This is a genomic window from Nitrosomonas sp., assembly GCF_024282095.1.
Taxonomy (GTDB): domain Bacteria; phylum Pseudomonadota; class Gammaproteobacteria; order Burkholderiales; family Nitrosomonadaceae; genus Nitrosomonas.
The window spans coordinates 1-57,671 of record NZ_JAMWZS010000010.1 but is presented as its reverse complement, the minus strand read 5'-3'; the positions used below and the strand labels follow the sequence as shown (position 1 = coordinate 57,671).

General features: G+C 46.1%; 57 protein-coding genes, 1 tRNA gene and 1 pseudogene (1 of these 59 running past the window's edge). 43 read left to right on the top strand and 16 right to left on the bottom strand.

Annotated features, from left to right (window positions below):
• On the bottom strand, window positions 1-755 hold the 5' end (the start) of the coding sequence (locus Q0K92_RS04780) for an autotransporter assembly complex family protein (RefSeq protein ID WP_297324666.1). It extends 1,033 nt beyond the left edge of the window; 755 of the gene's 1,788 nt are visible here — the first part of the coding sequence; the start codon lies at window positions 753-755; the stop codon falls past the left edge of the window.
• Between the two features lie 37 nt (window positions 756-792).
• On the opposite strand from Q0K92_RS04780, the gene Q0K92_RS04775 reads away from it, so the two are divergent.
• The 6 genes from Q0K92_RS04775 (at window position 793) to Q0K92_RS04750 (ending at window position 5,086) form a co-directional block, all read left to right on the top strand.
• Window positions 793-1,464 (top strand): uracil-DNA glycosylase, encoded by a 672-nt coding sequence (locus tag Q0K92_RS04775; protein WP_297324665.1) that lies wholly within the window; start codon window positions 793-795, stop codon window positions 1,462-1,464.
• 36 nt (window positions 1,465-1,500) lie between these two features.
• On the top strand, window positions 1,501-1,689 hold the full coding sequence (locus Q0K92_RS04770) for a 4-oxalocrotonate tautomerase family protein (protein ID WP_297324664.1): 189 nt from the start codon (window positions 1,501-1,503) through the stop codon (window positions 1,687-1,689).
• 5 nt (window positions 1,690-1,694) lie between these two features.
• Window positions 1,695-3,512 (top strand): excinuclease ABC subunit UvrC, encoded by a 1,818-nt coding sequence (gene uvrC / locus Q0K92_RS04765; protein WP_297324663.1) that lies wholly within the window; start codon window positions 1,695-1,697, stop codon window positions 3,510-3,512.
• A 105-nt stretch (window positions 3,513-3,617) separates the two neighbouring features.
• Complete coding sequence (gene pgsA / locus Q0K92_RS04760) at window positions 3,618-4,202, top strand: CDP-diacylglycerol--glycerol-3-phosphate 3-phosphatidyltransferase (RefSeq protein WP_297324662.1); 585 nt, start codon at window positions 3,618-3,620, stop codon at window positions 4,200-4,202.
• A 30-nt stretch (window positions 4,203-4,232) separates the two neighbouring features.
• The gene (locus Q0K92_RS04755; protein ID WP_297324661.1) at window positions 4,233-4,673 is read left to right on the top strand and encodes a YaiI/YqxD family protein; all 441 of its coding nucleotides are present in this window, start codon (window positions 4,233-4,235) and stop codon (window positions 4,671-4,673) included.
• A 32-nt stretch (window positions 4,674-4,705) separates the two neighbouring features.
• Window positions 4,706-5,086 carry a hypothetical protein gene (locus Q0K92_RS04750; RefSeq protein ID WP_297324660.1) on the top strand — a complete coding sequence of 127 codons (381 nt, stop codon included), beginning with the start codon at window positions 4,706-4,708 and terminating at the stop codon, window positions 5,084-5,086.
• Between the two features lie 178 nt (window positions 5,087-5,264).
• Here Q0K92_RS04750 and Q0K92_RS04745 read toward each other — a convergent pair whose 3' ends face one another.
• A complete protein-coding gene (locus tag Q0K92_RS04745; protein WP_297324659.1) occupies window positions 5,265-6,080 on the bottom strand; it encodes an integrase core domain-containing protein in 816 nt (271 codons plus the stop codon).
• Window positions 6,081-6,172: 92 nt separating this feature from the next.
• Entirely contained in the window at window positions 6,173-7,210 is a 1,038-nt protein-coding gene (locus Q0K92_RS04740; protein ID WP_297324658.1) for a retropepsin-like aspartic protease, read from the bottom strand.
• Window positions 7,211-7,569: 359 nt separating this feature from the next.
• Between Q0K92_RS04740 and Q0K92_RS04735 the strand changes: the two genes are divergently transcribed.
• Together Q0K92_RS04735 and Q0K92_RS04730 are read left to right on the top strand one after the other, a co-directional pair.
• The gene (locus tag Q0K92_RS04735; RefSeq protein ID WP_297324657.1) at window positions 7,570-8,010 is read left to right on the top strand and encodes a hypothetical protein; all 441 of its coding nucleotides are present in this window, start codon (window positions 7,570-7,572) and stop codon (window positions 8,008-8,010) included.
• Between the two features lie 16 nt (window positions 8,011-8,026).
• Window positions 8,027-8,574, top strand: a pseudogene (locus tag Q0K92_RS04730) (YMGG-like glycine zipper-containing protein).
• 268 nt (window positions 8,575-8,842) lie between these two features.
• Here Q0K92_RS04730 and Q0K92_RS04725 read toward each other — a convergent pair.
• From Q0K92_RS04725 to Q0K92_RS04700, 6 genes are all read right to left on the bottom strand, one after another.
• Window positions 8,843-9,394, bottom strand: a complete 552-nt coding sequence (locus Q0K92_RS04725) for a hypothetical protein (RefSeq protein WP_297324656.1) — start codon at window positions 9,392-9,394, stop codon at window positions 8,843-8,845.
• Window positions 9,395-9,522: 128 nt separating this feature from the next.
• Window positions 9,523-10,332, bottom strand: a complete 810-nt coding sequence (locus Q0K92_RS04720) for a methane monooxygenase/ammonia monooxygenase subunit C (protein ID WP_297324655.1) — start codon at window positions 10,330-10,332, stop codon at window positions 9,523-9,525.
• A 200-nt stretch (window positions 10,333-10,532) separates the two neighbouring features.
• Window positions 10,533-11,207, bottom strand: a complete 675-nt coding sequence (locus Q0K92_RS04715; RefSeq protein ID WP_297324654.1) for a response regulator transcription factor — start codon at window positions 11,205-11,207, stop codon at window positions 10,533-10,535.
• Window positions 11,208-11,216: 9 nt separating this feature from the next.
• The gene (locus Q0K92_RS04710; protein WP_297324653.1) at window positions 11,217-13,124 is read right to left on the bottom strand and encodes a PAS domain-containing protein; all 1,908 of its coding nucleotides are present in this window, start codon (window positions 13,122-13,124) and stop codon (window positions 11,217-11,219) included.
• A 299-nt stretch (window positions 13,125-13,423) separates the two neighbouring features.
• A complete protein-coding gene (locus Q0K92_RS04705) occupies window positions 13,424-13,624 on the bottom strand; it encodes a YjfB family protein (RefSeq protein WP_110337768.1) in 201 nt (66 codons plus the stop codon).
• 135 nt (window positions 13,625-13,759) lie between these two features.
• Window positions 13,760-14,359 carry a hypothetical protein gene (locus Q0K92_RS04700; protein ID WP_297324652.1) on the bottom strand — a complete coding sequence of 200 codons (600 nt, stop codon included), beginning with the start codon at window positions 14,357-14,359 and terminating at the stop codon, window positions 13,760-13,762.
• Between the two features lie 363 nt (window positions 14,360-14,722).
• Here Q0K92_RS04700 and Q0K92_RS04695 point away from each other — a divergent pair, with 363 nt between their 5' ends.
• From Q0K92_RS04695 to Q0K92_RS04560, 28 genes are all read left to right on the top strand, one after another.
• Complete coding sequence (locus Q0K92_RS04695) at window positions 14,723-15,955, top strand: alpha/beta fold hydrolase (protein WP_297324651.1); 1,233 nt, start codon at window positions 14,723-14,725, stop codon at window positions 15,953-15,955.
• 7 nt (window positions 15,956-15,962) lie between these two features.
• A complete protein-coding gene (locus Q0K92_RS04690; RefSeq protein ID WP_297324650.1) occupies window positions 15,963-16,367 on the top strand; it encodes an RNA-binding S4 domain-containing protein in 405 nt (134 codons plus the stop codon).
• Between the two features lie 70 nt (window positions 16,368-16,437).
• Window positions 16,438-17,223 carry an aldolase gene (locus tag Q0K92_RS04685; RefSeq protein WP_297324649.1) on the top strand — a complete coding sequence of 262 codons (786 nt, stop codon included), beginning with the start codon at window positions 16,438-16,440 and terminating at the stop codon, window positions 17,221-17,223.
• A gap of 101 nt (window positions 17,224-17,324) precedes the next feature.
• Window positions 17,325-17,401: transfer RNA gene (locus Q0K92_RS04680), tRNA-Val, on the top strand.
• A gap of 277 nt (window positions 17,402-17,678) precedes the next feature.
• Entirely contained in the window at window positions 17,679-18,662 is a 984-nt protein-coding gene (locus tag Q0K92_RS04675) for a sigma-54 dependent transcriptional regulator (protein WP_297324648.1), read from the top strand.
• Window positions 18,663-18,962: 300 nt separating this feature from the next.
• Entirely contained in the window at window positions 18,963-19,274 is a 312-nt protein-coding gene (locus tag Q0K92_RS04670; protein WP_297324647.1) for a hypothetical protein, read from the top strand.
• Between the two features lie 119 nt (window positions 19,275-19,393).
• Entirely contained in the window at window positions 19,394-20,992 is a 1,599-nt protein-coding gene (locus Q0K92_RS04665; RefSeq protein ID WP_297324646.1) for a phage tail sheath subtilisin-like domain-containing protein, read from the top strand.
• A gap of 12 nt (window positions 20,993-21,004) precedes the next feature.
• A complete protein-coding gene (locus Q0K92_RS04660) occupies window positions 21,005-21,529 on the top strand; it encodes a phage tail protein (protein ID WP_297324645.1) in 525 nt (174 codons plus the stop codon).
• A 2-nt stretch (window positions 21,530-21,531) separates the two neighbouring features.
• Entirely contained in the window at window positions 21,532-22,269 is a 738-nt protein-coding gene (locus tag Q0K92_RS04655; protein ID WP_297324644.1) for a hypothetical protein, read from the top strand.
• Window positions 22,266-23,156, top strand: coding sequence for a hypothetical protein (locus tag Q0K92_RS04650; RefSeq protein WP_297324643.1), 891 nt, complete (start codon window positions 22,266-22,268; stop codon window positions 23,154-23,156). The genes Q0K92_RS04655 and Q0K92_RS04650 overlap by 4 nt, the downstream gene beginning before the upstream one ends.
• The gene (locus Q0K92_RS04645; RefSeq protein ID WP_297324642.1) at window positions 23,153-24,514 is read left to right on the top strand and encodes a DUF4255 domain-containing protein; all 1,362 of its coding nucleotides are present in this window, start codon (window positions 23,153-23,155) and stop codon (window positions 24,512-24,514) included. Before Q0K92_RS04650 ends, Q0K92_RS04645 begins: the two co-directional genes overlap by 4 nt.
• Entirely contained in the window at window positions 24,511-26,607 is a 2,097-nt protein-coding gene (locus Q0K92_RS04640) for an ATP-binding protein (RefSeq protein WP_297324641.1), read from the top strand. The genes Q0K92_RS04645 and Q0K92_RS04640 overlap by 4 nt, the downstream gene beginning before the upstream one ends.
• Entirely contained in the window at window positions 26,604-26,861 is a 258-nt protein-coding gene (locus Q0K92_RS04635; protein ID WP_297324640.1) for a hypothetical protein, read from the top strand. The genes Q0K92_RS04640 and Q0K92_RS04635 overlap by 4 nt, the downstream gene beginning before the upstream one ends.
• On the top strand, window positions 26,854-30,828 hold the full coding sequence (locus Q0K92_RS04630) for a DUF4157 domain-containing protein (protein ID WP_297324639.1): 3,975 nt from the start codon (window positions 26,854-26,856) through the stop codon (window positions 30,826-30,828). The genes Q0K92_RS04635 and Q0K92_RS04630 overlap by 8 nt, the downstream gene beginning before the upstream one ends.
• A 548-nt stretch (window positions 30,829-31,376) precedes the next feature.
• Window positions 31,377-31,538: a hypothetical protein gene (locus Q0K92_RS04625; protein ID WP_297324638.1), complete on the top strand. Its 162-nt coding sequence runs from the start codon at window positions 31,377-31,379 to the stop codon at window positions 31,536-31,538.
• Between the two features lie 164 nt (window positions 31,539-31,702).
• The gene (locus tag Q0K92_RS04620; protein WP_297324637.1) at window positions 31,703-31,873 is read left to right on the top strand and encodes a hypothetical protein; all 171 of its coding nucleotides are present in this window, start codon (window positions 31,703-31,705) and stop codon (window positions 31,871-31,873) included.
• 119 nt (window positions 31,874-31,992) lie between these two features.
• The gene (locus tag Q0K92_RS04615) at window positions 31,993-32,760 is read left to right on the top strand and encodes a peptidoglycan-binding protein (RefSeq protein ID WP_297324636.1); all 768 of its coding nucleotides are present in this window, start codon (window positions 31,993-31,995) and stop codon (window positions 32,758-32,760) included.
• Window positions 32,761-32,769: 9 nt separating this feature from the next.
• On the top strand, window positions 32,770-33,420 hold the full coding sequence (locus Q0K92_RS04610; RefSeq protein WP_297324635.1) for a hypothetical protein: 651 nt from the start codon (window positions 32,770-32,772) through the stop codon (window positions 33,418-33,420).
• Window positions 33,421-33,433: 13 nt separating this feature from the next.
• A complete protein-coding gene (locus Q0K92_RS04605) occupies window positions 33,434-33,802 on the top strand; it encodes a LysM domain-containing protein (RefSeq protein WP_297324634.1) in 369 nt (122 codons plus the stop codon).
• A complete protein-coding gene (locus tag Q0K92_RS04600) occupies window positions 33,795-34,925 on the top strand; it encodes a hypothetical protein (protein WP_297324633.1) in 1,131 nt (376 codons plus the stop codon). The genes Q0K92_RS04605 and Q0K92_RS04600 overlap by 8 nt, the downstream gene beginning before the upstream one ends.
• Before the next feature lie 18 nt (window positions 34,926-34,943).
• Window positions 34,944-35,495 carry a phage baseplate assembly protein V gene (locus tag Q0K92_RS04595; protein ID WP_297324632.1) on the top strand — a complete coding sequence of 184 codons (552 nt, stop codon included), beginning with the start codon at window positions 34,944-34,946 and terminating at the stop codon, window positions 35,493-35,495.
• An 18-nt stretch (window positions 35,496-35,513) separates the two neighbouring features.
• Complete coding sequence (locus tag Q0K92_RS04590; protein ID WP_297324631.1) at window positions 35,514-35,837, top strand: hypothetical protein; 324 nt, start codon at window positions 35,514-35,516, stop codon at window positions 35,835-35,837.
• A gap of 7 nt (window positions 35,838-35,844) precedes the next feature.
• Window positions 35,845-36,204 carry a GPW/gp25 family protein gene (locus tag Q0K92_RS04585; protein WP_297324630.1) on the top strand — a complete coding sequence of 120 codons (360 nt, stop codon included), beginning with the start codon at window positions 35,845-35,847 and terminating at the stop codon, window positions 36,202-36,204.
• Entirely contained in the window at window positions 36,201-38,822 is a 2,622-nt protein-coding gene (locus Q0K92_RS04580; RefSeq protein WP_297324629.1) for a putative baseplate assembly protein, read from the top strand. The genes Q0K92_RS04585 and Q0K92_RS04580 overlap by 4 nt, the downstream gene beginning before the upstream one ends.
• 152 nt (window positions 38,823-38,974) lie before the next feature.
• Window positions 38,975-40,327, top strand: a complete 1,353-nt coding sequence (locus tag Q0K92_RS04575) for a hypothetical protein (protein ID WP_297324628.1) — start codon at window positions 38,975-38,977, stop codon at window positions 40,325-40,327.
• Between the two features lie 19 nt (window positions 40,328-40,346).
• Window positions 40,347-42,080, top strand: a complete 1,734-nt coding sequence (locus Q0K92_RS04570) for a putative baseplate assembly protein (protein WP_297324627.1) — start codon at window positions 40,347-40,349, stop codon at window positions 42,078-42,080.
• Window positions 42,081-42,087: 7 nt separating this feature from the next.
• Window positions 42,088-44,394, top strand: a complete 2,307-nt coding sequence (locus Q0K92_RS04565) for a hypothetical protein (RefSeq protein ID WP_297324626.1) — start codon at window positions 42,088-42,090, stop codon at window positions 44,392-44,394.
• A 21-nt stretch (window positions 44,395-44,415) separates the two neighbouring features.
• Window positions 44,416-45,771, top strand: a complete 1,356-nt coding sequence (locus Q0K92_RS04560; RefSeq protein WP_297324625.1) for a DUF6519 domain-containing protein — start codon at window positions 44,416-44,418, stop codon at window positions 45,769-45,771.
• Between the two features lie 50 nt (window positions 45,772-45,821).
• Here the strand turns inward: Q0K92_RS04560 and Q0K92_RS04555 are convergent, their stop codons facing one another.
• The 3 genes from Q0K92_RS04555 to Q0K92_RS04545 form a co-directional block, all read right to left on the bottom strand.
• Window positions 45,822-46,505, bottom strand: a complete 684-nt coding sequence (locus Q0K92_RS04555) for a response regulator transcription factor (RefSeq protein WP_297324624.1) — start codon at window positions 46,503-46,505, stop codon at window positions 45,822-45,824.
• A 246-nt stretch (window positions 46,506-46,751) separates the two neighbouring features.
• A complete protein-coding gene (locus tag Q0K92_RS04550; protein ID WP_297324623.1) occupies window positions 46,752-47,072 on the bottom strand; it encodes an RnfH family protein in 321 nt (106 codons plus the stop codon).
• Entirely contained in the window at window positions 47,059-47,496 is a 438-nt protein-coding gene (locus tag Q0K92_RS04545) for a type II toxin-antitoxin system RatA family toxin (RefSeq protein ID WP_297324622.1), read from the bottom strand. The genes Q0K92_RS04550 and Q0K92_RS04545 overlap by 14 nt, the downstream gene beginning before the upstream one ends.
• Window positions 47,497-47,586: 90 nt before the next feature.
• On the opposite strand from Q0K92_RS04545, the gene smpB reads away from it, so the two are divergent.
• Both smpB and Q0K92_RS04535 read left to right on the top strand, forming a co-directional pair.
• Complete coding sequence (gene smpB, locus Q0K92_RS04540) at window positions 47,587-48,030, top strand: SsrA-binding protein SmpB (protein WP_110337790.1); 444 nt, start codon at window positions 47,587-47,589, stop codon at window positions 48,028-48,030.
• A gap of 59 nt (window positions 48,031-48,089) precedes the next feature.
• Window positions 48,090-49,103 (top strand): COX15/CtaA family protein, encoded by a 1,014-nt coding sequence (locus Q0K92_RS04535; RefSeq protein ID WP_297324621.1) that lies wholly within the window; start codon window positions 48,090-48,092, stop codon window positions 49,101-49,103.
• 67 nt (window positions 49,104-49,170) lie between these two features.
• Here the strand turns inward: Q0K92_RS04535 and Q0K92_RS04530 are convergent, their stop codons facing one another.
• The 4 genes from Q0K92_RS04530 to ispB all read right to left on the bottom strand — a co-directional run bounded on the left by Q0K92_RS04530 (window position 49,171) and on the right by ispB (window position 53,778).
• Entirely contained in the window at window positions 49,171-50,592 is a 1,422-nt protein-coding gene (locus Q0K92_RS04530; RefSeq protein WP_297324620.1) for a sigma-54 dependent transcriptional regulator, read from the bottom strand.
• Window positions 50,583-51,986: an ATP-binding protein gene (locus Q0K92_RS04525; RefSeq protein WP_297324619.1), complete on the bottom strand. Its 1,404-nt coding sequence runs from the start codon at window positions 51,984-51,986 to the stop codon at window positions 50,583-50,585. The genes Q0K92_RS04530 and Q0K92_RS04525 overlap by 10 nt, the downstream gene beginning before the upstream one ends.
• 253 nt (window positions 51,987-52,239) lie before the next feature.
• The gene (locus Q0K92_RS04520; protein ID WP_297324618.1) at window positions 52,240-52,467 is read right to left on the bottom strand and encodes a PP0621 family protein; all 228 of its coding nucleotides are present in this window, start codon (window positions 52,465-52,467) and stop codon (window positions 52,240-52,242) included.
• 342 nt (window positions 52,468-52,809) lie between these two features.
• Window positions 52,810-53,778 carry an octaprenyl diphosphate synthase gene (gene ispB / locus Q0K92_RS04515; protein WP_297324617.1) on the bottom strand — a complete coding sequence of 323 codons (969 nt, stop codon included), beginning with the start codon at window positions 53,776-53,778 and terminating at the stop codon, window positions 52,810-52,812.
• A 156-nt stretch (window positions 53,779-53,934) separates the two neighbouring features.
• Between ispB and rplU the strand changes: the two genes are divergently transcribed.
• The 5 genes from rplU to Q0K92_RS04490 all read left to right on the top strand — a co-directional run.
• Complete coding sequence (gene rplU, locus Q0K92_RS04510) at window positions 53,935-54,246, top strand: 50S ribosomal protein L21 (RefSeq protein WP_297324616.1); 312 nt, start codon at window positions 53,935-53,937, stop codon at window positions 54,244-54,246.
• Between the two features lie 11 nt (window positions 54,247-54,257).
• Complete coding sequence (rpmA, locus tag Q0K92_RS04505) at window positions 54,258-54,515, top strand: 50S ribosomal protein L27 (RefSeq protein ID WP_297324615.1); 258 nt, start codon at window positions 54,258-54,260, stop codon at window positions 54,513-54,515.
• 99 nt (window positions 54,516-54,614) lie between these two features.
• Window positions 54,615-55,679 carry an Obg family GTPase CgtA gene (gene cgtA / locus Q0K92_RS04500; RefSeq protein WP_297324614.1) on the top strand — a complete coding sequence of 355 codons (1,065 nt, stop codon included), beginning with the start codon at window positions 54,615-54,617 and terminating at the stop codon, window positions 55,677-55,679.
• Window positions 55,673-56,782 (top strand): glutamate 5-kinase, encoded by a 1,110-nt coding sequence (gene proB, locus Q0K92_RS04495; RefSeq protein ID WP_297324613.1) that lies wholly within the window; start codon window positions 55,673-55,675, stop codon window positions 56,780-56,782. Before cgtA ends, proB begins: the two co-directional genes overlap by 7 nt.
• 47 nt (window positions 56,783-56,829) lie before the next feature.
• The coding region (locus Q0K92_RS04490; RefSeq protein ID WP_297324612.1) for a heparan-alpha-glucosaminide N-acetyltransferase domain-containing protein at window positions 56,830-57,671 on the top strand (842 nt) is incomplete at its 3' end.

Here is a 57,671-nt window from a genome sequence, read left to right as displayed (position 1 = left end):
TGATAAAGATGCAGCGAGTCACGTCGATAAGCGTCGCCTGCTTTAAATGGTGCGAGGTTGGTGATCAGCGTCTGATCATAACGTTCCAGTCCGATGATTTGTATTTCACCAAAATAGAAAACGGGCCCGGAATCAATGGTGATGGAGAGATCGGCGCGTGCATGATCCGGATCGATCTTTGCCTGACTGGTAACGATACTGGCTGCGGCGAATTCTTCTTGTGTGACATTGGATAATAGCGATATTTTCGCCTGCTCCCATTCAGCAGAGCGGAACGGTGAGTTTGCTTGCAAAGGCCATGCGGCGCGGATTTGCGTTATGCGTTTTTGATATTGCTCATTTTCTTGCGTAATGTCACCACGGAATGTGATGGAAACTTCGCCAACACGCGTCAGCACGCCGGGATCCACTTTGATTTCAGGTTTTGTAACTTCCCCTTGAATTTGATGTGACACTGAAATGGATGGCGAGAAATAACCCTCGGTTGCCAATAAATTGCGAATTTCTTTTTGCGCGCGATACAAAAAAGTCTTTTCGGCGGTACTATCCGCAAACGGCTCCGTTGGTAATTTAAAATACTTGATCAAAAACTCTTGAATATCGTCAGGCGCGGACAATACAACAATGGTTGAATTGTTTGTAGCACTGGAAGATGCTTGCGCTAGCGCGATGCCCGGTAGGATGGCGATGAACAGCAGGATGATCGAACAGCAGCGGATGACAAAATAATCAATTTTTGATGAGATGCTTGGCATAACCGTGCAATATAACCCATGACCTTGAGTTTTACGAATGCCCCATAATGCTTTAACGCAGCAATGCGACAATTTGAATACACTTGATTGTACGCAATGCCCACGCTTGGCCGGATTTTTGCAGTCGGTGAAAACCAAGCATCCAGATTATCATGCGCGACCAGTCAGTGCTTTTGGTGATATCAATCCCAAGCTGTTGATTATCGGTCTGGCACCCGGCATGCACGGCGCCAATCGGACAGGCCGGCCATTTACCGGTGATTATGCAGGAATTCTACTGTACCGGACATTGCATCAATTTGGTTTTGCTACCCGACCGGAGTCTGTGGCAGCGGATGACGGATTGCAATTGTTGGGATGTCGCATCACCAATGCAGTCAAGTGTTTGCCACCGGAAAACAAACCCATGCCGCAAGAAATCAGGCAGTGTAATCACTATCTGACAGCAGAGATAAACGAATTTGTACAGCATGATGGCATGGCAGTACTCGCATTGGGAACGGTTGCGCATCAGGCGACATTGATGAGTTTACAGCTTAAATTGAAAGATTATCCGTTCGGTCACGGTGCGGTGCATCATTTGCCGCTGGGAAATGGTCTGAAACTCTATGACAGCTACCATTGCAGCCGCTACAATACACAAACCAAACGCCTCACAACGGAAATGTTTGAGCAGGTGTTTGATGAAATCGCTGCTGCTATCAAATAACAAGACAGTAACTAAAAAATAAAGGAGAAAATGTATATGCCTTATGTCAATATCCGTGTGGCTGGAACGTTAACACGCGAACAAAAACAGCAAATTGCTACAGAATTGTGCGACACGTTGGAGCGTATCGCTAAAAAACCAAAATCCTACACCTATATCAGTTTTGATGAGATTCCCGACGAAAACTGGGCGATTGCAGGAAAATTACTCGGCAAGGAGGATTAAGCAATTTGTTGAGTACCGGCTTTAACGCCAAGGAATTCTGCGTCAATCTGCCGCTTCAGCCGGGCGTTTATCGCATGATAAACGCCAAAGGCGAAGTGATCTATGTCGGCAAGGCAATCAATCTCAAAAAACGCGTCTCTTCCTATTTTCAGAAAAGCAATCTGGGTCCCAGAATACAGCTGATGATTTCGCAAGTGACCGGTATTGAAACGACGGTTACCCGCTCTGAAGCCGAAGCGCTGTTACTTGAAAATAATTTAATCAAAAGCCTGAAGCCGCGCTACAACATCATTTTCAGGGACGATAAATCCTATCCTTACGTGATTCTGAGCGGGCATGATTTTCCTCGCTTAGGGTTTTATCGTGGCGTGCTGGATAAAACGCATCAGTACTTTGGCCCTTATCCGAATGCCGGCATTGTGCGCGAGAGCATACAATTCTTGCAAAAAATATTCCGCCTGCGTACCTGCGAGGATAGCGTTTTTAGTAACCGTACCCGCCCGTGTTTGTTGTTTCAAATCAAACGCTGTAGTGGTCCCTGCGTTGGTCAGATTAACCAGCAGGCGTATCAGACGGATGTCAAAAACGCTGAATTGTTTTTACAAGGTAAGCAGACCGAAGTCATGGAAGTGATTGCCACTAAGATGCAACAGGCTGCAGCGCAGATGGAATATGAGCAGGCTGCGGTATTGCGGGATCAAACGCAAGCGTTGCGCAGAATTCGTGAGAAGCAGTTTGTCGATAGCGGGAAAGCGCTGGATGCCGATGTCGTTGCGTGCGCACTCATGCCGGATGGTTCCGGAAAAGTGTGCGTTAACCTGGCAATGATCAGGGGAGGGCGGCATTTGGGGGACAAGAGTTTTTTTCCGCAAAATGCGGATGATTACACCCCGGCCGATGTGGTTGAAGCATTCCTGGCGCAACATTATTTGAATCGAAGTGCGCCACCGCTGATCATTCTGGGTGAAAAAATCGAGGGGGAAACGCTGCAGCAATTATTAACCGAGCAATGCGGCCATAAAATTACCATTCAATTACATCCCGTGGGTGAGAAACGTGCATGGCTCGATATGGCGACTGAAAATGCGCGATTGGCACTCAAGCAAATGATGAGTCGGCAAGCCAGTCAGGAAAAGCGGCTGCTGGCATTGCAACAGGAATTACAGATGCCCGGTTTGAATCGCATCGAATGTTTCGACATCAGTCATACCATGGGTGAAGCGACAGTTGCATCTTGCGTTGTGTATGATCATTTTGCCATGCGCAATAATGAGTACCGCCGCTATAACATCGAAGGCATTACGCCCGGTGATGATTATGCTGCTATGCGGGAAGCACTTTCCCGGCGCTATCAAAAGGTGATGAGTGGCGAAGGGCAATTGCCGGACTTGATTCTGATCGACGGCGGCAAAGGGCAAGTTGCCGCAGCGCAGGAAGCCTTGCAGGAACTCGGTATTGCCGATGCCAATTTACTGGGTGTGGCCAAAGGCGAAGAACGCAAGCCTGGATTGGAGCAATTGATTTCTCCCGCACTGGAAAAGCCGTTACAATTGCCGAGTGAACATGCTGCGTTACACTTGATACAGCAGATCCGTGACGAAGCGCACCGCTTTGCCATTCAGGGGCATCGCAGCAGGCGTGGTAAAGCCAGAACCAGTTCCAGCCTTGAAGATATCAGCGGTGTCGGCGCTAAACGCAGGCAACGTCTGCTAGGCCGGTTCGGCGGATTGAAAGGGGTTCTGACCGCAAGCATTGAGGAATTACAACAAACAGAGGGAATAAGCCGGAAGCTAGCCGAGAAAATATATAAAGAATTACATTAAATATCAATTATTGTATTGTCGATTATACAATTCTGTATTTTTTCGAATCCTAAGCACCTATCTAAATGGATACCCTTTTAATCACTCAGTTCTAGCTACGATTATATGCCTTACAATCTACCTAATTTATTAACATGGTTGCGAATACTTGCCATACCGTTATTTGTCGGTATTTTTTATTTTCCGCACTCCTGGTTATCTCCCGTCAATCAGAATTTAATTGCCACCCTGATTTTTGCTGGCGCAGCCGTTACAGATTGGTTGGACGGTTATCTGGCGCGCGTTCTAAATCAGACATCCGCATTTGGCGCATTTCTTGATCCGGTAGCGGATAAACTGATGGTCTCTGCGGCGTTGATCGTCTTGGTATACCTCGGGCGGCTGGATGCGCCGATCGCTTTAATCATCATTGGGCGCGAGATTACGGTGTCAGCATTGCGCGAGTGGATGGCGCAAATCGGTCAATCAAAAAGTGTTGCAGTATCATTCCTGGGTAAAATCAAAACCACATCACAAATGATCGCGATCCCTTTGTTGTTGTATCACGAAAATATCGGCGAGAATTTCAATGCGCAAGAAATCGGTACCTGGCTCATTTATATTGCTGCCGTGTTGACGCTCTGGTCTATGTTCTATTATTTGAAAGCCGCCATGCCGCAAGTGCTGAAGGATGAAACCAAGAGTTCCTGATGATTACATATTTAATTCAAGTGATAAATAATGAAAATCTGGGTTGATGCGGATGCATGCCCTGTGGTGATCAAGGAAATTTTGTTTAGAGTTGCCGAAAGAACCAAGCGACATTTGATACTGATTGCTAATCACCCTATTTATATACCGCCATCGCAGTTTGTTCGGATGTATCAGGTGGAGCCCGGGTTTGATGTGGTTGATAACGAAATTATAAGAAGGATGGACGCGGGGGATCTTGTCATCACCAGTGATATTCCTCTGGCAGCCGAGGTCATAAAAAAACAAGGTCGCGTGCTGAGTCCTCGTGGTGAGTTATATACTAAGGAAAATATTGGCGCGAGACTGAGTATGAGAGATTTTATGGAGAGTCTGCGTGCCAGTGGAGTAGATACCGGCGGTTTGTCTACGTTGAGCCAGAATGATCGTAAAATGTTTGCTGGTCAACTGGATAAATTAATGTTAATTTAATTATTTCGATGCAAATTAATAGGAAAATGATAATGAATATTAAAGTACTCGCACTTTTTTTATTGATAACCTTGGCACTGCCAACGGCAAGTTACGCCGGTTCTAAATCTAAAGAAGAAGGAAAAGTTGAATGGTCTGAGGTACCACCCAAAGCTCAACAGATAATCACTGAGCACACACAGGGTGGGGAAATCTTGAAGGTTAAGAAAGAGCATATCATCTTAATGACTGATAAGGGAAAGAAAAATAAGACTATTATTTACTTAGCCCGAGTCAAAAAAACTGATGGCAAGAAAATCTGGGTAACAGTCGATAAAAATGGCGAGTTAGTTGATATCGAAGACGAAGAGACTGATCCAGTATTAGAAGATGAGGAAGACGAAAAAAATAAGAAAAACAAGAAAGGCCACTAAACGTCAGGATTTAATGGGAATTGACCGTATTCTCGGCTTGGCTTTTTTTGTTTCTGGATCGGACTAAATGTACTGATACAGCATTATTGGGAATTAACAGAAGAAATTCTGGTTGCGCAATTGATCTGATATTTGCATACCGCAAGTGGTTGGTGCAACGCATTAATTGTAAGAAATCTCAGGGTTGTTTACAGAGAGGTTGATTAAAATAAGCGTTGAGTATTTCATAAGGGGTTGCATTATTCAAACTCTTATGGGGCTTTACGGTATTGTAGAAGTTAATGAAACGGGAAAGCTGAATGCGCCGATCGGCGCAGTCTTTAAAGGAAATCTGGCTGTGCCACATATCCATCAGGGTGCGGATGACTCTCTCGGCTTTACCGTTGGTTTGGGGACGATTGATGCGGGTAAACTTCTGGCCGATACCGTGTTGCCTGCAAGCTTTGCCGAAAGCATGACCGTCAGTCCCTTTAAATTCCGTACCGTTATCGGAATAAGCGCAGTCGATCTGATACGGACATTGGGCAATAACAGTGTTTATGAGAAAGCTAGCTGCGCTGTGCTGAGTTTTATCGGGAAAAATATCGGCATACAGCTCCCTGGAGAAGTCATCAATGGCCACAAACAGATATTCGCGAGGTTTATTGGCGGATTGCCCTTTCAATAAGGGGAGTCGCTTGGTATCGAAATGAACAAGCTCGCCCGGGTAAGATTTGTTATAGCGCTTGGCAGCGCGCTTGAGACGTTCCTGGATGGTCTGCTCGACCTTGGCCAGGCGCTTGAGACCGTACTGCAATGTTTTAAACCGCTGGTTGGTACTGTCACGCGGAGTAAATTCCTGGAGTCTCGCGCGTTTCAGTACGTCATAAATCGTTGGACGGCTGACGTGGAAGCGCTCCGCCAAATGCGCTACCTTCCATAGCCGGGTTTGATATAGCCGCCAGATTTCCTGACGATCCAATAAAGTTAATCGGGTGCGTTTATGTATGTTCATTTACAGTATTCTCCCAAATACTGTAAACAACGCTAGTGATTCTTACACATTAATAGCGTAGATTGGGAGATATAACAGAACGATGATATAAATTAGTGCGAAGAAATTCGCATGACCTTATCAATTTGCTCGATATGGAAATTGCGTAACACATTCATCCCCAGCAAAGAACTTCCGGGCATATCGGGCATGATATTCACGTCAACGTTAGTAAGCTTGAATGAACCAAAGGTGATTTCTGCAGCAGTTGCAGCACAGGCACTTACTTTACCATTTGCAGTCGACACAAGACGAGGAGAGCATTTTTTTATGCCTGCTTGTGATGCAATTTCTGATGAGATTGATACGATGGTTGCTCCAGTGTCGATCATGAACACGACGGGGGAGCCGTTGACAGTTCCGGAGCTGAAATAATGTCCGTCGCGTGTTTGTTGCAACTCAAGTTTGCCGAAGCTTATGACTTCAGATGGCTGCTTAATTTCTTCAGGACTGGTCCGCACGATGCTATAAGCAAGAGCTAATTGAACGGGATCAAGTCCTGAGCCGCTAAATTGCATCAGGGTCGTGGAACCGGCATTGATTGAGATTCCACCTGATACTGAAATATTTGCGCCATCAGAAAACCCCGTTTCCAGGTTACACCAGTTCGATCCCACTAAAACTTGCATGCCATATTGACCTACCGGTACGCTGATCTGGATGGTATTACCAGAAAAGATGGATGCTGCCAGGAATCGTTTGGTTATTGCAGGATCCGATAATATTATCACCATCGGGTAACTGTAGTTATTTTGAATTTCCAATCCGGAGTAAAGCACATCAGTACGTCTCATTACTGATGGGTCAATCATATAAGCTGATCCGTGGGGTGGTAGTGATCCGCAATTGTTGGTTTTGGCTATTGGAACCAGTGCATTGTTTATCAGTTGAGCATGAGGGTGTTGCAGAGGTCTATAATGACTAAAAATCGCCAGAAAGATCAAAATCAGGATAATCCACGAAAGCACGTTTTTGATTAAGGTCTTCCACGACTCTTGCGGTAAGTTGTCTATGGCAGGATCCTGTTCTTTATGAGTCGCCTTATCATTACTACTGTTTGCATAACTGTAATCCTTATCCTGTGCGTCCATTTATTTTCTCATATAGTCGTACTAATGGTTTTGCGATGTTCAAATATCATTTCATTCAATATGTGATGGCAAATTCGTTGATAAAAATTATAATTTTTACGGTTATTACTACTTTCGACTTGAGAAAATGTGATGTTATTTCCTATAGTTCTTACCAAGCTTCTTCTTGTTATTGTTGATGGCATAGCTACATTGCAAGTAGTGGCAAGAATTTGTAGCGTTCAGCTTTTATTCATCTTGCAAGCAATACAATCTTAAAAGTGGTGAAGTTTAAATCATGTTAATTGGGTGGATTGAGACCCACTAATTCCAATCCTCATTACGTTTGTACTACGTGGCTAACGCTAAATGGAGTTGATATGATAAATCGTAAGTTGTTGTATTTGATAATAATTATATCTGCTCTGGCCTTAAGTAATGCTGCGTGGGCGCGTGGTGGGCATGGTCACAGACATAGTCATTTAAACTTAGGTATTAGCGTGGGCGGGTATTATCCTGGTTTTTATGGTTCGGGCTTCTATGGCTCAGGTTTTTATGGTTCTGGTTTCTACGGCCCTGGTTCTTACGGTTACCGTTCTTATGGTTATGATCCATTCTTTTACAGACCGTATTATAGTTACCCACAAACTGTTGTCGTGCCTGTAACGCCGCCGGTTTACATTCAACAAGAGCAACCTAGGCCGGTCCAACCACAAGTCAATTATTGGCACTATTGCCAGAATCCTGAGGGCTATTACCCGTATGTCAAAAGCTGCCCGGGCGGTTGGTTACAGGTTGCTCCTCAGCCGCCTGCACAATAATCCAAAGAGGTAAAACATGTTAGTCATAAGAAATTTCTTGATTTTACTAATTGCCGGCCTATTAACTGCGTGTGTGCATATTCCATCAGGTCCAAGTGTTATGACCTTGCCTGGTTCTGGCAAAAGCTTTGATCAATTTCGTTCAGACGAGTATGAATGCCGGCAGTATGCTTATGAACAAGTAGGTGGCAATACACCTCGGCAAGCATCACGGGCGAGCGGTGTAGAAAGTGCGGTTATCGGAGCAGGACTTGGTGCTGCTGCAGGTGCGGCTATTGGAGGCGGGCATGGGGCCGCTATTGGTGCTGGGACAGGTTTGTTAATGGGGGGGCTCTGGTTGGATCAAGTGCCGCATCAACGTCAGGATATGCCAGTCAGCAACGCTACGATTTTAGCTATATTCAATGCATGTACGCCAAGGGGCATCGTGTCCCGGTCGATGGCAGAATTACTAATGATTCATCGGGTAATAGAGGTGTAGCGAGAAGAACTTCAGCGCCACCCGCAAGTTTTGTTCCTCCACCACCGCCACCTGGCAATCCACCGTCACCACCGCCAAGATAATTTATTCGGTGGCTTGTTATCAGAAGATAGCAAGTCACCGAATTTTATCTGGAGCGCTAACGTGCTAACAGGCTGTTGAAAAAATGTTTTCGAGGCAGTCGATACCAGGCATAAACAGGTGAGAAAGTGCAGTTTATGCGTAATAAATGAGCATTCTGAGCCTGTTTTTAACACCGTAGCAGCAACGCAGATAGTTTTCCTACTAAGCGAGATTATTAAATCTCTCTCAAAATAAAGACATCAGGATGGCGAATAGTAAAGAGCATGATTATTGTTGCATCCGTCTTCGTTTCAGTAACTTATCGGTAAACAAAGCAAGTAACAGTAGTGTAATGATGTAGGGTACAGCAGTAAAAAAAGTTTCTTGATAATTAGTCATTTGTACTCGTAGTGGATACTCATAGTGCAGAGGGGGTACGCCTTCTCCTGTAACGAGCAATGTATATTGCCCTTCGTCCAGATTGAATTCCCCTTTAATGACGCCATCCGAGTGATTCGTTGAATACAAAGATGCCACCGTGTCACTTAAGGCTTTGCCACTGCCTCTTACTATTTTTATACCCACAGGCATGTCGCGTAATGCTTGATCAACTAAATCAAGAACCCACAGGGTTTCACCTTCTTTAGGGATTTCTGTGCAATATTCGGCTTCCGGATCGTTTTGTGGCTGGTAGGTACTCAAATGCACCATGCTCCCAGATACATTGCGCACACAAACATCGGATTCCAAGGATACTTTGCCATGAGCGGCGACTAAGCCGGAATGAAGTGCTACGAAAAGTATAGCGACTGAAACCCATATTTTTATTTCTTGCCTCATTATATGAACCTCCTACACTTATTGATTAGTAGTTTATTGAGTGTCTTTATTCTTTTTCAACAGCCTATTAACCCATGACCTGTGAGTGCGCAGGCCATGGGAAATATTGCCATCAATATCTGATGAGATTAAGGAACAATCCGGTTATTGAGAATTTCTTTGCTTTGGTTATTCCAGATAACGTCGGTCAGGTTCGAGTAACGGGTGATGATCTGTGCTGCAATACCACCTGAAAACAATCCTGCCCAGCCCAGAATCACAAAGCCCCAATGCAATGGTGCACTGAACAATTCTTCCATGAACCAGAAGGCATGACCCCATTCGTTCAATCCTACGTTTGGCAGAATCATCAATGGGCCTGCAATTGCCATTACCAGCGGGAATGATGTGCCGCGGCTATACAGTGGCAGACGGGTCGTCGCGTACAGGTATGATGCTACGCCACATACGATGTACATCGGGAATGAACCGTAAAACACCACAACGTGACTTGGCGTGAAGCTGGTGTCACGAATAATCACTTGGTGCCATGATGCATCTTGTTCGGTAAAGAAGCTTCCGCCCCAGTAAACACCAAACAGATACACGCCCAGCCACATCATCCAGTAAAAATAACGTTTGATTTCTAATTTCGGATCGAGGTTATCTAATTGTTCTTTGGTGTCGCGGGTCTTCAGTATCCAACCCCAGGTGATCAATGCAAATAAAGGCATCAGTGTCATGTGTACTCGCCACAGTCCCATCCACACTTTGTCAAATTCCGGTTCCATCGAGTCCATGCCGTGTGAATATGCAAATGTCCTTTGGTACCAGATCCAAAATATCGCTACCAGCAGCATCGTTATCATGCCCAGTTTGTAGTACTTCGAGTCGTACCACAACGACATGTCATAGCTTGCGCTCGAACTTGCGCTAGTTGTGCCGTATGTTGTTGCCATCATAGTCCTCCATTTGTTGAGTTAAGTAACGCAGTATCAAGGTTTATCAAAACATCCGTCATTTTCTATGTAATGTTTCCATAAACCCTTTTCTACGAGATTAAGAATAGCCGGTTACTATTCTTTTACAATGAGTGGATCCACTCATTTTTATAATCACAACCTGTTTTCTATGGATCTTTGGTTGCTGATAAAGAAGTTCAGTGTGCTGAGGTCGACGCCAGATCATCCGGAAACTGATTGCCTGGTTTCTGTGCTTTTAGCCGCAATGCAAAACTGATCAGGCTATTGGGTCCGCTCAGATCCAGTTTTCTCGAGATGTTGACGCGGTGATTTTCTATCGTTTTTTTGCTCACAAATAACTTTTGGGCAATTTGTGGGGTGGTGAAACCTTCGGCTATCTGATTCAGTACTCTGCGTTCCGCTTTGGTGAGGTTCGTGATTTTATCAAATGTCGCCTCAATTAATGCATCCTGTTCCGAGCGGTACCTATTGGTTTTTGACAGTTTCTCAAGCCGTGCTTTTATACTGTTGATCAATTCTTCCTTGGTAAATGGCTTGGTCAGATAGTCATCGGCCCCCATATCCATCCCTGTACGCGTATCGGAACGAGTCGATTTCGCGGTAAGGAATATAAATGCGGTGGGCGGTAGTTGCGGTATTTGTTTTATTCGAGAGAACACGTCAAAACCGTCTATTCCCGGCAACATAATATCGCAAATGATGATATCCGGCGTATGTTCCATCGCCATTTGGACGCCTTCCTCACCGGCAGGCGCGCTGATGACGTGAAAACCGTAATGCGCAATAATGTCAGATATGTTTTCACGCAATGCTTTTTCGTCTTCTATGACAAGAATCAGTGAGTTATTCATCGTTGTCACTTATAGGGGTAATTGAATCGTTACTGTGCAACCATTGCCGACTGTACTTTCAAAGCTGATGTTTCCACCGTGTATCATGATTAATTTCTTGGCGATCATGAGTCCAAGCCCGCTGCCAGGAAAAATCTTGGCATTTGATGCTCTGAAAAACGATTGAAACAGGAATGGCTGGTCTTTTTCCGGGATACCGATGCCATAGTCCTTGATCGTTATTAAATACGCACTGTCATGGAAAGTAACCATCAGGTCGGGCGCTGGTTTGCCTGCAGAATATTTAAAAGCGTTTGACACGATATTGCGCAAAACATTCCGTAGCAGAATTTCATCAACACTAATGATGCGGTCTGATGTATCAAACTGGTAATTGAGTTTTCTCTGTTGTCCATTGGGTTCAGCATTAGACTCGACAAATTCATCCATGAACCGCCTGAACGGTAGATTCTTCTTGCATAATTCTATTTTTCCTTCGTCAATTCGCCCGATATCCAGAATGTTTTCCATGAGTTCCGTCATGCGGATCGTTTCTTCAGCCATGACAGCTTTGTGTTTCTGAAAGAACTCCACAAAAGAAGGACTGAGATCGATTGATTCCATTTTTAGATCCAGTAGATCGATGCTGGAACGAATGGTGGCAAGCGGTGTGCGGAACTGGTGTGAGGCCAGGCTGACGAACTGGGTTTTAAAACGATTCAGTTCACGTTCTTTTTCCATGGCTTTTTGGTGTCGCTGCTCTGCCATTTTTATCAGCGTAATATCATTCTCAACAGCCACGTAATTGATCAATTTACCGGCATCGTCATAGACTGCAGCGATATCGAGATAGAGCCAGATCTTGTTACCACTCTTGGTGTAATTCAGAATTTCACCGGAGAATGTCCCTGTATTCTGCAGCGAGCAAGCGATTTCCCGGATTGTTTCGATAGAAGTTTCTGGACCCTGGAGAAAATCTGCCGGATCAAACCCTACGACCTCTTCGGATCGATATCCCAGGATTCTTTCAAAGCTATTATTCACCCATATAATTTTTTTTTCATGATCGGTGATCATGACGATGCCATTGGTTTTTTCAGCAACAAAGGCCATGCGCTGCAAATCCAGTTCGCTTTTTTTTCTAGCGCTGATATCCACACCGTATCTGATCAGAAACTCCGCATCCCCGTTTTCATCCAACAGAGGATACATGTTGCGCATATAGGTTCGTTCTGTGCCCTCAGAATCGGTGAGCTTTTCTTCAAAAGTAACCGGTTTTTTATGCACCATGCATTCTTTCATCACTGCATTGTGTCTTGATTCAGCAGCAGAAATCCAATTCCCGGGAACATTATATTCACCATGATTCATTCCAGTTATCATGCTACAGCGTTCTCTGCATTTAATGGCTGCATCATTGGCATAAATATAACGGCCTTCCTTATTCAGCACGACCAATTCGGTAGGCAATCTATCCAGTATATAATTGTAGAGAAGGTGCTCTTTCTTTTTATGTTCTTCTGTTTGCTTTTTCTGAGAGATATTTTGTAAAACACCGTATAAACCGACTAAGTCTCTGTGCTCATCAAGCATGGGATAGATGGTGGTGGCGTGCCATTTAAGCCTGCCATCGTGCATCACAATCATAAATTCTTCAGTACACTTTGTTTTTGCTGAAGTGGCATGCTCGATCAATGCGCGCATTTTTTCTTTTTCGGACTCTCTGTAGAAATGAGTGCCTTCAAGTAGGATTGAGCAATGAAAGCTTTTATCTAACTCATAAAAATCATAGAGATATTCCGACCAGGTCGTAATATTTGTTTTGAGAATGTAAGACCAATCGCCGATTTCTGCTATTTTGCCGAGAAGGCAAAACCGCTTTTGCTGGGATTCCGGCGAATCGAAAGTTGTCAGATCAAAGTCAGGTTCGGAAAACATGTAAGGTTGTGCTATGTCCTGGGTTGATAGTTTCTAGACTCAAAGCTATTAGACAGTAAATTGATTGCTAACGGTTTTCTGCTAATCCTGATGTCATTCCACACTATGATCTTACAGTGCGATACTGAGTTCGAGAGAGAAATTCTAAAGAAATGCTGAGCAAAATGAAAACATAATATGCGCTATTACAACAAAACCGGCTCTTAATTGAGATCGCTCTAATTTCAATGGCGTATTTTTCAATCCATAAAAAAACAGCGCTATCCAGTAGCGCTGTCAGAACGGAGAAAACATAAAAACTAAGCGGTGGTATTGATGTTTTGCCCGAGATGCGGGGGCAAATTTTGTATGGGTTGAGTATCCGGAATCGCTTCAATCAAAGCAAGTGCGCCAGCCGCACTCAGATCCATCGCTTTTTTAAGCACGGCGATACTGACTGCCTGGTTGGTGCTGGTTTCCGCCATTGTCGTTGCCACATTTGCTATACCTGTCACGTCCATAAAAATTCTCCTTATCATTTACAGTGCTAATAGCGGCATGTGGTGTACGTTATTTTAGGATACGAACTAGGATTTCCATTATCGATACCGAATGTGCCAAGTTACTGCAACAGCGATGAATGATTTGTTGCGATATCAATCTTTTCTGAGAAATGTTGAAAAAGTTCTTTTGAAATGATCTTTCCAATCAAAGCCGACTTTTATGGGAACTTTTACTTGAAAGTCGGCAGTTCCGGTATTTTTGCTATCCAGATATAAAATATACTGTCCTACTTCACTCATTCGAAATGACTGGGTGATTACTCCGAATGGATGTTGCTGTGCGGGTACTGACAGTATCTCATGTTCTTTTTCTTTATCATCATGGAACTCTACTTTTACTAAACGTAGCGCCAATGGAATATCGCGGGCCGATTCCGGATACAACAGATCAATCGTGATATTCAATGTGCCGGGCTCGGGTATTTTGCCGCATTGCACAGGTATGTGCGGTGATCTGATGGTATCTTGAGGCGCTACGTAGTCGTCGGGAAGATAGTATCCCGAATAACCGATGGTGAGCGCTTCAGTTTGTATGGTACAAGCACCGCCGCGAAAGCCTTTCGGATAGGTTTCGGATGAATCGCCTTGCGAACTTGCGTGATACAGCGCACCAAACGCTACAAAAATTGCCAAAATTCCAAATAAAATCGCAAACTGAGATTTGCGTGATGGCAATTTTGATTGAGTTGGCATAACAATCCTTTTATCAATTGAGTGCGGTAGTAGAAATTCTATTCATCAACGCTGATTTGCTTTTGAAGTGCAATAACATAACTGATGATAGTGCGATTAACAAGTGATTGTACCAAAGCAGTTCGAATCTTCTCATCGTACAAGTACGGGGTGCCGTCCCTGTGCGATCTCGCTTCAGTGCGTCGCGGCACAGAGGTGCTATCAGTTAGTCGATTTTGGCAGCGTAACGCCTTGTCGGAGGTGATTTAGTATTGCTTTTGCCGACGAATGATGGGTTTCCAAAATCGTTTTTTGATACTATTTGCATATTATCCTGTGGCTTACAGGGTTTTGACAGGATTCGCTATAAAGGGGCAATCGACAATGCCAAGAATTGAAACCGTATTCAAGAACGCGCACGGTGAATCTTTATCGGGCTCGCTGGAAATGCCGTCCGGCGCTGTTAAATCGTATGCATTATTTGCGCATTGCTTTACCTGTTCTAAAAATAATCTGGCGGCTACACGGATCGCACGTGCTTTAGCCGATTTTGGGATTGCTGTATTGCGCTTTGATTTTACTGGGCTGGGGAATAGTCAGGGCGATTTTTCAAACACCAATTTTTCGTCGAATTTGCAGGATTTATTGGCGGCGGCTCATTATCTCGAAGCGCACTATGCCGCGCCGTCCCTGTTAATCGGGCATAGCCTGGGCGGTTCTGCTGTGCTCGCTGCGGCTCAGGATCTTGCGGCTGTCAAGGCGGTAGTCACGATCGGAGCGCCGGCGACTGCGGCGCATATTAAGCATTTGTTTGCGGATTCCTATCAGCAATTAAAGAATCAACAATCGGTGCAAGTTGAGCTGGGTGGCAGAAGTTTCAAAATTCAACACCAATTTGTTGATGATCTGGAAAAATACAATTCTGTCGCGCATATTAAAGCCTTGGAAAAAGCCTTATTGATATTTCATTCGCCGCTGGATGATGTGGTGCCTATCGACGAAGCGACACGAATATATACTGCCGCCAAACATCCCAAAAGTTTTGTGTCGTTGGATCATGCGGACCACCTGTTGTCCAACCCTGAAGATTCCCGGTATGTTGCAGAAGTTTTATCGGCATGGGCGAGTCGCTATCTGGCAACAGATCAAATTCCAGTTAAAAAAGCAGATTCGGAAATGCAAGCGGTTGCGCCGGGTAGTGTTATTGTGTGCGAACGGGATAAAAAATTTACGCGTGAAATCTCGATGCAACATCATACGCTAATCAGTGACGAACCCATCGCCATGGGAGGCGCCGATCTTGGGCCGAATCCCTACGAATTGCTGCTCGCCGCATTGGGTAGTTGTACCTCGATGACGCTACGCATGTATGCCAATCATAAGCAGCTTGATTTGCAAGATATCCAAGTCGAATTGCACCACAGTCGGATTCATGCGGAAGATTGCGTCAGTTGTGAGGAACAACCTGCACTCATTGACAGGATTACGCGCGTCATTCAATTGACAGGCAATCTGGATCCGAAACAACGCGCCCGGTTATTGGAAATTGCGAATCAATGCCCTGTCCATAAAACCCTGCAAAATAAGATGCAGATAGAAACCAGTATAATAGATTGATTTTGTTATGCAATCAGATGGTAGTATAGAAAAATATCGTATTGATAAATGGCTGTTCGCGGCACGTTTTTTTAAAACCCGCTCTTTGGCGGCTGATGCGATTGAACGTGGCAGGGTTACGTTGAATGATCATCGGATCAAGCCTGCCAAAGTGGTTGCAGTGGGGGATATGCTGACGATCCGTATCGGTAATGTTCAATACGTGATTAAAATACTGGCATTATCCAATAAGCGAGGCTCCGCAACGCAGGCGCAGCAGCTTTATAGCGAAACGGATGAAAGCCGAGCACGACGGGAAATGCTGGTGGCTCGCTTAAAAGCGCAACCTGAGCCCTTTTTTACCAAAGGCCGGCCAACCAAGCGCGACCGGCGCGTGATTGAACGATTTTTTTCGAGTGACGATGAGTTTTGAGTCTACGATAGGAAACACTCGTGTCACTGTCCTTTAACAGCCTGTTATGAATACAATCAAGTGAGAGAACATGACCAATAACACTTTTAACCTGGATAAAGACCAGTTGATTAAACAGTCCTTTGCGCAGATGGATATGCATCTGCAAGGGACAAATTACACCCAAGCACAGAAGCTGGCACTAACCTGTCGCATTTTGTTTGATAACGGGCACGATTCAGGGTTAGCCGGGCAAATCACGGCGCGTGGCGAAAAACCGGGGACTTATTTGACGCAAAGACTTGGGTTGGGCTTTGATGAAATTTGTGCGAGTAACCTGTTGCTCGTCAATGAAGATCTGGAAGTTTTACAGGGCGACGGCATGGCGAATCCGGCAAATCGCTTTCATTCATGGCTTTACCGCGCCAGGCCGGACGTGCAATGCATTGTGCATACCCATGCAGTCCATACGGCTGCACTCAGTATGTTGGAAGTACCGCTGGAAATATCGCATATGGATAATTGCGTGCTCTATGATGATGTGGCTTTTATGCCCAAGTGGCCGGGCGTGCCGGTAGGTAACGAAGAAGGTGAGTTGATTTCCAAGGCCATTGGCAGCAAACGTGCCTTATTATTAGCGCATCATGGCTTGCTGGTTGCCTGTTCGAGTATTGAAGAAACCTGCATGTTATCCATTGCTTTTGAACGGGCTGCGCGCATGCACCTGTTGGCGGCATCGGCGGGTAAGATTCAGCTCATTGATCCGGATCTGGGACGGGAAGCACATGACTGGATTCTGCGCGGGCAGCGTAGCGCAGTGGGTTTTGCCTACTATGCACGGCGTAGTCTGAGAAAGAATCCAGAATGTCTGGAATAAATTTTAATTAAGTCTGAATGGCTAAAACAATCACTATTTTGGCTACCAGCGCATATATGAATTGTACCGATTAGCCGTTTCAGTTAGAATCCGCTCTTCCCAGGCGCGTAGCTCAGTTGGTTAGAGCACCACCTTGACATGGTGGGGGTCGTTGGTTCGAATCCAATCGCGCCTACCAAATCAGATTCCGCAGCAATCCATACTCCCATACACGATAAAATCGCAGCAATTCTTGAAAAGCAGACTGTAAAACCACGAGAAGCTTCCGGGAGGTTTTACTTATCTATCTGTGAAAAAAATCACAATGCAGATTTGTTTTCATGTTGCACAATGGTTAATAGAAATATTTCTATTTAACAGAGTCTATGCAGTCTGCTAAAGTAGTATTAGGCTCATTGTAAACAGAGTCAATAGCTGGTTTTTCAAGTAAGCACTAATCAAGGAGCTTAAATTCTATGATTGGGCAATCGCAAGCTTTTCTGGAAACACTGCAGGTTGTTGAAAAAATCGCGCATTGTGAAGCACCTGTATTGATTGAAGGTGAAACAGGTACAGGAAAAGAACTGGTGGCGCGGGCAATTCACTATGGTAGTAGCCGTCAAAAATACCCTTTTGTTCCCGTTAATTGTGGCGCAATTCCCGATTTGTTGATAGAAAATGAGTTATTCGGTCATAAGCGTGGTGCCTACACCGATGCGCAATCGGATAATCTCGGGCTCATTTCACAAGCACAGCGCGGCACACTTTTTCTTGATGAGATTGATGCGCTAACCCCTAAGGCGCAGGTCACTTTGCTCAGATTTTTACAGGATCAGTTATACCGACCATTAGGCGCAAGTGGAACACAAGCAGCTAATGTTCGGATTATTGTTGCCAGTAATGCGGATTTGACCAAGCTGGCTGAGCAGGGTGTTTTTCGCATGGATTTATTATTTCGCATCAAGATCATGTATCTTAAGCTACCCGCATTACGTCAACGTAAAGGTGATGCTGTATTGTTAGCGAATCATTTCTTAGAAACATGTGCAAAACGATATGATCTGGGTCAAAAGAAATTGCATCCTGAAACCATTGCTTGGTTTGGTCAATATCAATGGCCAGGTAACATTCGTGAACTGGAAAACATGATCTGCCGGGAATATCTGCTCGCAGATACCTTTCTGATTAATATCAAATCACCGGTGGTGGGCATTGCAGATCGCCGTACCTGCGTTGACCGTCGTAAAGCCAGTATGATGAATATGAAATTCAATGAAGCAAAAAAACATGTCATCACAAGTTTTGAGCAAAGTTATCTGACTGAGGCTTTGCTGAAGGCGCATGGCAACGTATCCATGGCGGCAAAATTAGTGGGTAAGGAACGGCGTGCATTTGGCAAGTTACTTAAAAAATACGGAATGGATAAAAATCTTATTACCAGTAATTATCCCTCTCAATAAAATTTCAATCCGATTTAAAATTTGCGTACTACAAACTTTTATTTTTCACCTGCCTCGACCTTATTGATTTTTCAGTATATGTTGATAAACAACCGAGCTTCATGTATGTCAAATACCGGGTCAAAATGAACCCAGTTATAGATTCAATCAGAAATATTCATATCCAACTGTTTTAAAAAACAAATCTCTTATTGTTCGCTATCGTCATGGGTAATAATCAACCCAGTCTCGGATCATTCGTTATCATAAATAATATTAATAATCATGTTGTTATATGAATATTAGAAATTGGCATAGTAGTTGCGTTACTTAATAAAGCGTATCGGCTTGAGATTATCGGCCGAAACAGTGGAGGATGCGTGGTTGATGGAAACGGATGAGTCATCTAAAGCCAATATACGCAAAGAAATTTTGCAATATATGCAAACGCATCCGGATGCCGCAGATTCACTCAATGGCATTGTTAATTGGTGGCTATCCAGCAAATACAGTGCTGAGGATATGAAGAAAGTTGAAGGCGTTCTTGAGCAACTGATTAAAGATGGATTGGTTAAAAAGGTAGTCCTGATTGACAAAACAATTCTTTATAAGCGCAAGGAGAGCTTGAATTAACAGTTGTGAAGCCAAAACCGGACAATTTGCGGGTGGAGATAAAGAATTATCAATGTTAATCAAGTAGTCAAACAAATTGTTCAACGAGCTATCCGATCAAATCAAAAGGAGATTACAACATGCCAGTTGCAGTGAGTTATCCAGGTGTTTATATCGAAGAGATTCCGAGTGGAGTTCGAACTATTACCGGAGTGGCGACTTCCATTACCGCTTTTATTGGGCGCGCACTACAAGGTCCAGCGGATGAGCCGATCACAGTCAATAATTTTAGTGACTTTATTCGATCTTTCGGTGATCTGCATGTGGATTTTCCAATGTCCTATACTGTTCGCGATTTTTATTTGAATGGCGGACAACAAGCGATTATCGTGCGGTTACAAAAAAATTCTGGAAAATCAAAAAATGCCGATCTTAAATTAGAAGCTGCTAGTGCTGGGTCATTAGGCGATCAAGTTACCTTTACAGTCGATACAAAAGGTATTACTGATGAAGTCGCTAAACGTTATGGTATGACTAAAGCCGATTTATTCAATTTGACCGTCTATGAAAACCCTGGTAAAGGTCGCGTCGAACGTTTTTCTAACGTTGCAATCATTTCTGCTGCAGGTGCACGAAGGCTTGATCGGATACTTGAGGCTGAATCGAATCTGGTGCGTGTTCAGAAAAAGACCGATGGCACCCCCGATCTGATTACTACAAAACCGGTAGATTCTAAGCCAGATGAAGACCCTTCAGATCCAGCAGCCGATTCAAGCAAATTCAAGAAATTTACTGGCGGTGCAGACAGTGATTTTTTAACTTCCAAAGCAGATATTGTCGGCAATAAGGCCAATAAAACCGGCCTATATGCATTGGATAAGGCTGATTTATTTAATCTGCTCTGTATTCCTCCTGATACACGGGAAAGTGATACACCGAAGGATGTTTATCAAGAAGCAATGAAATATTGCACCGATAGGCGAGCGTTGCTTATTGTCGATTCTCCCGCGAGTTGGGGAGCAAATAAGGAGACAGCTGCTGCCACTGCTCGCGACAGATTAAGCACATTAAATTTATCAGGCATTGAAGCCCGTAATGCGGCTTTGTATTTTCCTCGTGTATTGCAGAGCGATCCTCAACGCGAGGGGCAAATTGATACATTTGTTCCATGCGGTATTATTGCTGGATTGATGGCGCGTACCGATACTACTCGAGGTGTTTGGAAGGCACCGGCAGGTTTGGATGCTTCGTTAAGTGGTATTCAAGGATTGCAAGTCAATCTTAACGATGCTGAAAACGGCATGCTCAATCCACTGGGAATTAATTGTTTGCGTGCATTTCCAGTGAATGGCCGGGTGGTATGGGGTGCTAGAACCCTTCGTGGCGCTGATCAACTAGCAGATGAATGGAAATATATACCTGCTCGCCGCACTGCGTTATTCATCGAAGAAAGTCTTTATCGAGGTACACAGTGGGTTGTGTTTGAGCCCAATGACGAACCGCTGTGGGCGCAAATTCGCCTGAATATCGGTGCGTTTATGCATAATTTGTTTCGTCAGGGCGCATTTCAGGGCACTACACCGAGGGACGCTTATTTTGTCAAATGCGATAAGGAAACCACGACGCAAAACGACATCAATTCAGGGATCGTCAATATTGTGGTTGGCTTTGCACCGCTGAAGCCTGCCGAGTTCGTTATCATCAAACTCCAGCAGATGGCTGGGCAAATTGAAGTTTAAGGAGAACCAGTTATGGCACAGTTCAGCGTTAATGCACAGCGATTTGATCCTTATAAGAATTTTAAATTTCGCGTGAAATGGGATGGTAAGTACGTTGCCGGAGTAAGCAAGGTGGGCGCGCTCAAAAAGACGACCGAAGTGGTTAAGCACCGCGAAGGGGGTGATCCCAGTAGCAGCCGCAAGTCACCAGGACGTACTGAATATGAAGCGATCAGCCTGGAGCGAGGTGTTACGCACGATAAGGAATTTGAACAGTGGGCGAATAAAGTCTGGAATTTTGGTTCAGGACTCGGCTCGGAAGTTTCACTCAAGGATTTCCGCAAAGACATCATCATTGAACTCTATAACGAGGCGGGGCAGTTGGCAGTTGCCTATAAACTGTTTCGCTGCTGGGTATCAGAATTTCAGGCCATGCCTGATCTGGATGCCAACGCCAATGCGGTGGCAATACAGCATATTAAGCTGGAGAACGAAGGCTGGGAGCGTGATTATGAAGTCGCAGAACCGGCTGAAGTAACCTTTACCGAGCCACAATAACGATGATTTCAATTGCAACGGCAGATTTATTAACGGCATGGGAGCGTGGTCTGTCGCAATCGTCAGCTTCGCGGCGTTTACTGATGCTGCTTGCAACGGCGTATCCGGAACTAACGGAGGAGCAATTGCTAAAGGCACCGATTGGCCAGCGCGATGGCTTGGCGCTGCAGTTGCGTGAAGTATTGTTTGGATCGCAGTTAATCAGCGTGGCGATTTGTCCATTTTGTACCGAACAGTTGGAGTTGACTCTGAATGCGAGCGATATTCAGGTAGCGTCGAATAGTTTTTTACAAAAACCGCTGCAATTGCAACTGGAAGGATTTAAATTGGAATTTCGCTTACCGGATAGTCAGGACTTAATGCACATTGAAACCATTAATAGCATCGAAGAAGCCCATAATATATTGATGAGACGTTGTTTATTATCAGTTTCTCATAATGACCAGGCCTGCGATATGAGTCAATTACCCGAAACGGTTTTGCAGAAAATTGAAGCGGCAATGTCAGAAGCGGATCCGCAAGCGGATGTACAACTGGATTTGCATTGTCCTGCATGTCAGCGCAATTGGTTGGCAACTTTTGATATTGCTTCGTTTCTTTGGAGTGAAATCAATACTTGGGCGCAACGCCTATTGAATGAAGTGCATCTATTAGCCAAAGCGTATTGCTGGCGTGAAACAGATATCCTGGCAATGAGTTCAATGCGGCGTCGAATGTATTTGGAGCGGCTTACACAATGAGCGGATACCTAAGTCATCTGGCTGCATTAGCACTTAATCAGTTGCAGCCAATGCAGCCACGTTTGGCGAGTCGATTCGAAGCGCCGCTGAATAAAGACGGAATCGACAATATCCCGCTGGACGTAGCACAGGAATTTCCATTATCCGTACCGTCAATCCAAACGCAACCTTCAATGATCAGTGCTTCAGATCATGCTGTTTCGCACCAAGCAGAAACAGCACCCACGGGTGATCAGATAATCAAAAATACCGGTAAACACGATCAACCTAAAGCTTCAGAACAAACTGTATTGATGACGGAGAAATTAGAACCGCGCACTGATCAGCAAACACTCTTATCAAGTCAGCGCGTTGCTCCGATCAATCAAGAGCAGGCAAGCCGTGTTGCCCAGCCTGTTAATAAACCGGTTGCAGCGGAACTTCACGAGCTCCCTAAAAACCCAAAGCCGGTCGAAAGTACACACACCCATACAGACACTCATACACACACACGGATTGAACGGGTGCAAGCGCATTTTTTTACGGAAACGACCCACAAAGAGTTTGTTATCAAAGCAGCAACACCGCTTGATGGTAGTGAGAAACATGAAAAAACAGGTGAGATGCCGCATGCTGCGGCGGTTAAGCCGGCTCATATCGCAGTGCGGCCTGTACGATTCACCATTGAACCACTTGTAACCGACCAGGCGGGCAATCAACAAATTCCATTTGCGCAATCTGACACCGATGCAACGCCAGCACCAGCACCTACCATTCAAGTCACCATAGGGCGCATCGACATTCGTGCCACCCAGACTGCACAGAAATCAACCGCAAAACCGCGTGCAGCCAGTACTACTATGAGCCTGGACGACTATCTCAAACAGCGTAGTGGGAGACGATCATGAGTGGCCCTCTGGCAATTGCCGCGGTCACGGCTGTGTTGAAGGACATGCTCAATAACGGTTTTATCAATCATGATCTCTCCACAGTGGGTAGTTTTTCCGTCACTGCCTTGCCGCCAGACCGAATTACTACAGGCACGCAAGAGCCGAATCAGCTTAATTTATTTCTTTATCAGGTGACGCCTAATCAAGGCTGGCGAAACGTCGGTTTGCCGTCGCGCGACAGTGGTAGTGAGCGTTTAACCAATCCGCCGTTGGCGCTTGATCTGCATTATCTGATGACTGCCTATGGTTCAGAGGATTTTAATGCTGAAATATTATTTGGTTATGCGATGCAAATTTTGCATGAAACGCCGATAGTGACTCGCAAGGATATTCGTACCGCATTGGGTTCGCCTGCACCGGTTGGATCAGGAATACTGCCCTCGCCATTTGGAAATTTGTCAGCATTGGATCTGGCCGATCAAGTCGAGCAAATCAAAATCACACCGCACTACTTGGCGACAGAAGAACTCTCCAAACTGTGGACTGCGATGCAAGCACGTTATCGCCAGTCGATGGCCTACCAAGTATCGGTAGTGCTTATTCAAAGCACAAAACCTACCAAAACAGCATTGCCGGTGGTCAGTCGTGGCAAAGAAGATCGTGGTGTTGAAGCACTGGCGGATGCTCGGTCTACCTTTCCGTCTCTGGAAAACATACATATTGGTCCAGATGGCGATGCTAAAATTGATCCATTGCCGCGTTCTTATCCTAGTGCGGAGTTGGGTTTGCAATTAATTCTGCAAGGACAGAATCTGGATGGAGACACCGTGCAGGTTAATTTTACGCACACCCGCTTCGCGCAACCAGATCATCCTCAATACTTGCCGCCGATCAATATTGCGGTGACAGATCCGGCAGATCATACTGCAACTCAGATTAAAGTAAAACTTCCGGGACCTGCACAGTGGCGAACAGGTCTGTACACCGTTTCAGTCGCAGTGACCAAGGATGCAAAAATTTACAACAGCAATGAATTGCCGCTGGTGATCGCACCAAAAATTAAGACGATAGCGCCTTCCAATCCTATTGTCCGGGTCGGTGGGGATGTTTCAATCACGATGACATGTGACCCGGAAGTTATAAAAGAACAAAGCGTAACGCTATTGCTGGCGGATCGTGAAATTCCTGCCAATCCACGCACTGGGGATACTAATACGCTGGTGTTTGTTGTCAAAGCAGCACCTGAAGTGACCGATGCACCGATCAGACTCCGTGTGGATGGTACTGACAGCATGCCGTTTGAGCGTCGCTTTGATGCCAATGGAAATCCGCGCCCTCTGGCATTTGCCGATAATCAGAAGGTGACGATCACATGAATAATTATCAGCAATGGTTGCAGAGCAACGATGATTATCTGCGTATCGCCATACGCTGGGTACATTTGCGTCTGGTACGGCAAATCGGGTCAATGGTGCCGGTGAAAGCGGCCATTCCGGAAAAAAAATCCTGGTTCAGCCGTAATAAATCTGAACCATTGCCGCCCGTGACAGATCCAGCGACAAAAGATGCGGCGATCGCTGAAACAGCGAAAAGAATGGTTGCGGCAGAAGCCAGCAATCCGCCGCCGGCATTACTCGTTCTCAGTCAGCAACTTGGATTGACGTGCTTTGAGCGCGATTTACTGCTGCTATGCGTTGCCATGGAGCTCAATAGCAAAACTGCGCTACTGTGCGCGAAAGCACAGAATAACTCCAATAGGCCTTACCCCACATTTGCTTTAGCTGCACAGATATTCGATGAATTTAAGTGGGATGCGCTTTCTGCTGATCGGCCGCTACGCTACTGGCGTTTGCTGGAAATCAATCAACCGGGAGCGGAACCCTTGGCAACCAGTGCATTGCGTGCGGATGAACGCGTTGTTAATTATATCGTTGAACCAAAGCACATTATCGATGACAGGCTAATGCCGTTTATTGCGCCGATCGAAATAACCGATACCGATCAAGAAGCGCTGGCGCCCTCACAACTACGCACAGCAGAAACATTGCGTCATTATCTGGAAATCAATCTCTCCAACTCGGGACAACACCCACTGATCGTTCAATTGATTGGGGCTGATTCATTGGCAAAGCAAGTGATCGCAAGACATACACTTCTCAGCTTCGGTTTGCAGATGTCACGGTTTCCCGTTGAAACATTGCCCATGCAAACTGCCGAAGTGGAAACGCTGTTACGGCTGTGGGCGCGCGAGCGCCAGCTCCTGCCGATCGCTCTTTATCTGGATACCCATGGAATGGATGTACCCGCCGCGCATAGTGCAGCAGCGGTGCAACGTTTAATCAAGGGTTGCGGCGGTATTGTGATCATTGCGACACGTGATATTCGCCCCGACCTCGGCGGCTGGACGCTGGAAATCGGCAGACCCACCGCGATTGAGCAACAAATGGCCTGGCGTGCCGCATTGGGATCAAACGCAAATGATATGGGTGCGCGGCTGGCCGGACAATTTAGCCTGGATCTACCCTCGATTCATCAAATCGCCCGCACCGAGCTTGCCGAAACCGCTGCGCAAAGCAGCAATTTGCCGCAACGTGTCTGGCAAGCCTGTTTGCTTAAAACTACGCCGAATCTGGATCAATTGGCACAACGCATTGAGCCCAAAGCGACCTGGGATCATCTGGTGCTGCCACAGGAAGCTTTGGGCTTGCTACACCAAATTGTCGATCAGGTCGACCAGCGCGGCAAGGTCTATAACGACTGGGGATTTCTCGCCAAAATGAACCGCGGATTGGGACTCAGCGTGTTGTTCGCAGGCGAGAGCGGTACCGGCAAAACCATGGCTGCCGAAGTCATTGCCAATGCTTTGCGGTTGAATCTTTATCGCATCGACCTTTCCTCAGTCGTCAGTAAATATATCGGCGAAACCGAAAAGAATCTGCGCCGCTTGTTTGATGCCGCAGAAGATGGCGGTGCCGTGTTATTTTTTGACGAAGCTGATGCGCTGTTTGGGAAGCGCAGCGAAGTCAAAGACAGCCACGACCGCTATGCCAACATCGAAATCAATTACTTGCTGCAGCGCATAGAAGCGTACCGTGGCCTGGCAATACTGGCCACCAATATGAAAAGTTCACTGGATCAAGCGTTCATGCGGCGACTGCGCTTTATTGTTAATTTCCCGTTTCCGGGTGTGCCAGAACGTAGCCTCATGTGGCAAAAAGTCTTTCCATCCGAAGTGCCTAAGGCAGATGATCTCGATTACGATCGCCTGGCGCGTTTCAACCTGACCGGCGGCAGCATCCAGAACATCGCCTTGAACGCCGCATTTCTTGCCGCAGCAAAAGAAAGCCTGGAATCGAAAGTAACCATGGCGCTCATTCTCGATGCCATTCGTAGCGAATTGCGCAAGCTCGATAAGCCAGTAAATGAAAACGAATTTCGCATCATGGAAGTGGTGGGGGCCAAATCATGAACATCAGTTTGCATATTGAGCGGTTGGTTCTGGACGGCGTCACTATCGCCCCCAATCAGCGCCATTTATTGCAAGCCAGCGTAGAAGCCGAACTCACCCGCCTGCTCACCGATGGAGGACTTGCGCCCAGTCTTACGCATGGAATTGCCTTGCCGAGACTGTCTGCCAGTAGTATGCAATTAACCGGTAATAACCCGGCACAACTCGGCCAGCAAATTGCGCAGTCGGTGTATGGAGGCATTGGCCATGAATAAGACGAATGCTGTTCAACAAACCAGAACGGCCAGTAGCCTGTCGCCTGCGCAAGGCTTACTGCAGCGCCAGTGCGCTTGCGGTAATCACACCGTGGCAGGCGGGGAGTGCGCGGCGTGTGCGGAGAATAAAACAGGTTTGCAGCGAAAACTTAGTATTGGTGCTAGCAATGATCCGCTGGAGCTAGAAGCCGATCGGGTTGCCGATCAGGTTGTCGCGAATAAAGCGTCACCATTATCAGTTTCTGGCCTGGCTTCCGGGCAATTACAACGTGAAGAAGCGCCCAAGGAAAAAACCAATGAAGAGAAATTTCAGGCGGGTTTGGAAAAACTAGGGGAAGCTTTCTTGGAAACCCCCCTTGGGAAGCAACTTCTTGAAAAGATAAAGCAGGATGCTTTGGTTAAAGGGGCAATTACGCTAGGCAAAGACATTATTTCAACATGGCCGGGCAAGATATATACCGGTGAAGCGGCGATTATTACGGTGGCGGCGTTAGCCGCGACGCATAAAGAGTTGCCCGTTCAAATTCCTGAAATACCGCTGGATATTTTGACGCCCGGCCTTAGCGTGAAACTAACCTATAAAGGGCCTGTAGACAAGCCAACTGAGGCCATGGTCACGTTCAAGTTTACTGAGCAGGCGCCAAAGGGTAGCGCGGACAAAGAAACTATAAGTGCAACAGATAAATATCGTGCTGAGACGGCTCGCATGGCTGCCGACCAAGATAAATTCCGGGCAGGTTTGCGTTATCCCCCTGGCTCACCGGAGGATTTGCAGCAAAAGGCAGAACAAGAAGCGATCAAAAAATCAGTTTTGAAATATCCAGGTGGCCCAAATATCGAAGCGACGATTAAAAAATATCCCTGGTTGGCAACGCCCCAATCGAAAAATGACTTACAGCTAACCATGCCCAAACCTACTTTTGGAGCGCAACCGCCATCGTTGTTTGGTGATGAGTTCAAACTTAAACTGCCTGACGAGCAAAAGAAAAAACAAGACGAACCGGCATTACAAAAAAAACTCAGCGTAGGCGCAAGTAATGATCCGCTGGAACAGGAAGCAGATCGGGTGGCCGATCAGGTGATGGCAGTACCACGACATTCAGCAGTCAATACCACGCTGCCACGCATTCAGCGTTTTACTGGACAAGCGAATGAGGGCGCAAATGCTGCGCCTGACAGTGTGGATCGTGTGCTTGCCGGTTCTGCTAGACCGCTCGAACCATTACTACGGCAGGATATGGAGGCCCGGTTTGGGTATGATTTTTCTCAAGTGCGAGTACATACGGGTAGTGCTGCTGAGCAATCGGCTTCGGACGTGAGTGCTAATGCCTACACTGTAGGACACAATATAGTGTTTAGTACTGGCCGTTTTGCTCCGGGGACTTATGAGGGAAGGCGGTTGATTGCCCATGAGCTGACACATGTCGTGCAGCAGAGCAACGCGAATAAAATTGACCAAACTTTGCAGTTGCAATCGCCTAAAGCGTCTAATCGCTGGATTCAGCGCGACACGAACAAGAAAATGTCATCTCTGGAGAAAATCCATAAACTACTCTCCACAAATTTCTTCTGGGATTTTGATCTTGCGGTGACGGATGAGGATGCCCGTGCTGCATTGGATATTTTGGAGAAGATGGAGCCAGAAGAGCTTATTGATACAGTCCTGAAAATGAAACTCTCGGGTGCGTGGACTACACTCTACAAAGAACTTGCTGAATCGGACAGAGTCCGATTTGGTGGGATTCAAATGAAGATAGACCCGAACGTGGGGTATCTGATGCCGAATGATGAAATCCGGCTAGACGGCTGGCTGTCCGAACAGCACGAAAACATTGCCATCCCGCTCAAAGTTAATACTGACGGCGTTCGCCTGTCCATGCTCCCTGAACCGGTTCCTGTCGTCGGACTGATGCCGCAGGAGGCCGTCAATGTGATTGCCAAAGCTCTAACCGCTTCGCCCTCCAATCCTTGGTCGGCACTGAAACTAACGGTGGTAAGTAGAGGAATGCTCTACGGCAACCAACAGGGTCCAGTGCGAGGAGAGATTGGGTTCGACGCTCAGGAAATAAAACCATCTCCCCTGTCCTACACGGCGGAACAGAATAAAAAGCACGATCAGTTTTGGAACTACTACAAAAAGCATGACCAATCTAGTGTGGAAAGTATCGAGACCGGAAATCTGTATCTGTCGCAGATGAAGAAGTCTCTGATCAATTTTGAGAAGCCTGAAGACCTTTGGAAATGGGCGGAGCAGCAGATCGAAAAGCAAAGTGCTCCTAAGCGTGAGTTCCTAAACTGGCGGCGGACGTTCGAGCGGAACTGGGAGGATGCCAAGAAGAATGACCCTGCCAACGAGCCCTACACCCGTGACGTGTACCATCGTTTTATGATCTGGATGGATTCGCATACGGAGGATGACTACAAAAAATACAAAGCCGAAACCATCGCCATGCAGTGCATTGACGCAGCCATGAGCAAGAAGTGGAAGCTGAATGAACTCAAGATTCAAAAGGATATATTGAAGAAGAAGGCGAACGAGTCACCTATTGACGCACCAAAATTTAAGCAAAACCTGAATGAGATTATTACGCTAATTGAAATGGCTATTCTGCGTCCTCACGGGCCGCATATCGCCGAAGACAAAACACACGGAGTTGGGTATCTGATACAGCCCAGCGATGATGAAATCAAGATACGCCGCCTGATCGCGGACTATATGCTAGAAGACTATCTAGGCCAGTCAAAATCCGGCACGGCACCCAATGCTGTGGTGTTCGTAGACGGTTGGTTTCAGGCGCATCCCAAACAGCTTCAGGCGTTTCTGCTGGTACAGACGAAGCCGAATGTAGAAAAATATGACGTTCCCATTGAAATTCCAGCCCACGAAACGGTTATTGAGATTGGTATCGGCTTCATTCCCATTGTCGGGGAGATCGTCGGAACGTATGAAGTGATTGCCGGAGAAGACTTGTTCGGGCGTCCGCTCAGCGCAGAAGAGCGGGCTGTGACGGCCGCTTTGATCCTGCTGCCCGCCGCCGCTAAAATATTCAAACTGGGCAAGGGCGTTGTCACGGCTAGCCGTCTCGCCCGCGATTACCATATGACGCCACGCGAAGCGGATGCTGTCTTGCGAGCCTTCACGGGTATTTCTCCCGGTTCGGCAGGCGAAAAACTGCTGCGTGAAGCCGAAGCCGACCTGAAAGCGGGCAAGGGATTACGGAACCCCGCGCAACTTCGAGAGATCAACAAACTGCTTAGCGAGATGGGAATGACCGAACGAGCCACTGCGGACGCCTTGAAGACACGCCGCGCCAATCCTTTTGCCAACTTGACCGAACAGGAGATAGACAGGGCTTTAGAAGGTATAGAGACACCCGCGCACAAGGGTATTAAAAAGCCCACGATGGCAGGAAAATCCGTTCCCACCAGGCAAATACGTCGTCTGGACATAGACGACCTGTTTCTGCGTCCGGGCGAAACACAGCGTCAGGCACTAGATCGCGTCAATAGCGTCATTGGGCATAAAATCAGCGATACGCCTTTGCGCGATGCCTGGGAAGCCGCCCGCACCAAAGTGTTAGACGGTCGCGACATCAACACCATCACCCGCGAGGAGATGATCGGCAAGGGTGGATTCTACGACAAGGTGCGTGATGCGTTCTGGGACGAAGTGCAGGCCAATGACTCCGCCAAGCACTATCTGAATAACGGAGGATTCGACTTCACGGGAGGCCGCGCTCCGCTATACCAAACATCGGCCACGAACATCGGAGATCAAGAACTGCGTATCTCGCTCGACCATGTGGACGAAAAGGCGATTGGTGAGAACTGGCGCAAAGCCATTAATGCGGATAACCTTCGTATGGAGTTCCAGAACCCGAATAGTTTCCGCGAAAGCATTCAGAAAAAATTTCCTGAATTGCGGCCCACGCCCTCGACTGACGGGATGACAGCGCCCAAGCTATAACGACATTTTCATAAACCAATAGCTAGGTAACGTGCTCTATGCAACAAACAATGAGAAATGTAATGAATTAAAAATCGATAGGGTCAGGTTTGATTGATATGGCTGATTAAGCATCAAGTAGAAATAAGGAATTATTTGTCATTTTAATGGCATTGAAAAGAACATTGATTGGTCGGAAAAAATGATTCTGCGATTTGGGTGTTTATCGAATGGATTAGACAGGCGTGGTTTATGAGTTAAGTAGAATCTTTATATGAATCATTAGATTTTTGAATCAAATAATAAACGTAAGGGAAAATGATGAAGATCAATCAGCATTGGTTAGAAGGAGATAACGTAACACGAAGAGATACACCCAATAAGGGCGGAAGTCTTGATCCGAAATACTTGGTATTTCATTTTACTGCTGGCTGTGGTTGTCAGAGTTCTGTGGATTGGTTGTGTGATCCGCAAGCAAAGGCATCAGTAAGGTAGGGTGGATTTCATGCAACGAATAACGAATGAATTTTTATACAACAATGTTTGATTAAGAATAATTGAAGAAAATAATGACAACTGAAAAAGAGCTACCCTGGTTTCCCTTATACGAGTTCCAGGAATTTGTCTATCAGAGTTTTTTAGTTCTTTCAATACCTGCGGAAATAGCAGCTAATCCGGGTGCCGCTGTTACTGCCAAGAAATGGGCTAAGGGTGATTTTTTACAAGGCTAGGCTTTTAATTCGGGTGGTGAAGGTAAGTACACACTGGGTGCTACTTTGCAATTCAATTCCGGCCCAAGGCTTGATACCTCTGTTAAGGGAGATAAAGGAATAGGACATTCTCCGGGGACTTTCGAAGCCATTGGCACTGGAATAGAGGGGTCCTTTGATATGCATTGTACGGCTGGGTCTTTCCTGAAGAGCCCATTACTAACAATGCTGCTCGAGTTCTCAAGGTAAGTGGTACCGTGCGTGCAGTTCGCGGCACCGATGCAAAACCGGAAACTGAACCCGGCGGCATGCCGCTTGGAACGGTGGGATATTTCACTATCACACGAAAAAGCTAACAAATTAGTTTTTGGATAAAAGGATTAAGAAGTACGGAGATGGCTTGATTGATGGTTACTGATTCAATTGTTAATTAGAGCGATAAAAACAATCAACTAACAAAGGAGCTTGGTTTGAAATGTCCAATCCACTAAGAAAAAGCGATCAAGGGTCGGAAGTCAAGGAACTGCAGACCTTGCTGATGGAAAAAGGTTACTTGACTAATGAAGAGATCAACGGTGTATTCGACCAAGAAACTTATCGTGCAGTGCGCACTTTTCAATCGCAAAACCTGGATAAACACGGACAGCCTTTGGTGGTGGACGGCGTCGTGGGTGACCTTACATGGTGGAGTCTCAAGCATCCGAAACCAATCATTGAAGCACCCAGTGCAGTGGATTATCGGGCCATGCCACCGGCATCAATGGCTGGCAGTGAGCGTGGTCGAGCAGCATTGCAGGTTGCAATTGATGAGCTGAAGGCAGGTGCTGGAGAAGTAGGCGGGAATAATCGAGGACCTTTCGTAAAGAAATATTTGCATGGTTTGGCACCGGAAGGAGAAAAAGGACTTTGGTGTGCTGGCTTTGTCAGTTATTGTTATTCTCAGCATCCGGCGGGAATTCCTTTTAAATATACCGTAGGTGCACGGGATGTGTTGCAGCAATTCAAGAAGAATGGTTGGGCACATCCGCCTGGAAGTGGGTATGTTCCAAAACCTGGCGATATCGTGGTCTGGTGGCGCGAGCAGCTTTCCAGTGGTAAAGGGCATATTGGTTTGGTTCATCAACTGCGTGATGGTTTTTTATATACTATTGAAGGTAATAAGAGCTCCAAAGTGCAAGGCTTTAATTATGTGTTTAGCCGCATGGACAAATTACTCGGATTCGGTCAGGTTCCGGATACCTAAAGGATAACTATGAGTTCATTCCCCAACTCCCCCAAGCTTCTCAAAGGTGGCATCGTGCTGATTGATCCGGTGACTTCGATGATGCAGCGAATAATTGCGCTGCAATACAACCCGGATACGCTGTCACGCACCCTGCAAGTACAAGGTATCGGCGGTGAAAGTGGTGACCGTTCCGAAGTGTTGCGGTTGAAAGGGCCGCCGGTGGAAACCATCAAAGTCGAAGCGGAGGTCGATGCGACTGATCAGCTCGAAATCGCCGATGGCACAGCCACCGAGGTCGGTTTGCATGCCCAGCTGGCGGCGCTGGAAATTATTGTTTACCCCACTAGTGGCCAATTGCAGGCGAATAATGCAATGGCAATGTCCGGAACCTTGGAGATTGCGCCAATGGAATCGCCACTGACAGTGTTTGTCTGGAGTAAGCAGCGGATCATGCCGGTGCGGATCACGGAGTTTTCCATTACCGAAGAAGCATTCGATCCAAGTCTGAATCCGATCCGCGCCAAAATCAGTCTTGGGTTGCGTGTTTTGAGTGTGAATGACGTCGGCTTCGATCACAAAGGCGGTAGCTTATTTATGAGTTATTTACAAAATAAAGAACAACTGGCGTTAAGAAGCAGGAATGGCACGTTTGGCACATTAGGAATCACAGGTTTATAGCAGGAGGTGACCAATGATCGATCCCAATGAAGCATTACAAAGAATGTTGCAATCACCGGGGCTGTCTTTGACGGTGTTCCCACTGACCAGCCGCTATTACGGCATTGAAACAGCGGTGCTTGAAGCCGCTGATGGCGAAAAAATAATTTATCTCAAGCGTCGTTTTGTTCCGCTACCCGAGCGCTTTGAGTTGTTGCAGGAACATGTGGTTACCCAAGGGCAGCGGCTGGATAACATTACGGCCCAGTATCTCGGCGATCCGGAACAGTTCTGGCGCATCTGCGATGCGAATCGCGCCATGCATCCGGAAGAATTGGAAGAAATTGGCAGGCGGTTGCGGATTACGCTGCCCGAGGGCATACCGGGGATTCCCAATGCTTAAAGGTTCGCTTCATCTTACCCTGCTCATGGGGCCGGTTGTTCCGGTGCCGGTGCCAAAAGCTGTCGTGGATGCGCTGACTGATGTCAGTGTAACTACAGCGGTAGGGTCCGCGAGCGGTTTTGAATTGAAGTTCAGTCTGAGTAATGACTCGGTTTTTACAACTATGATGGTGTTGCTGGGACAGATCGGCCCCTTGCTGAGAACTATTTTGGTCGTGGTCGTCAAAGGCATGCCAGAAGTAATCATCGATGGCGTGGTCACTCAACATCAAATCACGCCGGATGTGGAAACAGGCAGATCAATGCTGACTTTGACCGGAAGTGATTTAACGGCAGTAATGGATTTTATTGATTTCACCGGTATTCCTTATCCGGCCATGCCGCCGGAAGCACGTGTGGCATTGATCATAACAAAGTACGCAATGTTTGGTCTTATTCCCGTAGTAATTCCACGCATCATGCTTGAAATACCCAATCCGATGAATCGAATTTCCTCGCATCAAGGTAAGGATCTTGGTTATATTAATCAATTGGCCGAGGATGCGGGGTATACCTTTTTTATTGAACCTGGACCGGCGCCCGGCACAAACTTCGCTTACTGGGGACCGGAATTCAGGATCAGTCCGCCTCAGCCCGCGCTGAACATTAATATGGATGCGCACACCAATGTGGAGTCGCTCAATCTTCGGTTCGATGCCAGTAAGGCGGCACTCCCCTTGGTTTTTATCCAGATTGAGGAACTGAAGGTAACACTCCCGGTGCCGCTGCCTGGTTTTAATCCGCTGGCACCTCCCTTAGGCGTGATACCGCCGATGTCAATTAATGTCGAGCAATTAAAAAATATGGCTCATCTTTCCATTCCTCAGGCCATCATGCGGGGATTAAAACGAGCATCCGATTCGACCAACGAGGCTGTTGTAGCCACTGGTTCACTCAATGTCATGCGGTATGGTCATATTTTGAAATCGCGAAGGTTAGTGGGTGTACGCGGAGCAGGTCAAATCTATGATGGCTTATATTTCGTCAAGAAAGTGACACATAAAATTAAGCGTGGTGAGTATAAGCAAGATTTTGAGTTGACGCGGAATGGAATTATTTCAACGGTACCCAATGTTCCCGTCTGATTCTATAAGGATATTGTAATGGCAACTGAAAAGTTCTTTGGAAAATATCGCGGCATGGTGATCGGTGGGCTGGATCCTGAAGGCCGAGGCCGTATTTTAGTTCAAGTGCCTGATGTGTTGGGAATGGGAATTTCAACATGGGCCATGCCTTGCGTTCCATTTGCAGGATTGCAAATGGGCATGTATGTGGTGCCGCCACCCAATACAGGCGTTTGGGTCGAGTTTGAAAAAGGCGATCCTGATTATCCGATATGGTCAGGATGTTGGTGGGGATCCAGATTGGAAGTTCCGCTTACGGCTCAAACTGCTCCTCCGGCATTACCGATGGTGTTGTTAGAAACTGCACTAAAAAATGGTTTTGTACTAAGTGATACCCCGATACCCGTTGTTCCTCCACTTCCAATTGGGTTACCAGCTGGTGGGATTCTCTTACGAAGCGGTACTTCATATATCCGTATTGATGCGACAGGTATCAGCATATTTGGGCCTAAAGTAACCATCAATGGGGTATCGGTTGTGGATATCAATAGTGCTGCCTTAACGGTACTCGGACCAGGCGCCCCGGTTTAACGCTGAGGAGAATATGACATGCCAGGATTTTTACTAAGCGTATTATCGCAAGTCCAATGTGCGCATGCTGGACAAGCCAAGCCAACAATTCCAAATCCACGGGTACTGGTGATGGGGCAGCCAACGGTTTTGATGACTTCCCCGTACATAGTGGCGGGTTGCGCATTCCCTCCCCCTCCGACTGCAAATGGTCCTTGTGTAACCGCGCAATTTACCACCGGTACTGTTCGAGTGTTATCGAATGGTCAACCTTTACTGGTGCAACTGAGCCTTGCTCTATGCGTACCCACAGGTACCCCGCTCGTGGTCATTGCCACGCAACCCCGTGTAAGCGCTATGTGAGAGAACTATGAATATCGACTTTCCTTTCCACTTCGACCATCTCGGACGTACTGCGACGACTGGTGATGACGATCACATTCGCGACATGATCGAACAGTTTTTATTTACCAACCCCGGTGAACGGGTCAATCGTCCGAGTTTTGGCAGCGGCTTGTTACAACTGGTTTTTGCACCGAATAGCCCTGAACTGGCGGCCACGGTGCAATTCACCGTTCAAGCCGGGTTGCAGCAGTGGTTGGGTGATGTGATCACGGTGGAAATGGTTGAAGTCACCAGTGATGAGACCGCGTTGCAGGTGACTGTCAAGTATCAAGTGCGCCGTTCACAGCAAACACGTGTTGAAACTTTTTCGAGGAGTACATCGTGAGTAGCCTGATTTGCTCGAAAGAAAAACGCCGCATAGAAGTTCGTGAACATTCAGAGCTGTATGGATTGGATTATGTGGAGATCGAATCGGATCAACGTACTTTGATGGTTCACTTTCTGGGTAAAGTGCCCATTTCATTGGATGAGTCCAACGTTATCATTGAAGGTGGTCGACGCATTCAAGGTATTCGAATTATCAAGGTTTCAGTCAACCGCAGTGAGACGGTGGGTTTGGACGATACCATGGAAGTTTCAACCGATGTGAAAGGCGATTTTTCGACCTACACATTGCGCATGGTGGTTCGCGATCAAGCAGGCAAGTATCAAGCGCATCCCTTGTTTGATCCTCATTATGATCGTGTTGCGTTCAGTTTCAAGGCAGATTGCCCCAGTGATCTCGATTGTCAGCAGGAAATAGTGTGCCCACCGGAGCAACGAGAGGAGCCGGTTATCAATTATCTTGCCAAGGATTACGCTAGTTTCCGCCAGTTGATTTTGGATCGGTTGGCGCTGGTGATGCCGGACTGGCGCGAGCGCCATGTGCCGGATCTCGGCATCACGTTGGTGGAAGTGCTTGCGTATGCCGGTGATCATCTTAGTTATTATCAGGATGCGGTCGCAACAGAAGCCTATCTTGATACCGCGCGGCAGCGGGTTTCCGTCCGTCGTCATGCACGATTGGTGGATTATGTATTGCATGAAGGCTGCAATGCCAGGACTTGGGTATGTGTGGAAACGGAAAATGACCTGACGCTTAATAATGACCCGGATAATCCGGATGATACCTATTTCATCACCACATTGGAAAGGATTGCGTCCACCATCCAAAAGGATGAATTAGCCCGCCAGACTACCGGTGGTTACGAAGTTTTTGAACCGATGGCTAAAGGCAAAATCGAACTTTACCAGGATCACCATGAAATTTATTTTTATACCTGGCGTGATCAGGAATGCTGCCTGCCGCGTGGAACAACGACAGCGACATTGATCGGTGAATGGATTGAGCCGGAGCAGCCGGACAAACCGATCGATCCATGCGATGCAACGGTGGAAAAGCATGCGATGTCGCATGTGCTGGCACAAGACAATACGGTCACCGCAAACCATCAAGATTCTTCTGCAGCGACGGCTTCTTGGAAAAGTAAGCAACCAACCAAGCTCCACCTTAAATCCGGTGATGTGCTGATTTTTGAGGAAATCATTGGCCCAAAAACAGACAATAAAGCAGATGCCGATCCCAGACACCGGCACCCTGTAAGGTTAACCGCAGTCAAGCACATGATTGATCCATTGTGTCCCGAACAAAAGTTAACGGAGATTACTTGGGCCGACGAAGATGCCTTGCCATTTTCGCTGTGTCTTTCAGCGATGGGGCCACCGCCGGAATGTACGATGATTGAAAATATCAGTGTGGCGCGAGGCAATCTGATTCTGGTTGATCACGGTCAACGTGAATGCGAAGGTTGGGATCCTGTTTTACCCAAGGAAACTATCGAGGTATGCGACTGCACCGGCTATGTGGCGGAAACTGTCCAGATAACGGAACGGTACCACCCTTATCTAAAGAAAGCGCCACTGACCTTCAGTGAACCGTTGGCACCGAATATCGCGGCATCACAGATGCTGCTTCAAGATGTGCGGCGAGCATTGCCCCAAGTGCAATTAACAACCGGTGATATTGAATGGACTCCGCAACAGGATTTATTGACCAGTAATGGTTCGGATCCACATTTTGTGGTTGAAATGGAAAACGATCAACGCGCACGTTTACGCTTTGGTAATGATGAATTAGGACAGCAGCCGCAGGCCGGTACAAGCTTCCATGCAACGTATCGCGTAGGAAACGGAGCGGCTGGTAATGTAGGCGCAGATTCAATCACTCACCTGGTTACACGAAAGACCATGTTAAGCGGTGGTATCCGTTCGGTTCGAAATCCTTTAGCGGCGAGAGGAGGGATGGCGCCTGAATCATTAGCGGAAGCCAAGCTTTTTGCGCCCTACGCATTTAAGCAGCGGCAGGAAAGAGCCATTACAGCGGACGATTACACCATGATCGTCATGCGCGAATTCAGTCATCGCGTACAGCGTGCTGCGACGACTTTGCGTTGGAATGGCAGTTGGTTTGAGGTGCTGGTGGCTATCGATCCATTGGGTAGAGAGGAAGCTGATCCGGATCTTCTGGAGGAGATTAACAGTAGATTATACCGCTATCGCCGCATTAATCATGATTTGACCGTAGCGGCAGCGCGGCGTGTACCGCTGGATATCGAATTGACCGTGTGTGTATTGCCTAATTATCTGCGTGGCCACATTAAAGCTGAATTATTGGATGTCTTTAGTAACCGCCGGTTAACCGATGGCAAATTGGGTCTGTTTCATGTTGATCGGTTAACTTTTAGCGATGACATTTACCTCAGTACATTAGTGGCGGAAGCACAAAAGATTCAAGGTGTGGAAAGCGTAGTGGTTCAAAAACTGCAACGTTTGTTTGAGCCCACAAACAATGAAATTGAAAACGGTGTGTTACCGCTTGGCCCATTGGAGATTGCCAGACTGGATAATGACCCCAGTTTTCCCGAGAATGGCTTGATCAAGTTTGATATGAGGGGAGGACGATGAATACGGATTGCTGTTGTAAGCCCGGATGCAACGCTGCAGCCTGCGGTTGCTGCGTAGGCATTGAGCCTTTGACGCCGCGACCGACAGCCAATCGACCCGGATTGGCGGCTCTGTCCTACCGCATGGGTACTCACGCGATTTTTCTGGAAACCATGAAAGCGCGCTTGTCGAGTAGCAATTATCTCAAGCTTGCGCGGCTTACCAGTCGCGAAGCCGACGATTTCTCGCTTGCGATCATGGATGCCTGGGCGACCGTTGCCGATGTGCTGACTTTTTATCAAGAACGTATCGTCAATGAAGGTTTTCTACGCACCGCGACCGAACGACGTTCGGTACTGGAATTGGGCCGTTTGGTCGGCTATCAACCGCGCCCTGGCGTCGCATCGAGCGTGTATCTGGCATATACCATCGATGATAACTTCAAAGAAGAAACTATTATTCCCAAGGGTGCTAGGTCACAGAGCATACCGGGACCGGGTGATCTGCCACAATCTTTTGAGATCAGTGAGGATCTGAAAGCGCGAGCGCAATGGAATGATTTGAAGCCAAGGATGACGCAGCCTCAAACTCAGACCACAATTAATAATCCGAAGGGGCCGCGGATTTACCTGAAAGGGATCAGCACAAATCTTAAACCAAATGATCCATTGCTCATCGATTTTGGCCTCATAGATGAAAAAAATGATCAACTAAAGGGGCCCGAACTCTACCAAGTGCAAGCGGTTGAACCAGAACCTGCAGCAAATCGTACACTTGTTATATTACAAACGGCTAAAGAAATTCCTCCTATTACATTTGCTGATCCAGCGATAGTCATTGGAAAACTTGTAGAACAACCTACTGTTCAGGTTTCTAACAGGCTCCGATTGCCAAGAATGCTCAATGAACAATTCGGCTTTAGTAATTTTACCTTTTCTCTTCCTCCTTCTTCTTTCAGTGGAGCTCGTAAAATGGAGAAGGAAGCCAGTAATAATGCAAGTGCAGTGGATAAAATCGAGTTCAGCGCGGTAACAGATACTGCTTATGCCGTAGCGAAGATTTTCTCTCCAAAATTGCAGGACACTCTCGCTACAGCCACAGCAAACGCTAATGTGACGCCTCAAAGTACAATCAAAGTATATGCGTTAGGGGTAAAAGCCGCCTCTTTCGGCCACAACGCACCATTACGCCCTATACGTCTTAATGAGAATACTAAAGTCATGGAATATTCAGAATGGGCGACCGAAAACCCAATAAACCATAACCAACCGATAGCATCTTTTAGTGCAGATTCTACGAGTGGAGTCTCTCCTCTAACAGTTAACTTTTCGAATGAATCAAGTGGCATTATCGAAAGCGTTGTTTGGATGATCGATAACGTAGAGATTTCTCGTAACTGGAACTTAAATCAGCAAGTATTCACCGATGTAAAAACTTACATTGTTACATTAATTGCAACTGGTCCAGGTGGTCAATCAAACTACGAACTCCACATTGAAGTAGAACCGGTTATTAATATTAATTAATTTATAAAAGGTGCTTCGTATGAATCCACACACACCGAATCTTCTTTCTTTAGATGGCGATTACGATATAGCTGCTGACAATTGGGTTGTGATCATTAAACCCGGTCAGGAAGAGATAATTACGAAACCTTCTCAAGTTACACATGCGTCACTCGCAGCATATGGGATTAGTGGTAAGTCTACTCAAATTACGCTTCCTCAAGGAGAGGAATGGATTGTTCCGTCGAATGAGCCATTCAGCACCATACGAGGGACTGTTGTCTATGCTCAGAGTGAAGAACTTGAGCTCGCAGAAGAACCCGTCGAAGAAAATGTCTGTGGCGGTACAGAGCAACTGATTGAGCTCGACGGATTTTATGAAGGACTGGAATCCGGTCGTTGGGTCATTGTCTCCGGCGAGCGTGATATTCCCGGAACCAGTGGTGTTCGATTCAGCGAGCTGGCGATGCTTTCAACTGTCACGCAAAATGTTCAGTTATCAGATGATCAATCCAATTCGCTCGCCGGCGATAAAATACATTCATTTATTAAGCTTGCCGACAAACTTGCTTATTGCTTCAAACGCGACACCGTTACCATCCACGGCAATGTCGTCAAAGCCACTCACGGCGAAACACGCAAAGAAGTGCTAGGTAGCGGTGATGGCGCCAAGGCATTGCAATCATTCGTTCTCAAGCAGCCGCCGTTAACTTATGTCTCTGCTTCCAATTCCACAGGTGTAGACAGTACTTTAAAAGTCTATGTTAATGACATTCAGTGGCACGAAACCAATACCTTGGTCGACCTTCCTTCGAGCGCTCGTAACTTTACTACCAAAACCGACGATGAGGGTAAAACCGCCGTAGTCTTCGGCAATGGCAGTGAGGGGGCACGGCTACCAACCGGTGTCGAAAATATTAAAGCGGAATACCGTAACGGTATCGGCAAAGCCGGTAATGTTAAGGCCGAGCAAATTTCGCTGCTAACAACCCGGCCTTTAGGGGTCAAAGCAGTCATCAATCCATTGCGCGCTTCCGGCGGTGCGGATAAAGAAACTCGGGATCAGGCTCGCAGGAATGTGCCCCTGGCGGTCAAAGCACTCGACCGGCTGGTATCGGTACAGGATTATGAGGACTTTGTTCGTGTTTTCGCAGGAATCGGCAAGGCATGTGCCGTGGAGCTTTCGGATGGTCGCCGGCAATTGGTGCACATCACTATCGCCGGCGCGAATGACATTCCGATTGATCGTGATTCCGACTTATACCGCAACTTGCAGCAAGCGTTGCTGGACTGCGGCGACCCTTATCAAGCCATTGAACTCGAAATCCGTGAGCTTATGCTCATCGTCATCAGTGCTGGTATTTGCATTCTGCCAGACTACCAATGGGAGTCTGTGGTTGACAAAGTGCGTGCCACTTTGTTGGATGCATTCAGCTTTGATCGGCGGGAATTGGGGCAGGATGTGCTGCTGAGCGAGGTGATTAGTGTGATGCAAGCCGTTTCTGGAGTTGCGTATGTCGATGTGAATATATTCGGTGGTCTACCTGAAAAGATTGTTAGAGACGAAAAAGATAAAGAAAGAGAACTGTGCACTCCGACAGATATAGCCAGTATTGTTAAAAAAATGGGTTTTGATGAAAGCGGTAAACTGAAACCACGTCCGGATTCCCGCATCCCAGTGAATTTGGCAAGAACCGGATCAGCGTTGCCGGCACAGCTCGCCTTCATAACACCCGAGGTCCCTGAAACCCTGATTCTGAATCAAATAAGCTGAGGTTATCATGAACACAAATCCAGACCGGCTTTACGAATTACTCCCCGCTATCTATCGCATTCGCGATGCGGAACAGGGTGAACCGCTCAAAGCCTTGCTGCAGGTGATTAGTGAACAGGTTAATCTGGTCGAAGCTGATATCGCCCAACTGTATGAAAATTGGTTTATCGAGACTTGCGAAGATTGGGTGGTACCGTATATCGCGGATTTGATAGGTTATCAGCTCATACACGAAGCCGGTGAACCAGCGGATATAAAAACAAAGCATGGTCAATTACGTAACAAAATATTGATCCCGCGGCGAGAGGTCGCCAATACTATTCGGTATCGCAAGCGTAAGGGTACGTTGGCTTTGCTGGAATTATTGGCAAACGATATGACAGGATGGCCTGCACGTGCGGTTGAATTTTATCAATTGCTTGGCTGGACTCAATCGTTGAATCACTTACATTTGGAGCGTGGGCAAACAGTCAATCTGCGTAATCATCATCGGTTAGAAATGTTGGGTAGTCCTTTCGATGAATCGGCGCGTACGGTGGATGTGCGCAGAATCAATTCCAACCTGACAGTTGGTTGCCATAATATTCCGAGTGTCGGTGTATTTGTCTGGCGACTTAAGCATTATTCGGTTACGCAAACACAAGCTTATTGCGTGGAAGGGAAATCCCCCCATTGTTTTACATTCAATGTATTAGGTAATGACACTCCGCTTTTTATCAACCCGGAGCCTGAAACAGATCCTACTCATATCGCTGATGAATTTAATCTTCCTGTGCCGATGCGTCGCAGTGTCCTTGCAAAACATACAGATCAACTCTATGGCAATGGAAAGGACAGCAGTTTTTATATCTGGATTGGGGTTAAACGCGGCAAATCGAATGATATAAAACTTGAACCCTTGCATTACAAAATAATTCCAGCAGATTTAAGCGGATGGCAGTATCTTCCAAGCCGTAACTCGGTAGCCATCGATTCTGTGCTAGGACGCATTGCCTTTTCGCCTCAGCAAATACCTAGAAACGGTGTGTGGGTTAGCTATCACTATGGTTTTGGCGCAGATATCGGTGGTGGTGAGTATGACCGTCAATTGCTCCAGCATGTCGATACGAAAGTTTATCGTGTTAACCAAGCTGCAGGCCCATATAAAACGATTGCTGAAGCTATCCAGCAATGGGAAGAAGCGAAGCCGGCGCATGCGATTATTGAGATTGGCGATAGTCGTGTGTATGTCGAGCCGATCAAAATTGAGTTCGCTGAAGGTCATCAGAGCCTCCAATTACGGGCAGCCAATGAAAAACGTCCGGTAATTCGATTGCTGGACTGGCAAACCAATCAACCTGATGCTTTAACGATTATCGGCAAATCAGGCGAGCATTTTTCTCTGGATGGTGTCATGGTAACGGGTCGAGGGATTCAATTAAGCGATAATCTGAAACAAGTCACTATTCGCCACTCCACGTTGGTTCCGGGCTGGAGTTTGGATTGTGACTGCCAACCCGAGTGCCCCACTGAGCCATCGCTTGAAATTTTTAGTCCGAATGCTTGTGTTGTCATTGAACACAGTATTCTCGGTTCAATTCAGATCAATCCGACTGTGCCGGAATCGCATGAAGATCCGGAGTCATATTCAGAAATACCAGAAGAGGACGAGCAGGAAAATCACAGTGAAGCGCATGAAGTTCAGAGTGCACGGTGTGAAGGTGTGGAAATAGCCATCCAACTTGATCCAATCCGGTTATGTATCAGCGACAGTATTGTCGATGCAACAAGTTGCGATCAGGAAGCGATCGGCGGTCCAGGTTGCCCGGTTGGATATGCGGTTCTGACAATGATGCGCAGTACGGTGTTTGGTCAGGTGCAAGTACATGCGATTGAATTAGGTGAGAATTGCATTTTTGAAGGGCTTGTTACCGTTGCGCGGCGACAATACGGTTGCATGCGATTTAGTTATGTGACGCCGGATTCGCGCACACCACCACGCTATATGTGCCAGCCCGATCTAGCGGAGCATCAGGTTGAAGAAAATCTTCGCAAATACGCAAAAAATCCACTAACTACCAGCGAAATCAAGACAGCGCAATCCTGTGAGCGAATTCGTGTTAAGCCGCTGTTCGATAGCGTGCATTATGGTATGCCGACATATTGCCAATTGGCATTGAATTGCGCGCAAGAGATTAAACGCGGCGCGGATGATGAATCGGAGATGGGTGTTTTTCATCACCTATTTCAGCCACAGCGCGAGGCGAATTTGCGTATCCGTTTGGATGAGTATGTGCCTGCAGGGTCGGATGTCAGTATTATTTTTGCCAGCTAAATCAGAATCAGGAGAATAAACATGAAAGGTGATTTTTCAAGAGATACATTTAATTCACTTAAGCATTTCAGCCGCGTACTGCAACAACAAGGGCGTGTGCAGCTGGATGCCGATACGAACGAGCAAGCTGCTATCCTGCTGCATTATCTCCGTACACTTGTCACCGACTTGATCGGGCCATTTGCTGGCCCGGAAGGTTCAGCTGGATTTGAAGTAGGGCCGATCGACAACGGGGATTTTTCTATCGGGAAAGGGCGTTACTATGTCGACGGTATTCTGTGTGAAAATGATGCGGATGACATTACTTATAAAAAACAAGAAGATTATCCCAATCCACCCGAGCTTGATGGTGCTGGTCCATATCTGGTTTACCTGGATGTCTGGGAACGCCATATTACTGCGCTGGAAGACGATGATATCCGTGAGAAGGCGCTTGGCGGACCGGATACTGCAACGCGTACTAAAGTAGTCTGTCAGGTAAAGGTGGACAAGGGTGACGAAAGTCTGAATCTAACTGATGATTGTACGACTGTGTCGAAAAACTGGGATAGGTGGGCAGGCCGCTGGCAACCTGCTAACCGAGGATCATTGAGGGCGCGCGTTACTCCTCAGAAAAATTCAACGAATCCTTGTTTGGTTGCTCCCGATGCGAAATATCGCGGCCAGGAAAATCAGCTTTATCGCATTGAAATTCACAGAGGGCATAAAGATGGTGAAAAAAGTGAAACAAATGCGGTAACTTTTAAATGGTCAAGGGATAATGGTGCGGTAGTCAGTAAAGTGTTGTCATCTTCAGGTAAAGAATTGACAGTTGAAAAAACATTGGGCTTTGAACCGGAAATCTGGGTTGAACTGAGCAATGATGAACAGGAATTGCGTGGAGAACCGGGTAGTTTAGTAAAATTGCTTAAAATCGATGGCAATCGTTTTATCTTTGAATCGGAAATTGATCAATTTAAACCGGAAGAAATTAAAAAAAATAACGAAATATGGCCCACCAAAGTACGGCGCTGGGATCAGTGTGATAAGAGTAAGCTCATTGCAGGGACAATTCCTATCACAGAAGGGAAAAATGAAGCTGACTGGATAGAAATCGAAAATGGTATCGAGATTCAATTCGTACCTGCTAGTGGAGGTCCTCATCAATATCGAACAGGAGATTATTGGCTCATTCCTGCTCGAGTTGCTACAGGTGATATCGAATGGCCTGTAGATATGGAATCTGGTAATAAAAATCCTATTTCAAAAGAGAGAGAACCTTTGGGTGTCCAGCATCATTATGCACCACTTGCAATTCTTAATATGGATCAGAGTAAGTCACCCGATTGTCGCTGCAGGTTTGAGCCACTTAATAATAGTTGTAACTCACCTGAGTGATGAAAAAACAGGTTATCCAGATAACTAATAAATTAATACAAATAAAGTCATTATTTCTGCTTTAGTTTGTGCTTATGTACATAACTCCACAGTTCCAGCTTATTGCTGACTTCAAGCTTTTCGTAGATTGATGTGAGATGGTTGCGGAGCGTACTTTCGCTGATGTTGAGTTTGTTGGAAATCACTTTGGCGGGTACGCCGGCATTTTCTATCATGGTGAAGAATATTTTTTTCTCTTTAGGGGTGAGTTTGTCGACTTTATTCTCTTCTTGCAGGACATCCTTTTCGGAAGCCTGCTGGGAGAGCTGATCAATAAGTTTTTTGATATAAGTCTGATTCAGCCATAATTGACCTTCATGTACTTTTTCAATGGCTTTCAGAATGGTATCTAACGTGGCTTCTTTTTCAATGATACCTTTGGCACCGGCGAGTATGGCTTTATCATAGGCTTCAGAGTCTTGCATCCATTTCAGAATAAGGATCTTGGCGTGTGATAATGTAATCAATTGCAAAATAGCCTGTGATTCCTTGTCAGAATTAAGATTCATATCAAGAAGAATGACATCAGGCGACAATCTTTCGAGATTGGGGAGTGCGCTCGTACAATTAGCAAAGCTCCCAACTACTTGCATCTTCGGTTGCTGCTTGTTAATCAGTATTTCCAGACCATAATGCACGATACTATAGTGCTCTATGAGTAATACTCGGATAGTTTTTTTTGATGAATCACTCATGATTTTTCTTGGGAGTAGCTCGTAGACGGTATGTTACGGTACCGGTTGCATAAGAAAATGAGCAAACAAGCGTGCTTTTTTGTATCTTTTTTATGAATTGTTAATAAATTCAACATCAAAGCTACCATGCGTCGTGTCAAATCATGTTTTGGTGATGATTTGCTGAGTGATTACATGTGCACTATTCGCGTATTCAGTGAAGCCCCACAATAATAGACACGAATGACTGTCTGGTAGGGAGCTTACTTAAATGGTAGGCGGCAGCTGGCGTTGAATATGCTTTGTCTTGGCGCGTATCCTCCTGGCATCTTTAGGATCAATAACCAGTGGTCGATAAATTTCGATTCTGTCATGAGGTTGCAGGCGGGTATCGCGCTGTGCCAGTTTGCCGAAGATACCGAGTTTGTTTGTTGTCAGATCAATATCGGTAAACTGATCCAGTATGCCTGAAAGGATGATGGCCTGCTCAACTGTACAATCAGCGGGTACAGTGAGTTTCTTGAGGACTTGAATATGAGGTAGTGCGTATGTCACTTCGATTTGGAAAATGTTGTCATGATTTGCCATAAATCGTTTCGGCCCGTTCAATGAAGGATTCTACAAAACTATTGGCGATCATGTGAAATACCGGCCCTACGAGCTTTTCAAGAATTTTGTGTGAGAATGTGTAATGTAATCGAAATTTTATCTTGCATGCGTTTTCCGATAATGGGATGAACTGCCAGTAACCATCAAGGTGCTCAAACGGGCCATCCAGCAGGCTCATTTCTATTAAATCCGGCGGAAAGCGCTTGTTTTTTGTGGTAAAACTGTGCTGGATGTGGTGATAGTCAATCTTAACCGTTGCATGCGTTGTTATTTCGTCTTGAGGGTCCACCACGGTTCCGCCGCACCACGGAAGAAATGTGGGATATTCCTTAACGTTATCAACCAGCGCGAACATCTGGCTTGCTGAATATTCAACTAGGACTGATTTTTCTATTTCTGCCATAAATGTAAATCACCCCACGTTCATGAGGTAATACTGAAAAACTGATAAAATATACGAAATTTTAGTGATTCCCACCCATTTCATTCCTGTATGAGTATAGTACAAAATAAAAAAGCCTTTCACGATTATTTTATCGAAGAGAAGTATGAGACAGGTATGGTGCTGGAAGGATGGGAAGTCAAAGCCATTCGCGATAGCCGGGCTCAATTGAAGGAAGCCTATGTTATTATCCGCAATGGCGCATTATACCTCATTGGTTGCCATATCAGCCCGCTCAAAACGGCTTCAACGCATATTAATCCCGATCCTGTCAGAACACGCAAGCTGTTGCTGCACGCGGAAGAGATCAAGCGGCTTATCGGTAAAGTTGAACGCGCCGGATACACGCTGGTTCCGTTAGATATGCACTACAAGACGGGTAGGATCAAACTGGAAATCGGTTTGGCTAAAGGCAAGAAGCAGCACGACAAGCGCGAATCCGAGAAACAGAAGGAATGGGAACGTGACAAGCAACGCTTGATGCGCGCTAAATAAAACCATCGACAATGATTGCTCGAATTAACTTTCAGAAATAACTTTTATTCTTTACGACTATGCAGAAATCGATTGCTATCTGGTTATTAATTTGTTGTGCCATGGTATTTGCCATGGTGGTGGTGGGTGGTGTGACACGATTGACCGATTCAGGGCTTTCCATTGTGGAATGGCAGCCAATTGTGGGCACGATGCCGCCGATTACACAGCAGGATTGGGATGTGTTACTGGAAAAATACCGTGCAACGCCTCAGTATCAAAAAATCAATAAAGGCATGAGTGTCGATGAGTTTAAAAGTATTTTTTGGTGGGAATATTTTCATCGTGTGCTTGGCCGGCTGATTGGATTGGCATTTTTTGTTCCTTTTGTTTATTTTCTGCTGAAAAAGCAAATAAACCGGTCATTGGGAATCAAATTGGCGGGAATATTCATACTGGGCGGATTACAGGGATTCATGGGTTGGTACATGGTGATGAGCGGGTTGGTTAACGATCCCCATGTCAGCCAGTATCGGCTTACTGCGCATTTGGGATTGGCATTTGTCATTTTTGCCGCTATGTTTTGGGTTGCATTGGGATTGCTGTCGCCGGAAAGAGAAAACGCGCAATCGAATGAAATGATGCAAAGTTTGCGGCGATTCTCTGTCGGTCTGACTTCATTAATTTTTATCATGGTTTTATCGGGCGGTTTTGTCGCTGGTATTCGCGCGGGCTTGGCCTACAATACATTTCCGCTCATGAACGGGCACCTTATTCCACCGGATCTCTTTGTGCTGGAACCGTGGTACCGTAATTTCTTTGACAATATCACCACCGTGCAATTTGATCATCGATTGATCGCGTGGATATTGATTTTCTCAGTGCCGTTGTTCTGGTATAAATCACGTAAGGTGGCGTTATCCGGTACTACGCGCCTTGCCTGTAATCTGTTTTTACTGATGCTGGCGATACAGGTGAGTCTGGGTATAGCAACGCTATTGCATGTGGTGCCGATTCCTTTGGCAGCTTCGCATCAAGGCGGAGCGATGTTGCTGTTCGCGGCGTCTTTATGGGTGAGTCACCGATTGCGTTGATGTTGATAAACCCGGAGATGTCGTCGGTATAGCATCATCCGGGTTTATTGGGAACTGTTACATCGATCTACATCCGCTCATTCAGTCCCAGCCTCTCCATTCTGTAACGTAGCGACCTGACTGTGATACCCAATGTTTTGGCTGCTTTGGTGCGGTTAAAGCGGCTTTGATTGAGTGCTTTTATAATGGAATCCTTTTCCAATTGATCAAGAAAATCTTGCAAGGGCACGCCTTGATCCGGATCAATGGATGGTCCGCTCGCCGTGATGTGTGAAATTTCTTTTTGTGTTTTAGGTAGTTGTAATTCCTCTTTGCCGATTTGTATCGTCGAACAAAATGCTAATGTACGTTCCAGTATGTTTTCGAGCTCACGGACATTGCCAGGATACTCATAGTTCATCAGCATCGTCAGCGCGTCTTTTTTCAGAATGCATAGAGGGCGTGCGGCTTCTTGGCATAACTTTGCCAGGATTACTTCCGCAATGAGCGGAATATCTTCGCGCATTTCACGTAATGCGGGCATATCCAATTCAATGACATTCAGACGGTAATACAAATCCTGACGGAATTGTCCGGTTTCGACGCAAAGGCTGAGTTTTTTGTGCGTAGCGCTGATGATGCGTACGTCAACATTTTTTTCTTGGGTATCGCCGATTCTCCGGACTTGTTTTTCCTGGATTACGCGCAGCAGTTTGACTTGCATAGCCAAGGGCAAATCGGCTACTTCATCAAGAAACAGGGTGCCACCGTTGGCCGCCAGGAAGAATCCATCATGATCTTTGTCGGCACCGGTAAAGGCGCCTTTTTTATAGCCAAAAAATTCACTTTCCATTAAATTTTCAGGTATGGCGCCGCAATTGACGGCAATAAACGTATGCTTGTGCCGGGCGCTTTTTGCATGAATCATTCGTGCTGCTAACTCTTTGCCGCTGCCCGATTCGCCATAGATATAAATGGAAGCCTGACTACGAGAGAGCTTGTCGATAGTTGCGCGGAGTTGGCACATGGGTTGGGATTCGCCCAGTAACACGCGTTGATTCGGTTGTATTTGTGCTGCAGATGCGGATTCAGTCAGTACGGGTGGTAGACTCAAAGCTGATTTGACCAAATCACGTAACTGTTTTAACGAGACCGGTTTGGATAAATAATCAAAAGCACCGGCTTTGAGTGCCGCAACGGCGTTTTCTGTGGTGCCGTATGCGGTGATAACGGCAACAGGCAAGCTTGAACAATGGCTGGCGATAAATTTAACCAAATCCAAGCCATCCCCATCAGGTAAACGCATATCGGTAAGGCATAACTGAAACTGCCGTGACTGCAATAATATTTTGGCCTCACTGATACATTTTGCGCTGGAAACATCCATGCCCATACGGGCTAATGTGAGCTCAAGTAGTTCGATAATATCAGGCTCATCATCTACAATGAGTATAATGGGAGAGGGTGTATGCAGGTGTGGATGAATGACTCGTTCTTTATTCATCGGCATGGTTGGCTGCCTTTGCAGATTATCCTAAGATGTCCACCCGAAGAGCTCTCGATATATTCCAGCGATGCTTGATTGGCTTCGCACAGTTCACGTGCAATATATAAACCCAAACCCGTACCACTCGTTGCTGTCGTGAAGAAGGGTTCAAAAATTTGTTTTGTTTGCTGCGGTTTAACGCCCGATCCATCATCAATAATATCCAGGTAAACGGTATTTTCGTTTGCTCCGGCAGATAATTCGATGTGAATACTATTGCTTTGTTTGCGACAGTGTCTCCATGCGTTACAACATAAATTCCATATGACTTGGTTGAAATGGTCGCGGTCAAAATTAATCCAATAATCTGTCGAGGCATTTACTCTGAATACGTTTGTATTGATGTGCTCGGTATGACAAAAGCCTTCAATGAATCTATTAATAAATTCATTAGCATCAATGAGTTCTGACTCTGAAACATTGCGTCGGTTGAGTTGCAGTACATCTTGTACGATTTTGTTTAAGCGTTTGGTGTTATCGCAAATAATACGTACCAGGCGAGTATCTGTATGATTTGCAGGCCGCTCTTCCTGCAAAAGTTCGGCGGCATGGCTGATTGCGGACAGCGGATTACGAATTTCATGCGCGATATTTGCTGTTAAACGACCTAATGCAGCAAGTTTCAATTGCTGTAAATGTGCTTGTATGCGCCCCATATCTTCTAGAAAAATAACAACACCATTACGAAAATCCGCTTGTATGGGCAAGAACCGAGTGCGAACCAGTGTATTGCTGTGATCTAATCGCAGTGGTTCAAAACTGATATGACGGTTACTTTGCCAGCTTGTGAGCCGATTGGCGATTTCAGGCACATGATCGGATAATTTGAGAAATTCAGTGTGCTGGGTGGGTACACCCAAGTTAAGCAGTTTTTCGGCATAGGTATTACGGTGCCGGATGTTGCCATGTTTATCAACGACCAGCACACCTTCTTGTAGATCTTGAATGACTAATTGATTGACTTCCGCCATGCTGGCCAGATCCATACCACGTTCTTGTGCCAGTTGTTCACTGGCTAACGTATGTTTTGCCAGTTGCTGTGCTAGCCAAGCCACTGCAAAGCATGCCATGCTTAATAGACCCGCTTGCGAGTATTGGGCAGTGTAGGAATCAACCATCAGTAAGGAATAAGTCTCTTGCAGTAATAAACTGATGGTTGCAATGGATGCAAAAAACAGCGCCATACGGCCACGGCTAATCAATCCCGCCCCGGCGAGCGATACCAGCAATAATCCCCCTAAGCCGCTTTGTAGCCCGCCACTGGCATACAGCATGACAGAGAAAAAAACTATGTCGCCGATTACCTGAATAGCGAGCTGCCAATTAAAATTGGGACGGCGTAATTTAATGAGCAGCATGGATACGCTGCTGAATAGGGCGTAGCTTAAGCTGGTATAAAGAAATAGTAGATGGTGATATGAACCGAAACTGGCGAACTGAAATTGCCATGTAATGATCGTCAGAGCACTACCAGTCACTAATCGATAACTATTGAAATAAAAAAGAGAGCGCCAGTACTGATGAGCATCATCATGCGCCGTGATTCCAGAATTCAGTGGTAAAAACGTTAAGTGTTTTGCTTGTGATAAATGAATGGACACAACGGTTAACTTAAGATGGAGAATTAGTATGTTGATGACAATGCTCGGTACAACAAAAATAGCGATTACGGTCGCTGATGGCTTCACTTTTAGGCAGATGAATGCCGCAATACGTGCAGCTCACCATATCTTCAATCGGCTCTAAAGGCGTTTCTTTCTTTTCTTTTCTGGATTTGCGATTATTGATTATCCAGTAAGCCAGTATTGCTATGATGATGTAAAAAATTAATTTGCCCATATCAGGTATTTCTTTTATATGACATTCATCAGAATTTTATTTGCCATCGCTATACATTTAAGCATAACAATTTTTTACTCTGGCAAATTGCAGATTAACCGTGGTTTAATTGCCTTTAAGTAAAAAATGTGGTGATAGCCTGCTTAATGAGAAAACAATTTCAGAGAAAAATCTTCTGATAATTAGGTTTAAATGTGTAAATGTTGATTGTGTTACAGATGAGACAAGGATGCTTGAGAAAGTTTCTTATGTTTGATAGAAATAAAGATTGCCCAATTTAATAAATTAAATTGGTACAATTTGTAAGTTGTTATTGGCCAGCTTGCGAATAATTTCTGGTATTTAGTGGTTGCGCGTAATAGCAAAACTGGCCAACTGCAGCAGGCATTTTTTGTTTTCCGAATCCGGTAAAGAAGCTATCGCGGCAATAGCCGTTGCGATTTCCGCTTCAGCGCATTGTTTGGCATATTCTAAAGCGGTTGTTTGCTGAATGACACCGAGTACAGGCTGAAAACCATCTTTCCCGCCGTCTTCAATTGCTTTGCGGATAATACTTGCTTGTTCTGCCGTGCCCACTCTCATTGCATAGATGAGCGGTAATGTAGGCTTTCCTTCCGCCAGATCGTCGCCAAGATTTTTACCGATGTTTTGATTATTGCCAGAATAATCAAGCATATCGTCAATGAGTTGAAACGCAGTGCCCAGATGCATGCCATAAACCGCCATGGCTTCTTCCTCTGCCGGCGTGGCATTCCCTAGAATTGCTCCCAATCGACTGGCTGCTTCAAATAATTTAGCGGTTTTGTACCGTATGACTTGCAGATAGTTTTCTTCCGTTACATGCGGATCCCGGCAATTGAGTAACTGTAGTACTTCGCCTTCGGCGATGGTATTGGTTGCATCTGCTAATACTTGCATCACACGCATATCGCCAACTTCAACCATCATCTGGAAAGCTCTGGAATAGAGAAAATCCCCTACCAAAACGCTTGCTGCGTTACCAAATAATGCATTGGCCGTTTCTTTGTTACGCCGTAATTCGGATTCATCCACTACATCATCGTGAAGTAATGTGGCCGTATGAATAAATTCAACCACTGCGGCGAGGTTATAATGAAATTTTCCGGAATAACCGAAAGCGCCTGCGGACAGAATCACCATTGCAGGGCGTAGGCGTTTCCCTCCACTATTGATAATATATTCACTAACTTGGCGAATCAGTAAAACATGAGAATGTAACTTCTCCCGAATGACATCATCAACGATGCTCATGTCTTGAGCAATAAAACTTCTAATATATTCGATTGACACAATGTTACCTTACAGAAAACGCTATGGTAGGAATGACAACACCCAAGTGTCAAGCATAAAGATAAATTGATTGAAATGATCTAAATTTTCTACCACAATCAAGGGTTATTTATGTATAATTCGCGGTTCTGTAAAAAGGGAAGTGTGGGGTCAATTATGTATGCGGTCATAAAAACCGGTGGTAAACAATATCGAATTCAAGTGGGTGAGAGGCTGAAGATAGAACAGCTTAAAGCTGAAAACGGCAGTGAGCTTGTGATTGATCAGGTACTGATGGTTGCGGATGGCGATAAAATATCGATGGGAACACCGCTCGTCAATGGTGCTAAAGTGAGCGCGACGGTGCTGGGGCAAGGTCGCCACGATAAAATTCGCATTTTTAAGATGCGTCGTCGTAAGCACTACCAAAAGCATCAAGGGCATCGGCAGAATTACACTGAAATACAGATTACCGGTATTTCAGCTTAAGGAGTAAATAAATGGCACATAAAAAAGCAGGTGGGAGTTCACGAAATGGACGTGATTCACATTCCAAGCGCCTTGGAATTAAGCGTTATGGTGGTGAGTTGATTTCAGCCGGATCGATTATTGTCAGACAGCGTGGTACACAATTTCATCCTGGAGAAAATGTCGGTATCGGCAAGGACCATACCTTATTTGCCAAAGTGACTGGAAAAGTGAGTTTCAGTATCAAGGGCGCGCTAAAACGTAGGGTAGCAAGTGTAACACCGGCATAAAATATAAACATAGCGTATTCAAGAAGCCCTATCTAAAGTGATGGGGCTTTTTTGTTTGCAGGGTCGTATAAAATAGTAGGAAATAGATAACTAGGGTTTATGAAGTTTATTGATGAAGCGGTTATTCAAGTACTGGCTGGTAAAGGCGGTGATGGTGTCGCCAGTTTTCGGCGTGAAAAATATATCCCTAAAGGCGGCCCTGACGGTGGCGATGGTGGGCGTGGCGGTAGTGTATTTGCAATCGCGGATCGTAATATCAATACACTGATTGACTATCGTTTTGCGCGCATTCATCGCGCCAGGAATGGACAAAATGGTCAAGGTTCCGATCGCTATGGAAAAAGTGCTGAAGATATCGTGTTGCGCATGCCGGTTGGTACGCTCATTAAGGATATCAATACCGGTGAAACGATTGCCGATTTGACGCACGATCAGCAAAAAGCACTTTTGGCCAAAGGCGGAACAGGCGGTATTGGCAATCTGCATTTCAAATCGAGTACTAACCGTGCCCCGCGTCAATTTACCTACGGTGAACCAGGACAGGAATTTGAACTAAAACTGGAACTCAAGGTGTTGGCGGATGTGGGATTGCTGGGTATGCCGAATGCCGGGAAATCCACACTCATTCGTGCGGTATCTGCGGCGCGTCCCAAAGTAGCGGATTATCCCTTTACAACATTGGAACCTAATCTGGGTATGGTGCGAGTTGACCAGAATCGCAGTTTTGTCATGGCGGATATCCCCGGTTTGATTGAAGGCGCTGCCGAAGGGATTGGATTAGGGCATCGGTTTTTAAAACATTTAACACGTACCCGGTTGCTGCTGCACGTGATCGATATGATGCCATTGAATGAAGACACGGATCTTGTTCATGAAGCCCATGCATTGGTAAAAGAGTTACAGAAATACGATGAATCCCTGTATCAAAAACCGCGTTGGTTAGTACTCAACAAAATCGACATGATGCCGGAAGAAAATCGTGCTGAGTTATGCCGTCAATTTGTCGACAAACTGGGATGGCAAGACAAATATTTTGTCATTTCTGCATTGACAGGTGAAGGTTGTAAGCTGTTAACCTATGCCATCATGGATTATCTGGAGCAGAATTTGCCACCGCAACCTGAAAGTCAAACCCCAGAAAACGATCTCGTCAATCCATGTTAAAGCAAGCACACCGTATCGTCATCAAAGTGGGCAGCAGCCTGGTGACCAATCAAGGCAAGGGGCTTGATCATGCCGCACTGGCTTGCTGGGCAGCGCAAATCGCAAACCTCGAGCAAATGGGCAAGGAAATCATCTTAGTCTCATCGGGTGCGATTGCTGAGGGAATGCATCGCTTAAACTGGGAGAGTCGGCCTACCGCATTGTATGAATTGCAAGCCGCGGCTGCGGTTGGGCAAATGGGACTGGCACAAGCCTATGCCTCCAGCTTTTCTCAGCATGGCCTGCAAACCGCGCAAGTGCTTTTGACCCATGAAGATTTGTCCAATCGGAAGCGTTATCTCAACGCACGTTCAACGCTCACGACGTTATTGAAGCTCAATATCATTCCCATCATTAACGAAAATGATACGGTCTCGATTGATGAAATTCGCTTTGGCGATAATGACACCCTGGCAGCGCTGGTAACCAACCTGGTTGAAGCCGATGTGTTGGTTATTCTGACCGATCAGGCGGGTTTATTTACCAGCGATCCGCGTAAGAATCCGGATGCAAAATTACTGAGTGAAGTGAATGCAGGTGATCCGGCGCTTGAAAAGATGGCGGGTGGTGTTGGCAGCAGCATCAGCCGCGGCGGTATGCAAACTAAAGTGACAGCGGCAAAGCGTGCGGCGCGCAGTGGTGCAGACACCATTGTTGCTTCTGGTCGTGAAGACAATGTGTTGATACGTTTGAGCCAGGGTGAAGCGATCGGTACGCGTTTTCTCGCCAAGATACCGGTATTGGCGGCGCGTAAGCAATGGCTGGCCGATTATTTACAAGTGCGTGGTTATGTCACGCTGGATCAAGGTGCTGTGAAAGCGCTTTCTGCAGATGGAAAAAGCCTGTTGCCCATTGGCGTTATCAGCGTCAACGGCGAATTCGAGCGCGGAGAAGCCGTATCCTGTCTGGATGAAGAAGGCCGGGAGATAGCCCGCGGCTTGATAAATTATAGTGCGGTGGAAACACAAAAAATTCTAAAACAAGCCAGCAGTGAAATTGAAGCCATACTGGGTTATGTGGATGAACCGGAATTAATTCACAGAAATAATCTGGTGTTGCTTTAGATATGGCTGGGGAAGTTCAACAAATTTGATTTGGCTCGGAGAAATTCGTGACCATTCAATTCGATAAAAACTCGCAACGTATCGCAGCCATCGACTGGTTACGCGGATTTGTCACTGATTTCGATGCATCTTATCATGCGTCATGGTTTTTTAATACGAACCGAATTTTCGCTGATTCGGTATTACTCTATCAACCCGGCGATCTGTTTGCCACCGATCAGTTTCTGACGCGCTGGATTACGCATATCTGCGCGCCTACATTTGTTTTTCTGGCGGGTACATCTATTGCGATCAGTAATTTTCAACGCCGGCAGCAAGGCATCAGCGATGCCGTGATGGATCGTGAATTGCTACTCCGCGGCGCTTTTATTGCACTGCTCGATCTGTGTGTTTTTTCGCTAGCTTCCGGAAAAATGATATTGCAAGTGTTGTATGCCATCGGAATCAGCATGATGCTGATGGTTCCTCTGCAACGCCTGGGCACGCGCTTGGTTTTCTTTTTGGCGATACTGATACTTGCAGGCAGTGAATTATTGCTCATGATGATGTGGGAACCGGGTGGTAACGTACCATTATGGCTGGCAGTTACCTTTGCACCGGTATTCGGCGAAACCTATACCGTGTTATATCCTGCGTTGCCGTGGTTAGGAATTATGCTGCTGGGTTGGGTGTTCGGTGAACGATTAACGTCAAAGCAGCTTGGTTTGTGGTCAGTAGAACGTTTATTGATGGTCAGCGGCGTGTCAGCGCTGATTTTGTTTGTGGTCATCCGCAGTTTTGATGGCTACGGCAACCTATTCATGACCCTGGAAGGCAACACACTGATGCAGTGGTTGCATATCAGTAAATATCCGCCCAGCTTGGCTTACGTCGCACTGGAACTGGGTTT

Bases quoted from the DNA above. Each gene is read 5' to 3' on its own strand.
- Q0K92_RS04550 (WP_297324623.1), bottom strand. From the start codon at position 47,072: ATGGCAAATCATGACAACATTTTCCAAATCGAAGTGACATACGCACTA.
- Q0K92_RS04685 (WP_297324649.1), top strand. From the start codon at position 16,438: ATGACCAATAACACTTTTAACCTGGATAAAGACCAGTTGATTAAACAG.
- Q0K92_RS04625 (WP_297324638.1), top strand. From the start codon at position 31,377: ATGACAACTGAAAAAGAGCTACCCTGGTTTCCCTTATACGAGTTCCAG.
- proB (WP_297324613.1), top strand. From the start codon at position 55,673: ATGTTAAAGCAAGCACACCGTATCGTCATCAAAGTGGGCAGCAGCCTG.
- Q0K92_RS04565 (WP_297324626.1), top strand. From the start codon at position 42,088: ATGAACACAAATCCAGACCGGCTTTACGAATTACTCCCCGCTATCTAT.
- Q0K92_RS04700 (WP_297324652.1), bottom strand. From the start codon at position 14,359: ATGCCAACTCAATCAAAATTGCCATCACGCAAATCTCAGTTTGCGATT.
- Q0K92_RS04560 (WP_297324625.1), top strand. From the start codon at position 44,416: ATGAAAGGTGATTTTTCAAGAGATACATTTAATTCACTTAAGCATTTC.
- rplU (WP_297324616.1), top strand. From the start codon at position 53,935: ATGTATGCGGTCATAAAAACCGGTGGTAAACAATATCGAATTCAAGTG.
- Q0K92_RS04635 (WP_297324640.1), top strand. From the start codon at position 26,604: ATGAACATCAGTTTGCATATTGAGCGGTTGGTTCTGGACGGCGTCACT.
- Q0K92_RS04630 (WP_297324639.1), top strand. From the start codon at position 26,854: ATGAATAAGACGAATGCTGTTCAACAAACCAGAACGGCCAGTAGCCTG.
- Q0K92_RS04575 (WP_297324628.1), top strand. From the start codon at position 38,975: ATGAAAGCGCGCTTGTCGAGTAGCAATTATCTCAAGCTTGCGCGGCTT.
- Q0K92_RS04720 (WP_297324655.1), bottom strand. From the start codon at position 10,332: ATGGCAACAACATACGGCACAACTAGCGCAAGTTCGAGCGCAAGCTAT.
- Q0K92_RS04770 (WP_297324664.1), top strand. From the start codon at position 1,501: ATGCCTTATGTCAATATCCGTGTGGCTGGAACGTTAACACGCGAACAA.
- Q0K92_RS04525 (WP_297324619.1), bottom strand. From the start codon at position 51,986: ATGCTGCTCATTAAATTACGCCGTCCCAATTTTAATTGGCAGCTCGCT.
- Q0K92_RS04650 (WP_297324643.1), top strand. From the start codon at position 22,266: ATGAGCGGATACCTAAGTCATCTGGCTGCATTAGCACTTAATCAGTTG.
- pgsA (WP_297324662.1), top strand. From the start codon at position 3,618: ATGCCTTACAATCTACCTAATTTATTAACATGGTTGCGAATACTTGCC.
- Q0K92_RS04705 (WP_110337768.1), bottom strand. From the start codon at position 13,624: ATGGACGTGACAGGTATAGCAAATGTGGCAACGACAATGGCGGAAACC.
- Q0K92_RS04715 (WP_297324654.1), bottom strand. From the start codon at position 11,207: ATGAATAACTCACTGATTCTTGTCATAGAAGACGAAAAAGCATTGCGT.
- Q0K92_RS04610 (WP_297324635.1), top strand. From the start codon at position 32,770: ATGAGTTCATTCCCCAACTCCCCCAAGCTTCTCAAAGGTGGCATCGTG.
- smpB (WP_110337790.1), top strand. From the start codon at position 47,587: ATGAGTATAGTACAAAATAAAAAAGCCTTTCACGATTATTTTATCGAA.
- rpmA (WP_297324615.1), top strand. From the start codon at position 54,258: ATGGCACATAAAAAAGCAGGTGGGAGTTCACGAAATGGACGTGATTCA.
- Q0K92_RS04595 (WP_297324632.1), top strand. From the start codon at position 34,944: ATGGCAACTGAAAAGTTCTTTGGAAAATATCGCGGCATGGTGATCGGT.
- Q0K92_RS04520 (WP_297324618.1), bottom strand. From the start codon at position 52,467: ATGGGCAAATTAATTTTTTACATCATCATAGCAATACTGGCTTACTGG.
- Q0K92_RS04615 (WP_297324636.1), top strand. From the start codon at position 31,993: ATGTCCAATCCACTAAGAAAAAGCGATCAAGGGTCGGAAGTCAAGGAA.
- Q0K92_RS04775 (WP_297324665.1), top strand. From the start codon at position 793: ATGCCCCATAATGCTTTAACGCAGCAATGCGACAATTTGAATACACTT.
- Q0K92_RS04655 (WP_297324644.1), top strand. From the start codon at position 21,532: ATGATTTCAATTGCAACGGCAGATTTATTAACGGCATGGGAGCGTGGT.
- Q0K92_RS04600 (WP_297324633.1), top strand. From the start codon at position 33,795: ATGCTTAAAGGTTCGCTTCATCTTACCCTGCTCATGGGGCCGGTTGTT.
- Q0K92_RS04710 (WP_297324653.1), bottom strand. From the start codon at position 13,124: ATGTTTTCCGAACCTGACTTTGATCTGACAACTTTCGATTCGCCGGAA.
- Q0K92_RS04605 (WP_297324634.1), top strand. From the start codon at position 33,434: ATGATCGATCCCAATGAAGCATTACAAAGAATGTTGCAATCACCGGGG.
- Q0K92_RS04735 (WP_297324657.1), top strand. From the start codon at position 7,570: ATGATAAATCGTAAGTTGTTGTATTTGATAATAATTATATCTGCTCTG.
- Q0K92_RS04590 (WP_297324631.1), top strand. From the start codon at position 35,514: ATGCCAGGATTTTTACTAAGCGTATTATCGCAAGTCCAATGTGCGCAT.
- Q0K92_RS04555 (WP_297324624.1), bottom strand. From the start codon at position 46,505: ATGAGTGATTCATCAAAAAAAACTATCCGAGTATTACTCATAGAGCAC.
- Q0K92_RS04665 (WP_297324646.1), top strand. From the start codon at position 19,394: ATGCCAGTTGCAGTGAGTTATCCAGGTGTTTATATCGAAGAGATTCCG.
- Q0K92_RS04545 (WP_297324622.1), bottom strand. From the start codon at position 47,496: ATGGCAGAAATAGAAAAATCAGTCCTAGTTGAATATTCAGCAAGCCAG.
- Q0K92_RS04690 (WP_297324650.1), top strand. From the start codon at position 15,963: ATGCAATCAGATGGTAGTATAGAAAAATATCGTATTGATAAATGGCTG.
- Q0K92_RS04725 (WP_297324656.1), bottom strand. From the start codon at position 9,394: ATGAGGCAAGAAATAAAAATATGGGTTTCAGTCGCTATACTTTTCGTA.
- Q0K92_RS04740 (WP_297324658.1), bottom strand. From the start codon at position 7,210: ATGGACGCACAGGATAAGGATTACAGTTATGCAAACAGTAGTAATGAT.
- Q0K92_RS04640 (WP_297324641.1), top strand. From the start codon at position 24,511: ATGAATAATTATCAGCAATGGTTGCAGAGCAACGATGATTATCTGCGT.
- Q0K92_RS04535 (WP_297324621.1), top strand. From the start codon at position 48,090: ATGCAGAAATCGATTGCTATCTGGTTATTAATTTGTTGTGCCATGGTA.
- Q0K92_RS04745 (WP_297324659.1), bottom strand. From the start codon at position 6,080: ATGAACATACATAAACGCACCCGATTAACTTTATTGGATCGTCAGGAA.
- Q0K92_RS04695 (WP_297324651.1), top strand. From the start codon at position 14,723: ATGCCAAGAATTGAAACCGTATTCAAGAACGCGCACGGTGAATCTTTA.
- Q0K92_RS04755 (WP_297324661.1), top strand. From the start codon at position 4,233: ATGAAAATCTGGGTTGATGCGGATGCATGCCCTGTGGTGATCAAGGAA.
- cgtA (WP_297324614.1), top strand. From the start codon at position 54,615: ATGAAGTTTATTGATGAAGCGGTTATTCAAGTACTGGCTGGTAAAGGC.
- Q0K92_RS04750 (WP_297324660.1), top strand. From the start codon at position 4,706: ATGAATATTAAAGTACTCGCACTTTTTTTATTGATAACCTTGGCACTG.
- Q0K92_RS04660 (WP_297324645.1), top strand. From the start codon at position 21,005: ATGGCACAGTTCAGCGTTAATGCACAGCGATTTGATCCTTATAAGAAT.
- Q0K92_RS04645 (WP_297324642.1), top strand. From the start codon at position 23,153: ATGAGTGGCCCTCTGGCAATTGCCGCGGTCACGGCTGTGTTGAAGGAC.
- Q0K92_RS04585 (WP_297324630.1), top strand. From the start codon at position 35,845: ATGAATATCGACTTTCCTTTCCACTTCGACCATCTCGGACGTACTGCG.
- Q0K92_RS04530 (WP_297324620.1), bottom strand. From the start codon at position 50,592: ATGCCGATGAATAAAGAACGAGTCATTCATCCACACCTGCATACACCC.
- Q0K92_RS04570 (WP_297324627.1), top strand. From the start codon at position 40,347: ATGAATCCACACACACCGAATCTTCTTTCTTTAGATGGCGATTACGAT.
- Q0K92_RS04675 (WP_297324648.1), top strand. From the start codon at position 17,679: ATGATTGGGCAATCGCAAGCTTTTCTGGAAACACTGCAGGTTGTTGAA.